The 57,671-nt window shown below is 69.1% G+C and carries 36 protein-coding genes and 1 tRNA gene (2 of these 37 only partly in view); 21 read left to right on the top strand and 16 right to left on the bottom strand.

All coding sequences use genetic code 11. The features are described from left to right. The 3 genes in view from AC1PQG_RS07010 to AC1PQG_RS07000 are tightly spaced (at most 16 nt apart) and all read left to right on the top strand, a layout consistent with a single transcriptional unit that may run on beyond the window. Positions 1-9,486, top strand: partial view of a choice-of-anchor Q domain-containing protein gene (locus AC1PQG_RS07010; protein WP_481121895.1) — the 3' portion only. 5,289 nt of this gene lie to the left of the window's left edge; only the last 9,486 of its 14,775 coding nucleotides appear in the window; the start codon falls outside the window, past its left edge; the stop codon is at positions 9,484-9,486. A 16-nt stretch (positions 9,487-9,502) separates the two neighbouring features. After that, positions 9,503-10,870 carry an efflux RND transporter periplasmic adaptor subunit gene (locus AC1PQG_RS07005; RefSeq protein WP_481121894.1) on the top strand — a complete coding sequence of 456 codons (1,368 nt, stop codon included), beginning with the start codon at positions 9,503-9,505 and terminating at the stop codon, positions 10,868-10,870. Further along, positions 10,870-12,981: a site-2 protease family protein gene (locus AC1PQG_RS07000; protein WP_481121893.1), complete on the top strand. Its 2,112-nt coding sequence runs from the start codon at positions 10,870-10,872 to the stop codon at positions 12,979-12,981. Before AC1PQG_RS07005 ends, AC1PQG_RS07000 begins: the two co-directional genes overlap by 1 nt. Before the next feature lie 182 nt (positions 12,982-13,163). On the opposite strand, the gene urtE is transcribed toward AC1PQG_RS07000, so the two are convergent. The 5 genes from urtE to urtA form a co-directional block, all read right to left on the bottom strand. After that, positions 13,164-13,856, bottom strand: coding sequence for an urea ABC transporter ATP-binding subunit UrtE (urtE, locus tag AC1PQG_RS06995; protein ID WP_481121892.1), 693 nt, complete (start codon positions 13,854-13,856; stop codon positions 13,164-13,166). Positions 13,857-13,859: 3 nt separating this feature from the next. After that, positions 13,860-14,711, bottom strand: a complete 852-nt coding sequence (gene urtD, locus AC1PQG_RS06990) for an urea ABC transporter ATP-binding protein UrtD (protein ID WP_481121891.1) — start codon at positions 14,709-14,711, stop codon at positions 13,860-13,862. Positions 14,712-14,713: 2 nt separating this feature from the next. Continuing rightward, entirely contained in the window at positions 14,714-15,913 is a 1,200-nt protein-coding gene (urtC, locus tag AC1PQG_RS06985) for an urea ABC transporter permease subunit UrtC (protein WP_481121890.1), read from the bottom strand. Between the two features lie 30 nt (positions 15,914-15,943). Continuing rightward, the gene (urtB, locus tag AC1PQG_RS06980; protein WP_481121889.1) at positions 15,944-17,548 is read right to left on the bottom strand and encodes an urea ABC transporter permease subunit UrtB; all 1,605 of its coding nucleotides are present in this window, start codon (positions 17,546-17,548) and stop codon (positions 15,944-15,946) included. A 95-nt stretch (positions 17,549-17,643) separates the two neighbouring features. Next, entirely contained in the window at positions 17,644-18,903 is a 1,260-nt protein-coding gene (gene urtA / locus AC1PQG_RS06975) for an urea ABC transporter substrate-binding protein (RefSeq protein ID WP_481121888.1), read from the bottom strand. Positions 18,904-19,113: 210 nt separating this feature from the next. Here urtA and AC1PQG_RS06970 point away from each other — a divergent pair, with 210 nt between their 5' ends. The 5 genes from AC1PQG_RS06970 (at position 19,114) to AC1PQG_RS06950 (ending at position 26,396) form a co-directional block, all read left to right on the top strand. After that, a complete protein-coding gene (locus tag AC1PQG_RS06970; RefSeq protein WP_481121887.1) occupies positions 19,114-19,683 on the top strand; it encodes an NADPH-dependent FMN reductase in 570 nt (189 codons plus the stop codon). Positions 19,684-19,769: 86 nt separating this feature from the next. After that, entirely contained in the window at positions 19,770-21,269 is a 1,500-nt protein-coding gene (locus AC1PQG_RS06965; protein WP_481121886.1) for an NAD(P)H-hydrate dehydratase, read from the top strand. 113 nt (positions 21,270-21,382) lie between these two features. After that, positions 21,383-22,261, top strand: coding sequence for a DMT family transporter (locus AC1PQG_RS06960; RefSeq protein ID WP_481121885.1), 879 nt, complete (start codon positions 21,383-21,385; stop codon positions 22,259-22,261). Between the two features lie 169 nt (positions 22,262-22,430). Beyond that, positions 22,431-22,505, top strand: a tRNA-Val gene (locus AC1PQG_RS06955). Positions 22,506-22,823: 318 nt separating this feature from the next. Then, the gene (locus tag AC1PQG_RS06950; RefSeq protein WP_481121884.1) at positions 22,824-26,396 is read left to right on the top strand and encodes a PAS domain S-box protein; all 3,573 of its coding nucleotides are present in this window, start codon (positions 22,824-22,826) and stop codon (positions 26,394-26,396) included. 30 nt (positions 26,397-26,426) lie between these two features. On the opposite strand, the gene recD is transcribed toward AC1PQG_RS06950, so the two are convergent. From recD to AC1PQG_RS06920, 6 genes are all read right to left on the bottom strand, one after another. Further along, the gene (gene recD, locus AC1PQG_RS06945; RefSeq protein ID WP_481121883.1) at positions 26,427-28,496 is read right to left on the bottom strand and encodes an exodeoxyribonuclease V subunit alpha; all 2,070 of its coding nucleotides are present in this window, start codon (positions 28,494-28,496) and stop codon (positions 26,427-26,429) included. Further along, complete coding sequence (gene recB, locus AC1PQG_RS06940; RefSeq protein ID WP_481121882.1) at positions 28,493-32,161, bottom strand: exodeoxyribonuclease V subunit beta; 3,669 nt, start codon at positions 32,159-32,161, stop codon at positions 28,493-28,495. The genes recD and recB overlap by 4 nt, the downstream gene beginning before the upstream one ends. Then, a complete protein-coding gene (gene recC, locus AC1PQG_RS06935) occupies positions 32,158-35,703 on the bottom strand; it encodes an exodeoxyribonuclease V subunit gamma (protein WP_481121881.1) in 3,546 nt (1,181 codons plus the stop codon). Before recC ends, recB begins: the two co-directional genes overlap by 4 nt. A 205-nt stretch (positions 35,704-35,908) precedes the next feature. Further along, on the bottom strand, positions 35,909-37,186 hold the full coding sequence (locus AC1PQG_RS06930; RefSeq protein ID WP_481121880.1) for an FCSD flavin-binding domain-containing protein: 1,278 nt from the start codon (positions 37,184-37,186) through the stop codon (positions 35,909-35,911). Between the two features lie 11 nt (positions 37,187-37,197). Continuing rightward, positions 37,198-37,509: a c-type cytochrome gene (locus tag AC1PQG_RS06925; protein WP_481121879.1), complete on the bottom strand. Its 312-nt coding sequence runs from the start codon at positions 37,507-37,509 to the stop codon at positions 37,198-37,200. A gap of 94 nt (positions 37,510-37,603) precedes the next feature. Next, on the bottom strand, positions 37,604-38,617 hold the full coding sequence (locus tag AC1PQG_RS06920) for a LysR family transcriptional regulator (protein ID WP_481121878.1): 1,014 nt from the start codon (positions 38,615-38,617) through the stop codon (positions 37,604-37,606). A gap of 157 nt (positions 38,618-38,774) precedes the next feature. Here AC1PQG_RS06920 and AC1PQG_RS06915 point away from each other — a divergent pair, with 157 nt between their 5' ends. The 9 genes from AC1PQG_RS06915 to AC1PQG_RS06875 all read left to right on the top strand — a co-directional run bounded on the left by AC1PQG_RS06915 (position 38,775) and on the right by AC1PQG_RS06875 (position 50,104). Beyond that, entirely contained in the window at positions 38,775-39,647 is an 873-nt protein-coding gene (locus AC1PQG_RS06915) for an alpha/beta hydrolase (RefSeq protein WP_481121877.1), read from the top strand. Beyond that, on the top strand, positions 39,644-40,864 hold the full coding sequence (locus AC1PQG_RS06910; protein WP_481121876.1) for an efflux RND transporter periplasmic adaptor subunit: 1,221 nt from the start codon (positions 39,644-39,646) through the stop codon (positions 40,862-40,864). Before AC1PQG_RS06915 ends, AC1PQG_RS06910 begins: the two co-directional genes overlap by 4 nt. A 20-nt stretch (positions 40,865-40,884) precedes the next feature. Continuing rightward, on the top strand, positions 40,885-44,085 hold the full coding sequence (locus AC1PQG_RS06905) for an efflux RND transporter permease subunit (protein ID WP_481121875.1): 3,201 nt from the start codon (positions 40,885-40,887) through the stop codon (positions 44,083-44,085). A 4-nt stretch (positions 44,086-44,089) separates the two neighbouring features. Beyond that, on the top strand, positions 44,090-45,550 hold the full coding sequence (locus AC1PQG_RS06900) for an efflux transporter outer membrane subunit (protein ID WP_481121874.1): 1,461 nt from the start codon (positions 44,090-44,092) through the stop codon (positions 45,548-45,550). A 95-nt stretch (positions 45,551-45,645) separates the two neighbouring features. Beyond that, a complete protein-coding gene (locus AC1PQG_RS06895) occupies positions 45,646-46,695 on the top strand; it encodes an amino acid ABC transporter substrate-binding protein (RefSeq protein WP_481121873.1) in 1,050 nt (349 codons plus the stop codon). Next, positions 46,695-47,657 (top strand): ABC transporter permease subunit, encoded by a 963-nt coding sequence (locus AC1PQG_RS06890; RefSeq protein WP_481121872.1) that lies wholly within the window; start codon positions 46,695-46,697, stop codon positions 47,655-47,657. Before AC1PQG_RS06895 ends, AC1PQG_RS06890 begins: the two co-directional genes overlap by 1 nt. A 47-nt stretch (positions 47,658-47,704) precedes the next feature. Next, positions 47,705-48,730: an amino acid ABC transporter permease gene (locus AC1PQG_RS06885; RefSeq protein WP_481121871.1), complete on the top strand. Its 1,026-nt coding sequence runs from the start codon at positions 47,705-47,707 to the stop codon at positions 48,728-48,730. 128 nt (positions 48,731-48,858) lie between these two features. Continuing rightward, positions 48,859-49,632 (top strand): hypothetical protein, encoded by a 774-nt coding sequence (locus tag AC1PQG_RS06880; RefSeq protein WP_481121870.1) that lies wholly within the window; start codon positions 48,859-48,861, stop codon positions 49,630-49,632. 88 nt (positions 49,633-49,720) lie between these two features. Then, positions 49,721-50,104, top strand: a complete 384-nt coding sequence (locus tag AC1PQG_RS06875) for a hypothetical protein (protein WP_481121869.1) — start codon at positions 49,721-49,723, stop codon at positions 50,102-50,104. A gap of 158 nt (positions 50,105-50,262) precedes the next feature. On the opposite strand, the gene AC1PQG_RS06870 is transcribed toward AC1PQG_RS06875, so the two are convergent. Together AC1PQG_RS06870 and AC1PQG_RS06865 are read right to left on the bottom strand one after the other, a co-directional pair. Beyond that, positions 50,263-50,724 carry a hypothetical protein gene (locus AC1PQG_RS06870; RefSeq protein ID WP_481121868.1) on the bottom strand — a complete coding sequence of 154 codons (462 nt, stop codon included), beginning with the start codon at positions 50,722-50,724 and terminating at the stop codon, positions 50,263-50,265. Beyond that, entirely contained in the window at positions 50,721-51,167 is a 447-nt protein-coding gene (locus AC1PQG_RS06865) for a hypothetical protein (RefSeq protein ID WP_481121867.1), read from the bottom strand. Before AC1PQG_RS06865 ends, AC1PQG_RS06870 begins: the two co-directional genes overlap by 4 nt. A 232-nt stretch (positions 51,168-51,399) precedes the next feature. On the opposite strand from AC1PQG_RS06865, the gene AC1PQG_RS06860 reads away from it, so the two are divergent. Next, complete coding sequence (locus tag AC1PQG_RS06860) at positions 51,400-51,735, top strand: hypothetical protein (RefSeq protein ID WP_481121866.1); 336 nt, start codon at positions 51,400-51,402, stop codon at positions 51,733-51,735. Positions 51,736-52,567: 832 nt separating this feature from the next. Here AC1PQG_RS06860 and AC1PQG_RS06855 read toward each other — a convergent pair. Beyond that, the gene (locus AC1PQG_RS06855; protein ID WP_481121865.1) at positions 52,568-53,488 is read right to left on the bottom strand and encodes a LysR family transcriptional regulator; all 921 of its coding nucleotides are present in this window, start codon (positions 53,486-53,488) and stop codon (positions 52,568-52,570) included. 102 nt (positions 53,489-53,590) lie between these two features. Between AC1PQG_RS06855 and AC1PQG_RS06850 the strand changes: the two genes are divergently transcribed. Continuing rightward, positions 53,591-54,193 carry an FMN-dependent NADH-azoreductase gene (locus tag AC1PQG_RS06850; RefSeq protein ID WP_481121864.1) on the top strand — a complete coding sequence of 201 codons (603 nt, stop codon included), beginning with the start codon at positions 53,591-53,593 and terminating at the stop codon, positions 54,191-54,193. A gap of 87 nt (positions 54,194-54,280) precedes the next feature. After that, positions 54,281-55,138 (top strand): pirin family protein, encoded by an 858-nt coding sequence (locus AC1PQG_RS06845; protein ID WP_481121863.1) that lies wholly within the window; start codon positions 54,281-54,283, stop codon positions 55,136-55,138. Between the two features lie 43 nt (positions 55,139-55,181). Here the strand turns inward: AC1PQG_RS06845 and AC1PQG_RS06840 are convergent, their stop codons facing one another. After that, positions 55,182-56,450, bottom strand: a complete 1,269-nt coding sequence (locus AC1PQG_RS06840; RefSeq protein ID WP_481121862.1) for an MFS transporter — start codon at positions 56,448-56,450, stop codon at positions 55,182-55,184. Between the two features lie 75 nt (positions 56,451-56,525). Between AC1PQG_RS06840 and AC1PQG_RS06835 the strand changes: the two genes are divergently transcribed. After that, the gene (locus AC1PQG_RS06835; protein WP_481121861.1) at positions 56,526-57,419 is read left to right on the top strand and encodes a LysR substrate-binding domain-containing protein; all 894 of its coding nucleotides are present in this window, start codon (positions 56,526-56,528) and stop codon (positions 57,417-57,419) included. 83 nt (positions 57,420-57,502) lie between these two features. On the opposite strand, the gene AC1PQG_RS06830 is transcribed toward AC1PQG_RS06835, so the two are convergent. Continuing rightward, on the bottom strand, positions 57,503-57,671 hold the 3' portion of the coding sequence (locus AC1PQG_RS06830) for a family 2A encapsulin nanocompartment cargo protein cysteine desulfurase (RefSeq protein WP_481121860.1). Its footprint extends 1,715 nt past the window's final position; the window shows 169 of its 1,884 coding nt (coding positions 1,716-1,884); its start codon lies off the right edge, out of view; the stop codon is at positions 57,503-57,505.

The following is a 57,671-nucleotide window of genomic DNA, read 5'->3' as shown; positions in this document are numbered from 1 at the left end:
AACCGCAGCTACACCTACCAGTGGTACCGCGCCGACGACACCAATGGCACCAACGGTACGTCGATCAGCGGCGCCACCAGCGCCAGCTACACGCTGACCACGTCCGATGCGCACAAGTACCTGCGCGTCGTCGTGACCGCCAACGACGGCAAGGGCGCCACGCCGACCGCGAACTCCACCTACACCGCGGTCACGAACTCGGCCCCGGTCAACAGCACCGCGCCGAGCATCAGCGGCACTGCGACGGTCGGCAACAGCCTCAGCACCACCAACGGCAGCTGGAGCGACGCGGATGGCGACAACCGCAGCTACACCTACCAGTGGTACCGCGCCGACGACACCGACGGCACCAACGGTGCGTCGATCAGCGGCGCCACCAGCGCAAGCTACACGCTGACCACGTCCGATGCGCACAAGTACCTGCGCGTCGTCGTGACCGCCAACGACGGCAAGGGCGCCACGCCGACCGCGAACTCCGCCTACACCGCGGTCACGAACTCGGCCCCGGTCAACAGCACCGCGCCGAGCATCAGCGGCACCGCGACGGTCGGCAACAGCCTCAGCACCACCAACGGTAGCTGGAGCGATGCGGATGGCGACAACCGCAGCTACACCTACCAGTGGTACCGGGCCGACGACACCGACGGCACCAACGGTGCGTCGATCAGCGGCGCCACCAGCGCCAGCTACACGCTGACCACCTCGGATGCGCACAAGTACCTGCGCGTCGTCGTGACCGCCAACGACGGCAAGGGCGCCACGCCGACCGCGACCTCCACCTACACCGCGGTCACGAACTCGGCCCCGGTCAACAGCACCGCGCCGAGCATCAGCGGCACCGCGACGGTCGGCAACAGCCTCAGCACTACCAACGGCAGCTGGAGCGATGCGGATGGCGACAACCGCAGCTACACCTACCAGTGGTACCGGGCCGACGACACCAATGGCACCAACGGTGCGTCGATCAGCGGCGCCACCAGCGCCAGCTACACGCTGACCGCGTCCGATGCGCACAAGTACCTGCGCGTCGTCGTGACTGCCAACGACGGCAAGGGCGCCACGCCGACCGCGACCTCCGCCTACACCGCGGTCACGAACTCGGCCCCGGTCAACAGCACCGCGCCGAGCATCAGCGGCACCGCGACGGTCGGCAACAGCCTCAGCACCACCAACGGCAGCTGGAGCGACGCGGATGGCGACAACCGCAGCTACACCTACCAGTGGTACCGCGCCGACGACACCGACGGCACCAACGGCGCCTCGATCAGCGGCGCCACCAGCGCCAGCTACACGCTGACCACGTCCGATGCGCACAAGTACCTGCGCGTCGTCGTGACCGCCAACGACGGCAAGGGCGCCACGCCGACCGCGAACTCCACCTGGACTGCAATCACCAACAGCGTACCGAGTGCGTCGGTCGTGCCGTCGGTCAGCGGCTCCTACATGGTAGGCAGCACGCTGAGCGCAGGCACCGGCAGTTGGTCGGACGGCGACGGCGACTCGCTCAGCTACACCTACCAGTGGTACCGTGCGAACAACACAGTCGGCACCGGCGAGACTGCGATCACGGGGGCAACGAACAGCAGTTACTTGCTGGTCGCGGGGGACCTTAGCAAGTACGTGCGGGTGGTGGTGACGGCCGACGACGGCAAGGGCGGGACCCAGACGAGCACCACGACCCGCACGCTGGTCGCGGCAGCCAACAACGCACCGGTCAACAGCACCGTGCCGAGCATCTCCGGTACCACGACGGTCGGCAACAGCCTCAGCACCACCAACGGCAGCTGGAGCGATGCGGACGGTGACTCGCTCACCTACACCTACCAGTGGTACCGCGCCGACGACACCAACGGCACCAACGGTGCGTCGATCAGCGGCGCCACCAGCGCCAGCTACACGCTGACCACCTCGGATGCGCACAAGTACCTGCGCGTCGTCGTGACCGCCAACGACGGCAACGGAGGCACCCAGACCGCGACGACGACCTACACCGCAGTCACGAACTCAGCCCCGGTCAACAGCGCTGTGCCGAGCATCAGCGGCACCGCGACGGTCGGCAACGCGCTGTCGACCACCAACGGCAGCTGGAGCGACGCGGATGGCGACAACCGCAGCTACACCTACCAGTGGTACCGCGCCGACGACACCAACGGCACCAACGGTGCCTCGATCAGCGGCGCCACCAGCGCCAGCTATACGCTGACCACGTCCGATGCGCACAAGTACCTGCGCATCGTCGTGACTGCCAACGACGGCAAGGGCGCCACGCCGACCGCGACCTCCGCCTACACCGCGGTCACGAACTCGGCCCCGGTCAACAGCACCGCGCCGAGCATCAGCGGCACCGCGACGGTCGGCAACAGCCTCAGCACCACCAACGGCAGCTGGAGCGACGCGGATGGCGACAACCGCAGCTACACCTACCAGTGGTACCGCGCCGACGACACCAACGGCACCAACGGTGCGTCGATCAGCGGCGCCACCAGCGCCAGCTACACGCTGACCACCTCGGATGCGCACAAGTACCTGCGCGTCGTCGTGACCGCCAACGACGGCAAGGGCGCCACGCCGACCGCGAGTTCCACCTACACCGCGGTCACAAACTCGGCCCCGGTCAACAGCACCACGCCGAGCATCAGCGGCACCGCGACGGTCGGCAACAGCCTCAGCACCACCAACGGCAGCTGGAGCGATGCGGATGGCGACAACCGCAGCTACACCTACCAGTGGTACCGCGCCGACGACACCGACGGCACCAACGGTGCGTCGATCAGCGGCGCCACCAGCGCCAGCTACACGCTGACCACGTCCGATGCGCACAAGTACCTGCGCGTCGTCGTGACCGCCAACGACGGCAAGGGCGCCACGCCGACCGCGAGTTCCACCTACACCGCGGTCACGAACTCGGCCCCGGTCAACAGCACCGCGCCGAGTATCAGCGGCACCACGACGGTCGGCAACAGCCTCAGCACCACCAACGGCAGCTGGAGCGATGCGGATGGCGACAACCGCAGCTACACCTACCAGTGGTACCGCGCCGACGACACCGACGGCACCAACGGTACGTCGATCAGCGGCGCCACCAGCGCCAGCTACACGCTGACCACGTCCGATGCGCACAAGTACCTGCGCGTCGTCGTGACCGCCAACGACGGCAAGGGCGCCACGCCGACCGCGAACTCCACCTACACCGCGGTCACGAACTCGGCCCCGGTCAACAGCACCGCGCCGAGCATCAGCGGCACTGCGACGGTCGGCAACAGCCTCAGCACCACCAACGGCAGCTGGAGCGACGCGGATGGCGACAACCGCAGCTACACCTACCAGTGGTACCGCGCCGACGACACCGACGGCACCAACGGTGCGTCGATCAGCGGCGCCACCAGCGCAAGCTACACGCTGACCACGTCCGATGCGCACAAGTACCTGCGCGTCGTCGTGACCGCCAACGACGGCAAGGGCGCCACGCCGACCGCGAACTCCGCCTACACCGCGGTCACGAACTCGGCCCCGGTCAACAGCACCGCGCCGAGCATCAGCGGCACCGCGACGGTCGGCAACAGCCTCAGCACCACCAACGGTAGCTGGAGCGATGCGGATGGCGACAACCGCAGCTACACCTACCAGTGGTACCGGGCCGACGACACCGACGGCACCAACGGTGCGTCGATCAGCGGCGCCACCAGCGCCAGCTACACGCTGACCACCTCGGATGCGCACAAGTACCTGCGCGTCGTCGTGACCGCCAACGACGGCAAGGGCGCCACGCCGACCGCGACCTCCACCTACACCGCGGTCACGAACTCGGCCCCGGTCAACAGCACCGCGCCGAGCATCAGCGGCACCGCGACGGTCGGCAACAGCCTCAGCACTACCAACGGCAGCTGGAGCGATGCGGATGGCGACAACCGCAGCTACACCTACCAGTGGTACCGGGCCGACGACACCAATGGCACCAACGGTGCGTCGATCAGCGGCGCCACCAGCGCCAGCTACACGCTGACCACGTCCGATGCGCACAAGTACCTGCGCGTCGTCGTGACTGCCAACGACGGCAAGGGCGCCACGCCGACCGCGACCTCCACCTACACCGAAATCACCAACTCGGCCCCGGTCAACAGCGCTGTGCCGAGCATCAGCGGCACTGCGACGGTCGGCAACAGCCTCAGCACCACCAACGGCAGCTGGAGCGACGCGGATGGCGACAACCGCAGCTACACCTACCAGTGGTACCGCGCCGACGACACCGACGGCACCAACGGCGCCTCGATCAGCGGCGCCACCAGCGCCAGCTACACGCTGACCACGTCCGATGCGCGCAAGTACCTGCGCGTCGTCGTGACCGCCAATGACGGCAACGGAGGCACCCAGACCGCGACGACGAACTACACTGCGGTCACGAACTCGGCCCCGGTCAACAGCACCACGCCGAGCATCAGCGGCACCGCGACGGTCGGCAACGCGCTGTCGACCACCAACGGCAGCTGGAGCGACGCGGATGGCGACAACCGCAGCTACACCTACCAGTGGTACCGGGCCGACGACACCAATGGCACCAACGGCGCCTCGATCAGCGGCGCCACCAGCGCCAGCTACACGCTGACCACGTCCGATGCGCACAAGTACCTGCGCGTCGTCGTGACCGCCAACGACGGCAAGGGCGCCACGCCGACCGCGACCTCCACCTACACCGCGGTCACGAACTCGGCCCCGGTCAACAGCGCTGTGCCGAGCATCAGCGGCACCGCGACGGTCGGCAACAGCCTCAGCACCACCAACGGCAGCTGGAGCGATGCGGATGGCGACAACCGCAGCTACACCTACCAGTGGTACCGGGCCGACGACACCAATGGCACCAACGGCGCCTCGATCAGCGGCGCCACCAGCGCCAGCTACACGCTGACCACGTCCGATGCGCACAAGTACCTGCGCGTCGTCGTGACCGCCAACGACGGCAAGGGCGCCACGCCGACCGCGACCTCCACCTACACCGCGGTCACGAACTCGGTCCCGGTCAACAGCGCTGTGCCGAGCATCAGCGGCACCGCGACGGTCGGCAACAGCCTCAGCACCACCAACGGCAGCTGGAGCGATGCGGATGGCGACAACCGCAGCTACACCTACCAGTGGTACCGCGCCGACGACACCGACGGCACCAACGGTGCGTCGATCAGCGGCGCCACCAGCGCCAGCTACACGCTGACCGCGTCCGATGCGCACAAGTACCTGCGCGTCGTCGTGACCGCCAACGACGGCAAGGGCGCCACGCCGACCGCGACCTCCACCTACACCGAAATCACCAACTCGGCCCCGGTCAACAGCGCCGCGCCGAGCATCAGCGGCACCGCGACGGTCGGCAACAGCCTCAGCACCACCAACGGCAGCTGGAGCGACGCGGATGGCGACAACCGCAGCTACACCTACCAGTGGTACCGGGCCGACGACACCGACGGCACCAACGGTGCGTCGATCAGCGGTGCCACCAGCGCCAGCTACACGCTGACCACCTCGGATGCGCACAAGTACCTGCGCGTCGTCGTGACCGCCAACGACGGCAACGGAGGCACCCAGACCGCGACGACGACCTACACCCCGGTCACGAACTCGGCCCCGGTCAACAGCACCGCGCCGAGCATCAGCGGCACCGCGACGGTCGGCAACGCGCTGTCGACCACCCACGGCAGCTGGAGCGATGCGGATGGCGACAACCGCAACTACACCTACCAGTGGTACCGCGCCGACGACACCGACGGCACCAACGGCGCCTCGATCAGCGGCGCCACCAGCGCCAGCTACACGCTGACCACGTCCGATGCGCACAAGTACCTGCGCGTCGTCGTGACCGCCAATGACGGCAACGGAGGCACCCCGACCGCGAACTCCGCCTGGACGGAGATCACGAACTCCGCACCAACGAACTCCGTTGCTCCGTCCATCTCCGGCACCGCGACGGTCGGCAACGCGCTGTCGACCACCAACGGCAGCTGGAGCGATGCGGATGGCGACAACCGCAGCTACACCTACCAGTGGTACCGCGCCGACGACACCAATGGCACCAACGGTGCGTCGATCAGCGGCGCCACCAGCGCCAGCTACACGCTGACCCCGTTCGATGCGCACAAGTATGTGCGCGTCATCGTAACAGCGGACGATGGCAACGGCGGCACGCAGACCGCCCCGGCAAGCTATACCGCCATTGCGAACAGGATGATCGCGACAGTCACGTCCGTCAGCTTCTCGGCCGACACCGCCGCGAACGGCACTACCAACGGTGACCTCGTCACGGGCGCTGCGTCCCAGACCGTCAGCGGCACGCTGTCGGCCCCGCTCGGCGCCGGTGAGACCGTCTATGTATCCCTCGACGACGGCACGACCTGGGCCGCAGCGGCGACGGATGGCACGAACTGGTCGCTCGGCGGCGTCCCCCTCACCGGCAGCAACACGCTAAAGGTCAAGGTGACCGACACCGCCGGCAACGACGGCGCGGTCGCGAGCCGCACCTACGTGCTCGACACCACGGCCCCGACCGCAACGGTCACCTCGGTGAGCTTCTCGGCCGACACCGCCGCGAACGGCACCACCAACGGCGACCTCGTCACGGGCGCTGCGTCCCAGACCGTCAGCGGCACGCTGTCGGCCCCGCTCGGCGCCGGTGAGACCGTCTATGTATCCCTCGACGACGGCACGACCTGGGCCGCGGCGGCGACGGATGGCACGAACTGGTCGCTCGGCGGCGTCACCCTCACCGGCAGCAACACGCTGAAGGTCAAGGTGACCGACACCGCCGGCAACGACGGCGCGGTCGCGAGCCGCGCCTACGTGCTCGACACCACGGCCCCGACCGCAACGGTCACCTCGGTGAGCTTCTCGGCCGACACCGCCGCGAACGGCACCACCAACGGCGACCTCGTCACGAGCACTGCGTCCCAGACCGTCAGCGGCACGCTGTCGGCCCCACTCGGCGCCGGTGAGACCGTCTATGTATCCCTCGACGACGGCACGACCTGGGCCGCGGCGGCGACGGATGGCACGAACTGGTCGCTCGGCGGCGTCACCCTCACCGGCAGCAACACGCTGAAGGTCAAGGTGACCGACACCGCCGGCAACGACGGCGCGGTCGCGAGCCGCGCCTACGTGCTCGACACCACGGCCCCGACCGCAACGGTCACCTCGGTGAGCTTCTCGGCCGACACCGCCGCGAACGGCACCACCAACGGCGACCTCGTCACGAGCACTGCGTCCCAGACCGTCAGCGGCACGCTGTCGGCCCCGCTCGGCGCCGGTGAGACCGTCTATGTATCCCTCGACGACGGCACGACCTGGGCCGCGGCGGCGACGGATGGCACGAACTGGTCGCTCGGCGGCGTCACCCTCACCGGCAGCAACACACTGAAGGTCAAGGTGACCGACACCGCCGGCAACGACGGCGCGGTCGCGAGCCGCGCCTACGTGCTCGACACCACGGCCCCGACCGCAACGGTCACCTCGGTGAGCTTCTCGGCCGACACCGCCGCGAACGGCACCACCAACGGCGACCTCGTCACGAGCACTGCATCCCAGACCGTCAGCGGCACGCTGTCGGCCCCGCTCGGCGCCGGTGAGACCGTCTATGTATCCCTCGACGACGGCACGACCTGGGCCGCGGCGGCGACGGATGGCACGAACTGGTCGCTCGGCGGCGTCACCCTCACCGGCAGCAACACGCTGAAGGTCAAGGTGACCGACCCCGCCGGCAACGACGGCGCGGTCGCGAGCCGCGCCTACGTGCTCGACACCACGGCCCCGACCGCAACGGTCACCTCGGTGAGCTTCTCGGCCGACACCGCCGCGAACGGCACCACCAACGGCGACCTCGTCACGGGCGCTGCGTCCCAGACCGTCAGCGGCACGCTGTCGGCCCCGCTCGGCGCCGGTGAGACCGTCTATGTGTCCCTCGACGACGGCACGACCTGGACCGCAGCGGCGACGGATGGCACGAACTGGTCGCTCGGCGGCGTCACCCTCACTGGCAGCAACACGCTGAAGGTCAAGGTGACCGACACCGCCGGCAACGACGGCGCGGTCGCGAGCCGCACCTACGTGCTCGACAGCAGCGCTCCGACCACGACGATCGGCGAGGTCGCGCTGTCAGACGACACCGGCGCGGCCGACTTCGTAACCCGCAATGCCGCGCAGACCCTGAGCGGTCGCCTGTCGGCGCCGCTCGCAGAGGGCGAGCGCGTGTTCGTCTCCCTCGATGGCGGCACGACCTGGCGCACCGCAACGACCGACGGCACCCGCTGGTCCGTTGCCGGCCTCACGCTACCGTCCGCCGGCACACTGAAGGTCAAGGTCGCGGATACGGCCGGCAACGACGGCCCGGTCTTCAGCCAGGCCTACGCAATCGACGTGAACGATCCGCACACCGGCAGCGTGGCGATCACCGGCACTCCGCAGATCGGGGCCGTGCTACGCGCCTCGAACACGCTGGCCGATCCGGACGGCGTCGGCCCGGTGAGCTATCGCTGGCAGGTCACTGACGGCAACGGGGGCTGGACGGACATCGCCGGCGCCACCACCGACAGCTACCTGCCGAGCGCTGCCGAACTAGGCCACCGCCTGCGCGTTGTCGCCACCTACACCGACACCCACGGCAGCGTGGAGCAAGTGGCGAGCGAGGCGAGCGCAACAGTGATTCCGCAGCCGCAGCCGCAACTGCAGCCGCCCACCCCGCCCGTGCCGAGCACGCCGCCGACGCCGACTCCCCCGACTCCCCCGACGACGCCGAGCGCACCGCCGGCCGCGCCGCCCGCGACCTTCCTGCCGCCGAGCTCGCCGCTCAACACGCCGGTCACCTCCGGCAGCCCGACGATGCTGGAGCCCCCGACGCCGCTGGCGACTCCGACTGCGCCGCCGTCCAGCGCGAGCGACACCCAGCGCACCCCCGGCACCGGCATCAGCCTCACGCCGACGCTGACACCGCCCTCGCAGGGAGGCTTCCAGATCGCCGTGCTCGCGCCCTCGTCGGGCGCGGCAGGCGACGGGATCATGCTGGCGCGCGGCATCTCGGACACTGCGGTGCAGGCCGGCAGTCCCGCCGTGATCCCGGTTCCGCACGATGCCTTCGCCCATGCGAACCCGAACGCGACCGTGACGCTGCGGGCCGAGCAGGCCAACGGTGCGGCGCTGCCACCGTGGATCGTGTTCGACGCGAGTTCGGGCAAGTTCGTGGTGAAGGCGTCCGCGAACGTGAAGGGCACGGTGGAGGTGCGCGTGATTGCCCGTGACAACCACGGCCGCGAGGCGGTGGCGACCTTCAAGTTCGTCGTCGGCGACGGACGCACGGGCGCCCAGCGCGGTGCGGCGCTGGAGAGGCCGGCGCAGCCGCTGGCCGCGGCCGGCCGCACGGGCCTGGCCGAGCAGATCCGCCATGCAGCACGTCCGCAAGGGGTTGGCGAGCGCCTCGCCGCGCTCGCCCGCACGCTGACGCAGGGGCCGTGGGCTTGATGGCCGGGAGGAAGCGATGAACGGCCCCGCTGCGGGGGGGCAGGCCAATCCGCTGCTTGCGCTGCTCGACCTGGGCCACCGCGCCCGCGCGGCGGCCGGCAGCGAGGAGCTGGCCTTTCTGCTCGCCAACGACACGCGGGCGCTGCTGCCCTACCGGCAGGCCGCGCTGTGGTTTGCCGACGGCGGCGTGCGCACGCTGTCCGGGGTGACGCAGGCGGACCGCAACGCGCCCTACGTGCAATGGCTGGAGAAGGTCTGCCGGGTGTTGACCGAGGCACCCTCGGCGCCCGGAGTGCGCGTGGTCGGCCCCGACGGGCTGCCGCCCGAGCTGGCCGCGGAATGGAACGAATGGCTACCGGCCTTCTCGGTGTGGGTGCCGCTGCCGGCGGACGAGGCACGGGGCGAGCGTCCCGGCGGGCTGCTGGTGGCCGGAGATCTGCCACTCGACGGCCAGACGCTCGCGCTGCTCGGCGAATGGGCCGACATCTGGCTGCACGCGTGGCGGGCGAAACACCGGCCGGCCACGGCTGGCCTGGCCGCGTGGTGGCGGCGCGGCGCCACGCCCGATCGGCCGTGGTGGAAGCGCCGCGGCGCGAAGATCGCGCTCGGCGTGCTCGCGCTGCTGCTGCTGCCGGTGCGGCTGTCGGTGCTCGCCCCGGGCGAGCTCGTCGCGGCGAACCCGGCGGTGATCCGCGCGCCGCTCGACGGCGTGATCGGCCAGTTTCACGTGCGCCCGAACCAGCTCGTCAAGGCCGGCGAGGCGCTGTTCGGTTTCGACGAGGGGCCGATCGCGAGCCGGCTGGAAGTCGCCCGCCAGGCCCTCGCGACCGCCGAGGCCGAATACCGCCAGTTCGCGCAGCTGGCGCTGTCCGACCCGAAATCCAAGAACCAGCTCGCCGCGCTGCTCGGCAAAATCGGCGAGAAGCGCGCCGAGGAGGCCTTTCTCGCGAGCCAGTTCGAGCGCACCCGCGTGCTCGCGCCGCAGGACGGGGTCGCGATCTTCGACGATCCAGCCGAATGGGTCGGCCGCCCGGTGCAGACCGGTGAGCGCGTGATGCGCATCGCGCGACCCGACGACGTCGAGATCGAGGCCTGGATCCCGATCGGCGATGCGATCCCGCTGGACGAGGGGGCCGAGGTGAGCCTGTATCTCGCGGCGAGCCCGTTCGCGCCGGTCGAGGGCCGCCTGCGCTACCTGACCCACGATGCGATCGCGCGGCCCGACGGCAGCCATGCCTACCGCGCCCGCGCGCTGGTGGAGGCGCCGGCCGGGCGGCGCATCGGCCTGAAGGGCACGGTCAAGCTGCGCGGCGGCTGGGTGCCTTTCGGTTACTGGATGATGCGCCGGCCCCTCGCGACGATCCGGCAGTTCGTGGCGATCTGATGAGCGCCGCCGCCTCGCCCCTGCCGCGGCTACGCGACGAGCTCGCGCTGCTCGACGGCCCGCGCCTGCCCGACGGCCAGCCGAGCTGGACGCTGCACGATCCGGTCCGCAACCGCTTCTTCCAGCTCGACTGGCCGAGCATCGAGATCCTGTCGCGCTGGTCCCTCGCCGAGCCGGCGCGGATCGCCGAGCGGATCCGCGCCGAGACGACCCTCGAGGTCGAGGCGGACGACGTGGAGGTGCTGCTGCGCTTTCTGGCCGCCAACGAGCTGCTCGCGGTCGGCCCGGGCCAGGCCGCGCGGCTCGCTGGCGAGGTGGCGCGCCGAAAGGGCAGCCTCGCGACCTGGCTGCTGCACAACTACCTGTTCCTGCGCCTGCCGCTGGTGCGCCCCGATGCGTGGCTCGCGCGCTGGGCACCGCGGCTCGGCTTCCTGTTCGGCCGCGGCTTTCTCGCCGCGACGGTGCTGGCTGGGCTGCTCGGCCTCGCCGGCATCATGCGCGGCTGGGAGCAGTATTCGGCGACGCTCGTGGACATGCTCACCTGGCAGGGGCTGGCCGCCTACGGGGTCGCGATCGCGATCGTGAAGGTGCTGCACGAGCTCGGCCATGGCTTCACCGCGAAGCGCTTCGGCTGCCGCGTGCCGACGATGGGGGTGGCCTTTCTGGTGCTGTGGCCGGTCGCCTATACGGACACCAACGAGGTCTGGAAGCTGACCCGGCGCGATCAGCGCCTCGCGGTGGCCGCCGCCGGCATCGCCACCGAGCTCGCGGTGGCCGCCTGGGCCTCGCTCGCCTGGTCGCTGCTGCCCGAGGGCGGCCCGAAGGGGATCGCCTTCCTGCTCTCGAGCACGACGTGGATTGCTACCCTCGCGGTCAATGCGAGCCCGTTCATGCGCTTCGACGGCTATTTCCTCGCCGCCGACTGGCTGCAGATGCCCAACCTGCACGGGCGCGCCTTCGCGCTGGCGCGCTGGGACCTGCGCGAGCGCCTGTTCGCGCTCGGGGAGCCGGCGCCCGAGCACTTCGACGCGGCGCGCCGGCGCGGACTGATCCTGTTCGCGTGGGGCACCTGGCTGTACCGCCTCGTGCTGTTTCTCGGCATCGCGGCGCTGGTGTATCACTTCTTCATCAAGGCGGTCGGCATCATGCTGTTCGCCGTCGAGATCGGATGGTTCGTTGCAATGCCACTGATGTCCGAACTGAAAGCCTGGCACGAACGCCGGGACGCGATCCTGGCGCGGCCGCGGGCGCGCCGCACCCTGCTCCTCGCCGTGCTCGGCAGCGCCTTCTTCGTGCTGCCGTGGCCGACGCCGGTGACCGGCTCGGGACTGCTGCAGCCGCAGGACTCGTTCGTGATCGTCACGCCGGAGCAGGCGCAGCTGGCCGCACTGCCGTTCCGCAACGGCGAGCAGGTGCCGGCCGGCGCGGTCGTCGTCGAGTTCGCCTCACCGCAGCTCGCCGCCCGTGCCGGCCAGAGCGATGCACGGCGCGAGCGCCTCGCATCGCAGGCCGCCGCGGCCGGCTTCGATCCGGAACTGCGGCGCGACTGGCAGGTGCTGCGCGAACAGCAGGCCACCGCCGAGGCCGAGGACGGCACGATCGCCGCCGATGCGGGCCGCTATGCGCCGCGCACGCCGCACGCCGGGGTACTGCGCGACGTGGACCCGGAGCTGCGCGTCGGCGACTGGCTCGCCCACCGCGAGCCCTTCGGCCGCGTCGTCGGCAGCGGGCCGCGCCAGGTCGTCACCTACGTTGACGAGGAGGACGTGACGCGGATCGCGCCGGGCGATGCCGGGCTGTTCGTAGCGGACGGACTGTCAGGCCCGGTCGCGCGGCTCGAAGTCGAGCGCATCGACGCGGACGCGTCGCACACGCTGTCCGAGCCGGAGCTCGCGGCGAGCTTCGGCGGCCACGTGCTCGTGCGCGAGCGCCAGGGCCTGCTGTATCCGGAGCGGGCCGTCTATCGGGTGCAGCTGAAGGTGCTCGACAGCGAGCTGCCGGCGCAGCACGCGTGGCGCGGCCGCGTCTCGATCGCGGGGCGCTGGGAGGCGCCCGGCCTGCGCTTTCTGCGCAGCGCCACCAACGTGCTGTGGCGCGAGAGCGGCTTCTGAGGCCCGTGCCCGCCGGGCCTGCGCCGCAGCCCATGCGCGTCGCGGCGAGGCCGGCGCGGCACAGACAGGCCGGTCCTCCAAGGATGCCGAGCCGTCGACAACGAATCCCGGAGGCTGCCGGACATATTCCGTATGTATTTAGCGGAAAGGATAGCGGGTGGGCGACCGCCGGACTGCCGTCATCACACCGCCAGCATCTCCCGCACCTGCCTGGCCTCCATCTCGTCTCCCCTTCCCCGGCTGATGATTTCACCGCGTTCCATCAACAGATAGTGATCCGCCAACGACCGCGCGAAGTCGTAGTACTGCTCGACCAGCAGGATCGCCATCTCGCCGGTTTCGGCCAGCGCGCGGATCGCCCGTTCGATGTCCTTGATGATGGACGGCTGGATGCCTTCGGTGGGTTCGTCGAGGATCAGCAGCTTGGGCCCGGGAGCCAGCGCGCGGCCGATGGCGAGCTGTTGCTGCTGGCCGCCGGAGAGGTCGCCGCCGCGCCGCCGCATCATCTGCTTTAGCACCGGGAACATCTCGAAGATGCGGGTCGGTACTTCGGCGCTGGCGGGCCGGGTGGCGAGGCCCATCATGAGGTTCTCCTCCACCGTCAGGCGCGGGAAGATCTCGCGGCCCTGGGGCACGTAGCCGATGCCGGCGCGCACGCGACCGTAGCTGGGGGCCTTGGTGATGTCAGTGCCGTCTAGGGCGATGCTGCCGGTGGCGGCGGGCACCAGGCCCATCAGGGTCTTGAGCAGCGTGGTCTTGCCCACCCCGTTGCGCCCGAGCAGGGTGGTGACCTTGCCCATCGGCACCTCGAAGCTGAGGTTGCGCAGGATGTGGGAGCCGCCGTAGTACTGGTTGAGGTTGGTGACGGTCAGCATGGTTCAGCGCCCCAGATAGACTTCGATAACGCGCGGATCGGCCTGGACGGTGGCGAGGTCGCCCTCCGCCAGCACCGAGCCTTCGCACAGTACGGTGACCTTGCCGCCGAGGGCTTCGACGAAGGCCATGTCGTGTTCGACGACCACCAGCGAGTGCTTGCCCTTGAGGCTGACGAACAGCTCGGCGGTGCGCTCGGTCTCGTCGTCGGTCATGCCGGCGACGGGTTCGTCGAGGAGCAGCAGCTTGGGGTCCTGCACCAGCAGCATGCCGATCTCCAGCCACTGCTTCTGGCCGTGGGACAGCAGCCCGGCCGGCCGGTCGGCCTGGTCGTCGAGGCGGATCTGCCGGAGGGTGTCGGATATCTTGTCGAGGTCGTCGCCGAACAGCCGGGCAAACAGACTCTTCTTGACCCGCTTGTCGGTCTTCAGGGCCAGCTCCAGGTTCTCGAAGACGGTGTGGTGCTCGAAGATGGTCGGCTTCTGGAACTTGCGGCCGATGCCGGCGTGGGCGATCTGTGGCTCGGTGAGGCGGGTCAGGTCGATGGTCTGGCCGAAGAAGGCCTTGCCGGAATCCGGCCGGGTCTTGCCGGTGATCACGTCCATCATCGTGGTCTTGCCCGCCCCGTTGGGGCCGATGATGCAGCGCAGCTCGCCGGCATCGATCTGCAGGGACAGCTGGTTGAGGGCGCGGAAGCCATCGAAGCTGACCGTGATGTCGTCCAGGTAGAGCATGACCTTGTGGGACAGGTCGAGCGCGCCGGGGGTCAGCACGTGGCCGGTGTTGGCGGCGCCATCCCAGCCTTCCTTCTGGCCGTCGGCGGGGGCGTTGCGGGAGATGGAGGATTCGACGCGCATCGTCAGGCTCCTTTTGCGGCGGTGCCGTTGGGCAGCTTGGAATCGGGGGCGGCCGGGCTGCGCGGGGCGGCCGGCACCGCCGCGGCTTCGGCGCGGGCCGCCGCAAGGGCGGCCTTCTCGGCGCGGCGGGCCTTGATCTTGGCCCACAGGCCGGCCACGCCTTCGGGCAGGTAGAGGGTCACCAGGATGAACAGCAGGCCGAGGAAGAACAGCCAGTATTCGGGGAAGCTGGTGGTGAACCAGGTCTTCGACAGATTGACGATGCCGGCCCCGAAGATCGGCCCGACCAGCGTGCCGCGCCCGCCCACCGCGACCCAGATGGCGATCTCGATGGAGTTGGCGACGGACATTTCCGACGGGTTGATGATGCCCACCTGCGGCACGTAGAGCGCCCCGGCCAGGCCGCACAGCATGGCCGACACGGTCCAGATGAAGAGCTTGTAGTGCAGCGGGTTGTAGCCGATGAACATGACGCGGTTCTCGGCGTCGCGGATGGCGGTGAGGACGCGGCCGAACTTGGAGGCGATGAGCGCCTTGCCGAGGATCAGCGTGCCGAGCAGCAGCGTCACCGACAGGCCGAACAGCACCACGCGGGTCTCCGGCGCGGTGATCGAGTAGCCGAGGATGCGCTTGAAGTCGGTGAAGCCGTTATTGCCGCCGAAGCCGGTCTCGTTGCGGAAGAAGAACAGCATCGCGGCGTAGGTCATGGCCTGGGTGATGATCGAGAAATACACCCCCTTGATGCGCGAGCGGAACGCGAAGTAGCCAAAGATCCAGGCGATCACGCCGGGCACCGCCACCGCCAGCAGCAGGCACCACAGGAAGCTGTCGGTGCCGGACCAGTACCAGGGCAGTTCCTTCCAGTCGAGGAAGACCATGAAGTCCGGGATGTCGGCGCCGTAGCTGCCGTCGCGGCCGATCTGGCGCATCAGGTACATGCCGAAGCTGTAGCCGCCGAGGGCGAAGAACAGCCCGTGGCCGAGGGACAGGATGCCGCCGAAGCCCCAGATCAGGTCCATCGCCACCGCCACCACGGCGTAGCACAGGATCTTGCCGATCAGGGTGATGGCGTAGGTAGAGATGTGCAGCGGATGGCCCTCGGGCAGCATCAGGTGGGCCAGGGGCACCAGCACCCAGGCCGCAACAAAGACCGCCGCCACTGCCAGCCAGCCCCGTGGACCGAGGCCGGCAACAAGTTTCACGCTTACAGGTGTGCGCATCGCAGCCCCCGCTCAGTCGACGAACCGGCCCTTGAGGGCGAACAGCCCCTGGGGTCGCTTCTGGATGAAGATGATGATGAAGACCAGCACCAGGATCTTGGCGATGACCGCCCCGGCCCAGCCTTCGAGGAACTTGGTGACCACGCCGAGGCCCAGCGCCGCCCACACCGCGCCGGCCAGCTGGCCGACGCCGCCGAGCACGACGACCATGAAGGAGTCGACGATGTAGCCCTGGCCCATGTCCGGCCCGACGTTGGCGATCTGCGACAGGGCGACGCCGCCGAGGCCGGCGATGCCGGAGCCGATGCCGAAGGCCAGGGTGTCGATGCGTGCCGTCGGCACGCCGACGCAGCCGGCCATCGGACGGTTCTGCGTGACGGCGCGGACGAACATGCCGAGGCGGGTCTTGTTCATCAGCAGCCACACCACCACCAGCACGAAGCCCGAGAAGGCCACGATGACCAGGCGGTTCCACGGCAGCGACAGGTTCTCGGCCAGCTGCACGCCGCCGGACATCCAGGCCGGGTTGGCCACTTCCACGTTCTGTGCGCCGAACAGCAAGCGCGCCGCCTGGATCAGCACCAGGGACAGGCCCCAGGTGGCAAGCAGGGTTTCCAGCGGGCGGCCGTAGAGGTGGCGGATCACCGTGCGCTCCATCAGCATGCCCACCGCCGCGGCGACGAAGAAGGCCACCGGCACCGCGGCAACCACGTAGTAATCGACGAAATCCGGGAAGCGGCTGCGGAACAGGGCCTGCATGGCGTAGGCGGAATAGGCGCCGACCATCAGCAGCTCGCCGTGGGCCATGTTGATGACGCCCATCACCCCGTAGGTAATGGCCAGGCCGAGGGCCGCCAGCAGCAGGATGGAGCCGAGGGAGATGCCGGTGAACACCTGCCCGGCCATGTCGCTCCACACCAGGCGACCGTCGATGGCCTTGATCGCGGTCTGGGCGGCCAGGCGCACCTTCTCGTCGGGCTCGGCAAAAGTGTCGCCCTGCTTCTCGATCAGCGGCAGCAGCAGCGCCTTCACCGCCGGGCTGGACGACTGGCCGAGGGTCTGCACGGCCTGCAGGCGGAGGGCCGCGTCGGGGCTGGCGAGGCTGGCCTGGGCCTGCAGTTGCACCAGGATCGGCTTGATGTCGCTGTCCTGCTCCTGCTTCAAGGCCTTGTCGAAGAGCGGCAGCAGCGCTGCGCCATCGCCCATGTCGGCCAGCAGGGCCTTGGCGGCGGCCAGGCGTTCGGCCTTGTCGATGGACAGCAGGCGCAGCGCCGCGAGGGCGCCATCCACCTGCTGGCGCAGGCTGTTGTTGAGGCTGATGGAATCCGGGCTGGCCGGCGCCGGCTTGAGCTGCTTGCCGTTGGCGGCGTCCAGCACCTGGTCGCCGGCGACGATCACCAGCTTGTCGCTGGCCACCGCCACCGCGTCGTCGGAGAGCGCCTTGAGCAGGCGCGCCGCGTCGGCGTCACCGGCTTCGGCAAGCGCCGCCACGGCGCCCTGCTTGGCGTCGAAGTCCTCCGACGCGAGGCCCTTCAGCACCTCGGGGGCCACGTCGGCGCGCACCGCGCCGGCGCCCAGGCCGAGGGCCAGGCTCAGGATGAGTAAGAGTCGTTTCATGCTTGCTCCCGGAATCGGAGGGCGAAAAAATGGCCGGCTCCGGGCCCGGAGCCCACCGCCGGCCAAACTGCCCTCTTGAGGAGGTTGGGGATTTCTTACAGCTTCTGCTTGCTCTCGTTGCCGGGGATATACGGGCTCCACGGCTGGGCGCGGATCGGGCCCTTGGTCTTCCACACCACGTTGAACTGGCCGTCGGCCTTGATCTCGCCGATGAAGACCGGCTTGTGCAGGTGGTGGTTGGTCTCGTCCATCTTCAGCGTAAAGCCGGACGGGGCCTTGAAGGTCTGCCCGCCCATCGCCGCGATGACCTTGTCGGTATCGGTGGACTTGGCCTTCTCGACGGCCTGGGCCCACATGTGGATGCCGACGTAGGTAGCTTCCATCGGGTCGTTGGTGACCACGGTGTCAGCCTTCGGCAGCTTGGCCTTCTTGGCCCAGTCGCGGTACATCTTGATGAACTTGTCGTTGTCGGGGTTCTTCACCGACATGAAGTAGTTCCACGCCGCCAGGTGGCCGACCAGCGGCTTGGCATCGACGCCGCGCAGCTCTTCCTCACCCACCGAGAAGGCCACCACCGGCACGTCCTTGGCCTTCAGGCCGGCGTTGCCCAGCTCCTTGTAGAAGGGCACGTTGGAGTCGCCGTTGATCGTCGAGATCACCGCGGTCTTCTTGCCCTCACCGGCGAACTTCTTGATCTTGGCGATGATGGTCTGGTAGTCGGAATGGCCGAAGGGGGTGTATTCCTCCATGATGTCCGCGTCGGCGACGCCCTTGCTCTTGAGGAAGGCGCGCAGGATCTTGTTGGTGGTGCGCGGATACACGTAGTCGGTGCCGAGCAGCACGAAGCGCTTGGCCGCGCCGCCTTCCTTGCTCATCAGGTATTCCACCGCCGGAATGGCCTGCTGGTTGGGCGCCGCGCCGGTGTAGAAGACGTTCTTCTCGAGCTCTTCACCCTCGTACTGCACCGGGTAGAACAGCAGGCCGTTGAGTTCCTTGTAGACCGGCAGCACCGACTTGCGGGACACCGAGGTCCAACAGCCGAAGGTCACCGCGACCTTGTCCTGGGACAGCAGCTGGCGGGCCTTCTCGGCGAACTTCGGCCAGTCGGAAGCCGGATCGACGACCACCGGCTCGAGCTTCTTGCCGAGCACGCCGCCCTTGGCGTTGATTTCCTCGATGGTCATCAGCGCGGTTTCCTTGAGGGCGGTCTCGGAGATCGCCATCGTGCCGGACAGGGAATGCAGGATGCCGACCTTGATGGTGTCGGCCGCATAGGCGCTGGAAGCGATGCCGCCCATCGCGGCGATGGAGGCGGAGATGACGGCAGCCTTGAGGAAGGAACGACGGTTTTGCATCGATGACTCCTTGGTATCAGTTGGGTTTGGCTAATGCGGTGCAGCAATGGAACGCAGATTACGGAGCCCGCCCCATCCCCGGAATACGTCAGATTGCGTAGGTCCTGCGTAGTCCTCCACCAAAGTCGCAGAGGCGCACCGTTGCTGGCGCTGCGGCGAACGCCCTCCTATAACGGATGCATGGCCCCGACCAATCCCAAGGAGTCCTTCATGCCCCGCATCCTCGTCTTCGCCGGCAGCAGCCGCCAGGCATCCCTCAACCGCAAGCTGGCCAAGGTGGCCGCGCAAGCCCTGACCGACCTGGGTGGAGACGTCACGCTGATCGAACTGGCCGACTATCCGCTGCCGATCTACAACGGCGACCTGGAGGCGGCCGAGGGCATCCCGCCCGCCGCGCGCAAGCTGAAGGCCTTGTTCAAGGAACACCACGCGCTGGTGATCGCCTCGCCGGAGAACAACTCGTCGATGAGTTCCCTGCTGAAGAACACCCTCGACTGGATCTCCCGCGCCGATGGCGACGAGAGCGGCCTCGTGCCCTACCGGGACAAGATCGCCCTGCTGCTCGCCGCCTCCCCAGGCGCGCTCGGCGGCATGCGCGGGCTGAAGCACCTGCGCGATTCGCTGGAAGGTCTTGGCGTGCTGGTGCTGCCGCAGACCCTGGCGGTCAGCCACGCCGACCAGGCCTTCGACGCCGACGGGCAACTGGACGAAGCCCGCAGCAAGACCCTGCGCACGCTGGCCGGCAAGCTGCTGATCGTCAGCGGCGCGCTGGGCGGCTGACGGCAGGCCCGCCCGGCTCGGCTAGAATCGGGGCAAGTCATTCCGCATTGCCCTGCGCCGCACTGGCGCGGGCACACCATCACGCCATGTTCGCTCCATCCCGTCCGATCTACCCCGTCGCCGGCATCCGCGCCATCGAGGCGCTGGCTATCCCCGGCGCCGAACCTCCACTGATGGAGCGCGCCGGTGCGGCCGCCGCCATGCTGGCCGCCCGCCTCGCCACCGGAGCCGGGCCGGTGCTGGTCGCCTGCGGACCGGGCAACAACGGCGGTGACGGTTTCGTGATGGCCCGCCTGCTGCAGGGCGTCGGGCGCCGGGTCGAAGTCGCCTTCGCCGGCGATCCGGCCCGCCTGCCCGCCGATGCCGCCGCCGCCCACGCCGCGTGGCTGGCCGCCGGCGGCACAACCCACACCGAGTTGCCGCCAGCCCCGCCGGAAGGCTGGGCGCTGGTGGTGGACGCGCTGTTCGGCATCGGCCTGCAGCGCCCCCTCGAAGGCCGCTACGCCGACTGGATCGAGGCTCTCAACGCCCAGCCCTGCCCGCGCCTCGCAGTGGACATCCCGAGCGGACTCGACGCCGACACCGGGCGCCGCCTGGGCGCGTGCTTTGCGGCGACTCACACGATCACTTTCATCGCCCTCAAGCCCGGCCTGCTGACGCTGGACGGGCCCGACCAGTGCGGCGAGGTCCACCTCACCCCCATCGACGTCGCAGCGGAAGCGCTGGCCCCGGCACCCGGCCGCGAGATCTCACCGGCGCTGTTCGCTGCCCACCTTCAGCCGCGCCTGCGTAACAGCCACAAGGGCAGCTACGGCGACGCGGCACTGATCGGCGGTGCGCCGGGCATGGTCGGCGCCGCCGTGCTGGCCGGGCGGGCCGCCGCCCACCTGGGCGCCGGCCGGGTGCTGCTCGGCCTGCTCGACCCCAGCGCGCTGGCGGTGGACATCCTGCGCCCGGAGCTGATGTTCCGCGCCGCCACCGAACTGATTGCCGACACCGCCATCGGCGCCTTCGCGGTCGGCCCCGGCCTCGGCCAGTCCGACGCGGCCCGGGCCCTCGTGCACGACGCGGTGCTGCGCGCCACACCGCTGGTCCTCGACGCCGACGCCCTCAACCTGGTGGCCCGCGACACCGAGCTGCAACAGGCCGTCACCCGCCGCAGCGCGCCGACGCTGCTGACGCCCCATCCCGCCGAAGCCGCCCGCCTGCTGGCGTGCACGACACCCGACGTGCAGGCGGACAGGCTCGCCGCCGCCCTCCGGCTGGCCGCGCAGCTCAATGCGTGGGTCGTGCTGAAGGGCTGCGGCAGCGTGGTCGCCAGCCCCAACGACGCCTGGTGGATCAACACCAGCGGCAACCCGGCGATGGCCACCGCCGGCATGGGCGATGTACTGAGCGGCATCCTCACCGCGCTGCTGGCCCGCGGCTGGGACGCCCGCGAAGCGCTCTTGGCCGGCGTGCATCTGCACGGTCTGGCGGGCGATGCGTGCTGCGCGGAGCTGGGCCTGGACAGCGGCCTGCTCGCCGACGAAGTCGCGCCCGCAGCCAGGCGCTGCTTCAACCACTGGATCCGCGGCGAGGCCTGATCCACCGCATCCTTACGCCGGCCCGACGCCCCGATCCGTCAGCCCGACGGAACCTCGGCGTGCCGGCGTACACCAATGCCGTTCCAGCCGTTTCCGCCAAGCCCCCCACCCCCGTGACTCAAGCTCCCCAACGCCCCTTGCTGGGCATCGTCCTGGCCCTGCTGGCCGTCGTGCTGTTTTCGACGCTCGATGTGTCCACCAAGTACCTCAGCCAGCGCTTCCCGGTGCCGCTGCTGGTGTGGGCCCGCTACACCGTGCACCTGCTGCTGATGGTGGTCTTCCTCGGCCCGCGGCTGCGCAGCCGCCTGTTCGTCACCCGCCATCCGATGCAGCACGTGCTGCGCTCGATACTGCTGCTGATCACCAGCCTGGGCGGCGTCGCCGCCTTCCAGCGCATGCCGCTGGCCGAAACCACCGCGATCATCTTCGCTTCGCCGGTGATCGTCGTGCTGCTGGCGCGCCCCTTCCTCGGCGAGCGCATCGGCGCGCTGCGCTGGCTGGCGGTGCTGCTCGGCTTCGGCGGCGTGCTGATGGTGGCCCGGCCGGGCAGCGGCCTGGTGGCCGACGGCGTGATCTACGCGCTGGTGTCGGCGGTTGCATATGCGCTGTATCAACTGCTGACCCGCCGCATGGCGGCCACCGAGAGCCCGGTGACGCTGCTGTTCTACACCGCGCTGATCGGCTGCGGCGCGATGAGCCTGGTCATCCCGTGGCTGGACCACGGCCCTACGCCGTCCGGCACCGATTACACGATGATGGCGCTGGTGGGCCTGCTCGCCGGCAGCGGCCACTTCCTGCTCACCCGCGCCTTCCGCGAAGCCCCCGCCTCCCTGCTGTCGCCGATGCTGTACGGCCAGCTGCTGTGGTCCATGCTGTTCGGCTGGCTGGTCTTCGCGCACCTGCCCGACGCCATCGCGCTGGCCGGCATGCTGGTCATCGGCACGGCCGGCGTGCTGATCGCCGTCGATAGCCAGCGCCGCAGCAGCGCCTAGGCCTGTCCGGGATGGAGCCCTTGTTGTCTCCATCCCGCACGGTGATGCGGTCACCCCACTGCGCGCCCGAAGCAGGCAAAAACCCGGGCTCTCGGGTTTTTGCAAAGAAAAAGCAGAAAGTGCTTGACGACCCTTGGTAGCCTTCCTATAATGCGCTCCTCAACTCACCGGGCGGTTAACTCAGCGGTAGAGTGCCACCTTCACACGGTGGAAGCCACTGGTTCGATCCCAGTACCGCCCACCAGAATTCAGTAAATCAGGCGCCTTCGGGCGCCTGATTTCGTTTACGCCTCCTGCGTGCTCGACAAGCCTGAATCCCCGTTTCCAGCACCGGGAGTCGCCTCTCTTCCGGCACCATCACGCAGCGCACCGCGGCACTGGATCGCTCACCGGCCGGATCTGCACTGACCGGACACCACGGGTTCGATCCCAGTACCGCCCACCGGACGCTGAAAGCCGGTCACCACCGGGTTACGATGATCGGCGCACGAGCGCCAATATCCTCACAGCGGGCAGGGACTAATCCGGCTCAAGGAGCGGGAAAAATCCGATACTCCGGGCCATGCTTGACCTCTTCTCTTCGCCCCCCCGGCGGACATCATCGGCAGCCCGACTCGTCACCTGCATCCTGGCTCTGCTGGCCTTATGTCTGCTCCTTCACTGTCCGCAGAGCCAGGCGGATAGCGGGCGTACGCGCATCCAGTTCGGCACGGACCTACCCTATGGGGTCTTCGTGGATGAAGGGGGCAAGCGAAGCATCGAAGACATCGCCCAGATGCCCGACAGCATGTTCACACCGGTGCACAGCGGGTTGGCCCTCAGCTATACACGCAACGCGGTATGGTTGCGTTTCGAACGCCCGCCCGGAGACCAGGCCTGGTGGCTGGAGCTACAACCTGCCGTGCTCGACTCCGTCCAGCTATACGAAAGGGACGGCCACAACTGGCGGATGCGCCAGACCGGCGACCGCCTGCCCTACCGGGAGCGAGAGCTCGCCCACCGCCTGTTCGCCTTCCAGCTCACGCCGGGCTCCGCACCTCACGCACCGATCTTCCTGCGCATCCAGACGACCAGCTCCCTATACCTCATCGCCAATCTACGCACACCGGAAGCCTTCATCGAGGACGCCGAAAGCGGCGGACTGTACTGGGGCCTGTACTTCGGTGCGCTGGTCATCGCCCTGCTGTTCATGCTGGCGATGGTGGCCATCAACCGCAGCCGGCCTTACCTGGCACTGAGCGTCGCACTGCTGACCAACGGACTTTACGTAGCCGACGCCCAGGGCTTCCTGGCCGGCTCTCTGTGGCTCGGGCATCCGCAATGGGGCGATATCAGCATCGGCGTGCTGGCACCGCTGGCCATCGCCAGCATGCTGTGGACACTGCGCGAATTCGTGATTCGCCTCAACGCACCGCGCTGGCTGGACCGCCTCTACGTGCTGGCAACGGCCTACTGCGTACTGATTCCGGCGAGTCTGTTGATCGACCGCTACGGCCCGCTGGTCCGTGTCGCCTTACTTCTGAATCTGCTAGCCGGCATGACCGCGCTCGTGCTGCAGATACACCGCGTCCGGACCTCCCGCAGCCGTGCCGACGGCGTACTGGCGCTGGCACTGTTCCTGTACCTGTGCGCTCTGTTGAATGGCGTTCTACCCCTGCTCGGCTTCATGCCGGCCTCTCCACTGCAACTGCTGCTGCGCAACGGCCTGTTCATCCTGTTCGCACTGCTGGCCGGAGCTGGACTCTTGCAGGAGGTCCGCCACACTTACTGGAGCCTGCTGGCCGAGAAGACCCGTGCCCTCGAAACCGCCAGCCAGACCGAGAGACTGCTCGAATCCTGCGTCGCAGAGCGCACCCAGGCCCTCGCCATAGCCAATGACAACCTCGCAGACCGGCAGGCGCTGCTGCAGCAGATCCTCGACACCTCCTTCGTGGCGATCTTCCTGGTGGACCGCGACGGACGGATTGCGCTGGCCAACCGGCGCATGGCCGACATGTTCCAGCGGCCTATGGAGAGCCTGGTGGGCAGCGACTACGCCGAGCTGGTGTTACCCGCCGAACGGGAGCCCGCTCGCCAGCGGGTCCAGGCCATGCTCGCCAACGAAATCCCAGCGGTGGATTTCGACCGCCAGTACCAGCGCGCCGACGGCAGCGTGTTCTGGGGGCACCTCAGCTGCCGCCCCTTCGACAGGGCCGCCGACGCTGGCGTAATCGGCGTCATCGCCGACATCAGCCTGCGCAAGGAAACCGAGGACCACGAACGGCTGCGCGGCCAGATCCTCGAGATGCTGGCCGGCGGCGCGGTGCTGCAGCAGATCCTGACCGTCATGGTGACCGGTGTCGAACGGCTGCACCCGGGGGTGCGCTGCGGCATCCAGCTGCTCGACAGCGAGGGCCGGCGCTTCCACAAAGGCATCGGCCCCAGCCTGCCAGACTTCTTCAACGCCTCCTGCGACGGCCTGGAGATCGGCATCGGCGTCGGCTCCTGCGGCACCTCCGCCTTCACCGGCGAGCGCGTCATCGTCGAGGACATCACCAGCCATCCTTACTGGGCACCCTATCAGGACCTGGCGACGCGGGCCGAACTGGGGGCCTGCTGGTCCCAGCCGATCCGCTCGTCGTCCCATCGCATCCTCGGCACGCTGGCGATCTACCACCGCACCCCCCATTCGCCGAACGGTGCCGACATCGCGCTGATCGAGCAGATGGCCAGACTGGCCAGCATCGCCATCGAGAAGAGCCAGGCCGAGACCCGCCTGCGGGAAAGCGAGGAACGCTACCGCCTGCTCATCGACGCCAGCGCCGAAGGCATCTGCGTGGTGCAGGACGGTTTCATCCGCTTCTGCAACCCGGCCCTGTCCCGGCAGCTCGGCTACAGCGAGAAGGAGCTGCAGACCCGCCCCTTCGGGGACTTCGTCGTCACCGCCGACGAAGCCCGGATCTTCCGCCTCGACACCGGGGCCAGCCCCGATGAGACGCCCGACGACCGCCACTCGATCCGCATCCTCACCCGCCACCGCGGCCCGCGCTGGTTCGACGTGGGCCGGGCCGGCATCCACTGGAACGAACAGGCCGCCACCCTCAATTTCTTCATCGACATCACCGAGCGCAAGGAGGCCGAGGACGCGCTGCGCGAGAGCCGGGTATTCATGCAGGACATCCTCGACTCGGTCCCCAACGAGATCGCCGTGCTCGACCACGCCGGCATCATCGTGATGGTCAATGAAGCCTGGCGCCAGTTCTCCACCCAGAACAGCCGCCAGGCAGGCCGCAGCGAACCCAACACCGGCGTCGGCACCAGCTACCTGGACGTCTGTAGCTGCGCCCCCGGCGCCCCGGCCGACCCGACCGCCGACATGGCCCACAACGGTATCCGCAGCGTGCTCGACGGACGCCTGCCGACCTTCAGCCAGGAATACCCCTGCGACGGGCCCCAGCAGGAACGCTGGTTCACGATGACCGTCACGCCCCTCGGTGGCGGCCGCCGCGGCGCCGTGGTGGTGCATAGCGACATCTCGGAGCGCAAGCGCATCGAGGAGCAAATCCGCAAGCTCGCCTACTATGACAGCCTGACCCAGCTCGCCAACCGGCGCCTGCTCCACGACCGCCTGGCCCTCGCCCAGGCCGCCAGCAAGCGCAGCGGTGAATACGGTGCCCTGCTCCTCCTCGACCTGGACAATTTCAAGCCCCTCAATGACGAGCATGGACACGCGGTCGGCGACTTGCTGCTGATCGAGGTGGCACACCGCCTGAGCCGCAGCGTACGGGCGGTCGACACCGTGGCCCGCCTGGGGGGCGACGAGTTCGTCGTCGTCCTCGGCGGCCTGGACGCCGACCAGGACGTGTCCCGCCTCGAAGCCCTGGCCATCGCCGAAAAGATCCGCCAGGCCCTGGCCCGCCCCTACCGGCTGGCGCTACAGGACGGCAACGGCGCGGGTACCGTCGAACACCGCTGCTCGTCGAGTATCGGCGTGGCCCTGTTCCACGGCCTGGGCGCCAGCCAGAACGAGATCCTCAAGTCCGCCGACATCGCGATGTACCGCGCCAAGGTGTCCGGGCGCAACGCGGTCCACCTGTACGAACCCATTCCGCTACCGGCCAAACGGCTATCCGGCGGACCGGGCCAGACCGACTGAGGGCCGGCCCCACGCCTTTCACCCCCCTGCTCAGCCCATCCCGTCCAGCAGCCCCGATACCCGCAGTACGCGCCGCTCGACGGCCCGCTCAAGCACCTTCGAGGCCGACGCATCGGCCAGCGTGAACCAGCGCCTGGCGCGGGTGATGCCGGTATAGACCAGCTCGCGGGTCAGGATCGGGTTGAGGCCGTCCGGCAGCACCAGCGCCGCGTGGGTGAATTCCGAACCCTGGGATTTGTGCACCGTCAGCGCATACACCGTCTCGACCGCCTGCAGGCGGCTCGGCAGCACCCACTTGACGCCCTGGCTGCCGTCACCGCTGGGGAAGGCCACACGCAGCTGGGTGCCGCCGCCTTCCAGCGGCAGCGCCAGCGTGATGCCGATGTCGCCGTTCATCAGGCCGAGGCCGTAATCGTTGCGCGTCACCAGCACCGGCCGGCCGCCGTACCAGCCCTCCTCCGCGGGAATCAGCCCGGCCTCGTGCAGCCAGCCGGCGATGCGCCGGTTGAGGCCCTCGACGCCCCACTGGCCGCGGCGCAGCGCACACAGCAACTGGAACTGGCCGTGGGCGGCAAGCACCTGCAGCGCCCAGGCATCCAGCGCCGCCTGTGATGCACCCGCAGCTGGACGCCCCTCCGCCATCTGACGCAGGAAGTGCCGGTAACCCTGGGGCCGTTCGCCATCCGCCGCGGCCGGCGCACCGTTGTCGCCGTCCACCACCAGCCGGCGCAGCGCGGCCTCGCCTTCGCCGCCGAGCGCGATGCGTGCCAGATCGGCGTAGCCCTGCGCGAACACGCCGGCGACGCGCGCCACCGCGCCGTCGTTCACCGCCGCCGCCAGCTGGCCGATACCACTGTCGCCGCTGAAGCGGTGGCTATGGCGCAGCATCGCCACGGCCTGATCCAGCGGCGTGCCGGCCGCATCGATCAGTTCCGCGCCCATCGACTCGCCGGTGGCTGCCTCCAGCCAGGCGCGGCTGGCCGGCGTGTAGTGGCCTTCGCGGGCGCGCCGGCACAGCTCGCCGAGCACCGCGCCGGCCTCCACCGACGCCAGCTGGTCCTTGTCGCCGAGCAGCACCAGCCGCGCCGACGGCGGCAGCGCGGCGAGCAGCGCGGCCATCATCTCCAGATCCACCATCGACGCCTCATCCACCACCAGCACCTCGAGGGGCAGCGGGTTGCCGGCGTGGTGGCGGAAGTGGCGGGTGTCCGGCCGGCTGCCGAGCAGGCGGTGCAAGGTCGTGACCGCCACCGGGATCGCCGCCCTCACCTGCTCACCGGCCGGCAGGCCATCGAGCTTCAGCTTGGCCACCGCGCCGGCGATGGATTCGTTGAGGCGCGCCGCCGCCTTGCCGGTCGGCGCCGCCAGGCGGATGCGCAGCGGGCGCTCCGGCCGCTCGGCCAGCGCCAGCGCCTGCAGCACCGCCAGCAGGCGCACCACCGTCGTCGTCTTGCCGGTGCCGGGGCCGCCGGTAACGATCGCAAAGGCGCTGCGCGCTGCCAGCGCACAAGCCAGCTTCTGCCAGTCCGGCCCGGCCACACCCGGCGACGGCGGGAACAGCACGTCCAGCGCCGCACGCAAGGCATCCAGCGGCAAGTCATGCTGGCGCCCGGTCATGGCGGCCAGGCGCTGGCGGATACCGTGCTGCACGTCCCGCTCGTACTGCCAGTAGCGGCGCAGATAGACGCGCTGGCCGACGCGCACGAGCGGCGTGTTGCCCGCCTCACTGCCGGGCCCGACACCCACCAGCAGCGGAAAATCCAGCGCCGTCAGCCACTGCGCCACAGTCAGACCATCGAGCACGTCGGCCGGCAATGGCGGCAGCTCCGCGCCGTCCGCCCCGCCGGCGCCTTCGGGCGGCAGGGACAGCGCGAAGCCTGGATCGTGCAGCGTGTCGCCCAGGTCCAGGCAGGCATGGCCGCGGCCGAGCTGATGGCTGGCCAGCGCGGCGGCGAGGATCAGCAGCGGCGGCGCGGCCGGCGCCTCACGCTGCAGAAAGTCGGCAAAGGCCGCGTCCAGCGCCCGCAGCCAGCCCTGCTCGGCCCAGCGCGCCAGTAGGGCCTTCATCGCGGCCGGATCGTCGTAGGTACGGAAAGTCATGCGGCCTCCTGGCGGCGGGTGCCGGCGAACAGCGCGTCGAGGGTTTCGATCAATGCCCGCGGCGGACGCTCGGCGTGGATGCCGCGGCTGGCGGCGCGGCTGCCGCGCAGGAACAGGTAGAGCACGCCGCCCACGTGGCGGTCGTAGTCGTAGTCCGGCAGGCGCAGCTTGAGCAGGCGGTGCAGGGCCAGCAGGTAGAGCACGTACTGCAGCTCGTAGCGCTCGGCCAGCACCGCATCGCGCATGGCCTCCGGTGTGTAGGCCGCGTCGTCGTCGCCGAGGCGGTTGGACTTGTAGTCCACCACGTAGTAGCGCCCGTCGTGCTCCACCAGCAGATCGATGAAGCCCTTCAGCATGCCGTTGAGCTGGCCCTTGTCGAGCACCGGCCGCGCCGCGCCGCCGAGGGTGTGGCTGCGCACCAGGGCGTCCAGCGCCGGCAGGTCCACGTCATGCACGGCAATCCAGAACTCCATCTCGGCGACGCAGTTGGCGAGGCCGGCCAGGGTCAGCGGCGGCGCGGCGCCGTCGCCATCGACCAGCGGTAACTGCAGGTAGGCCAGCATCCACTCGGTCAGCGGATCGATCCAGCGTTCCCAGCCGCGCGCCACGCAGCGCCGGGCAACGGCGTCGCGCAGCAGGGCCGGCGCTGCGGCGACGCGGGCAAAACCCTGCCGCGCCGCCCATTCGAACAGATCGTGCAGGAAGGTGCCGACCGACGCGCCACGCGGGAAGTCGTGCAGTCTGCCCCCGGCGGTCTTGCCGGCCGCCGGCACCGGCGCATCGGCGCGGGCCGCAGCAGTCTCGTGGAAGACGTCTTCCGCCGGCGTGTCCGGCCCCTGCCCGGCGGCGCTGTGCAGCGCCGAGTAGCTGGCGATCCACCAGCGCTCGCGCACCGCGCGCAGCGGCTGGCGGGCGGCGCCTTCGACGAGCGTGGTGTCACGGGCCTGATAGCGCTCCTCGCTGGCTTCCGGCTCGTCGAACAGTGCAATGCCGTCGGCGGCGGCCAGCTCGGCCAGCCCTGCATCGAGCCCACCGCCGAGCAGGTAGCCAAGGGCGCTGCGCTCCAGCCCATCCAGCGCCGCGGTGCCGACCCAGGTCGCGTAGCGGGCGCGGGTCAGCGCCACGTAGAGCTTGCGCAGGTCTTCACCGAGGCGCTCGCGGTCGGCCAGCGCCAGCTGCGCCGGGTCGTCGCCCTGCAGGGCCAGTTGCAGCTGGCCGTCGGCGTCGTGCCACTTGAGCGGCAGGTCGGTGGATTTGGTGGCGCGGAAGCTGCACGCGAAGGGCAGGAAAACCAGCGGATACTCCAGCCCCTTGGACTTGTGGATGGTCACCACCTTCACCAGATCGGCGTCGCTTTCCAGGCGCACCTGGCGGGTGTCGCCGCCGACCTTGTCCTCGCGGCGCTGTTCGGCCAGGTGGCGGATCAACGCGTGTTCGCCGTCGAGCAGCAGGCTGGCCTGCTGCAGGAGTTCGGCCAGGTGCAGCAGGTCGGTGAGGCTGCGCTCCCCGGCTCCACCGCCGGCCAGCAGGCGCGCCGGCACGCGGAAGTCGTTGAGCAGGCGGCGCAGCATCGGCAGCACGCCCTGGCGCCGCCAGCATTCCCGGTAGGCGCGAAACTGGTCGATGCGTTCGTCCCAGGCGGTCTCGTCCCGATTGAGGCCATCCAGCTCGGTCCAGTCCAGCCCCAGCGTCGGCGTGGCCAGCGCGGCGCGCAGCAGGCGGCCGTCGTCCGGCTCGGCGCAGGCGGACAGCCAGAGCTGCAGCTCCACCGCTTCCGGACGACGAAACACCGACTCCTTCTCGGACAGATACACGCTGCGCACACCGCGCGCCGCCAGCGCGTCGCGGATCGCCGTGGCCTCGCTGCCGCTGCTGACCAGCACCGCCATGTCGGCCGGGCGCAGCCCGCGCCCTTCGCCCTTGCCGAAGAAACCGGCCTGGCCCAGCTGGCCGAGGTTAAGCAGACGCACCATCTCGCTGGCGCAGACCGCCGCCATCTCAGCCACGTAATCGCTCTTCGACAGCGCCTTGCCGTCCGCCTTGGGCGGCAGCCGCCACAGGTTCAGCGCCGGCAGTTCGGCACCTTCCGCCTGCAGCACGTCGTCGCGGCCATTGGCCTCGGCGGGCAGGAAAGGCACCGGGTTGCCGGCATCGCTACGGAACAGGAAGGCGCCGGCCCCGTCGTCGCGTTCTTCAGCCAACGCGAAGCAGCGGTTGGCCGCCGCCACCATCGCGTGGGTCGAGCGGAAGTTGCGCCGCAGCGTGTAATGCCGGCCGGCGGTGGCGGCGCGGGCTGACAGGTAGGTGTAGATGTCGGCGCCACGGAAGGCGTAGATGGCCTGCTTGGGGTCGCCGATGAGGATCAGCGCGGTGCTCTCGTCGTTGGCCGCGACGCGATAGACCGCGTCGAAGATGCGGTACTGCACCGCGTCGGTATCCTGGAATTCGTCGATCAGCGCCACCGGAAACTGCTCGCGGATGACCTGGGCCAGGCGCGGGCCGTTGGAGCCGCTCAGCGCCGCGTCGAGGCGGGTCAGCAGGTCGTTGAAGCCCATCTTGGCGTGGCGGGCCTGCTCCGCAGCGAAGCGCTGCGCAACCCAGCCAGCGGCGTGGCGCAGCACGTCGTCGCGGGCATCCGGCAGCGCGGCGAGCTGGGCCTGGAGGCCGGCGATGGCAGCCAACGCCGGATGATCGGGCACGGGCGCCTTGTCCGTCTTCCACACCTCCGCCATGCCGTCGGGCGTCAGGCGCGTCCAGCCGGTGTTGAGCACCGGGCTGAGCTGGGCCGGATCGTCCCGCCAGGCGGCCAGCGCATCCAGCCAGGTGTCGTAGTTGTTCTTCTTGAGCTTGGTTCCGTTGATGTGCTTGGCGTCGCGGGCAGCGTCGAGCACGACGCGCAGTTCCTCCACCCAGTCGCTCCACGGCGCTTTCAGCAGTGCCAGCTGGCGTTGCTTCTCCGCCTCGGCGGCCGCCACGCATGCCGCCGGCGCAGCCGCCTCGCCCAGCAGATCGGCATGCAGCAGGAGTTGCTTCACTTCGCCCTGCAGCGCTTCGGGTGACACCCACCAGCCATTCACTGCGCGGGCCGCCTCCACTTCCAGCGGATACATGAAGCTGCGCCAGTAGTCCCGCACCACCTCGGCCAGCAGCTCGTCCTGATTGGTTTCGAGGGTCTGAGTGAACAGGCTGTCGCTGTCGAAGGCGTGCTCGCGCAGCATGCGGTTGCACCAGCCGTGGATGGTGGACACCGCCGCCTCGTCCATCCACTCGGCGGCCAGCTGCAGCTTGCGTGCGCAGCCGGGCCAGGCTTCCGGCGGGTAGTCGGCGCGCAGGTCGTGGAGCAGATCCTTGCCGGGCTCGATGTCCGATGCCACTTCCGCCGGATCGGCGAGGAAGTAGCCGGCCGCCTCGGCCAGGCGGGCGCGGATGCGGTCGCGCAGCTCCTTGGTGGCCGCGTCGGTAAAGGTCACGACGAGGATCTCCGGCGGCGTCAGCGGGCGCCCGAATGCTGCGCCGTCGGCGCCATGACCGAGCACCAGGCGCACGTACAGCGCGGCGATCGTGAAGGTCTTGCCGGTGCCGGCGCTGGCCTCGATGAGGCGGCTGCCTGACAGCGGAAAGCGCAGCGGCGCAAGGTCGGCGGGGGTCGAGGAAATCGGGTTCATGCTTGCTCTCCGCCGGCGGCGGCCTTGTCTTTCTTCTTCGCAAAAGTGGCGAGGTAGAGCGGACGCAGCAGGCTGGTCGCCAGCCGCGCGAAGTCGCCGTCCTCCGCCAACGCCGCAAAGCTGGGCCAGGCCCGCTGCAGGTAAGCGCTGGAACCCAGCTCGCCGTTGCTCTGATAGCTGTCGCCCTCGTAGGCCGTGGTGGCGTCCTTGCGGGCCTTGTCCATGGCTTCCGTATCCTCGCTGGGGGCGTGCTTCAGCCACGCAAAGGCGGTCTTCACCGCCAGCGGCAGCGGACGACCCTGGCCTTCGAGCCAGGCGGCCAGCAGATTCTCCAGGTGATGGCCGGCCTCCTTCGGGTCCAGCGGATCGAGCTCGACGCTGCCGGCCTTGCTGACCACCAGCGTCGTCAGCGGCCCGCCGGCCACATGGGCGGCCAGGTGGGCAACCCAGTGGCGGACCAGATGGTGACGCTGGTACTGGCCCTTCTTCACCACGTCGCTGCTCTCCAGCACCACGCGGCCGCGATTGTTGGCGGCGTCCGTGCGGATGCCGGCCAGCCAGTCCTCCACGCGCAGGCCGGTGGCCTCGCTGAAATAACGCAATTCCTCGTCTTCGCCGGGCTCGTCCGGCCAGCGGGCCAGGCCCTCTTCGTAGCGCTGGAACAGGTCGTCCATTGGCTTGGCCAGGTCGGCAGCCATCAGCTCGGCGAAGGCTGCGGCGGGCAGCTCGCCGCGCCGGCGCAGGCGGGCCAGGCCATCCTCCAGCGCCTGCGCCCGGTCCTCGCCGGCGTGCACGGCGGCAGCCTGCACGCCGATCAGCTCGTTCCACAGGCTCCAGCGCTGCAGGCCGTCCAGGTCGAAGGGCTCCTGGTCGTCGCTGGCCGGGTCGTCCATGTCGAAATCCACATGCAGGCGCTGGCGGAAGAACTGCTTCACCGGATCGCGCAGGAAGCCGCCCAGGTCGGCCAGGCGCAGCGGCTCGTCGCGCTGCAGCGGCGGCAATGCGCCCCCTGCCGCCGGCCGGTCGTCGGCGATGCGCCATTCGTTGGCATAGGTGAACAACGGCCCGCGCTGCGGGTCGGCCGGGAAGTAGTCCGGGCTGAAGGGCTGCAAGCGGTGCTCGACGGTCAGCGCCTTGAGCAGCGCATCCTTGTCGCCCTGCTCCGCCCCGACCAGCCGCCAGCCGGCGGCCAGGTGGTCGCGCAGCTGGCCGACCAGCACCGACGGCGGGCGCACGGTGTTGTCGTTGATGCTGCGCCCGACCCACGAGATGAGCAGGCGCTCCCGCGCCGACAGCAGGGCTTCGAGGAACAGGTAGCGATCGTCCTCGCGGCGGGAGCGGTCGCCGGGGCGGTAGTCCCGCCCCATCAGGTCGAAGTCCATCGGCACGCGGGTGCGCGGGTAGTCACCGTCGTTGAGGCCCAGCAGGCAGACCTGGCGGAAGGGGATCGCGCGCATCGGCATCAGCGTCGCGAAGGTTACCGAACCGGCGAAGAAGCGCTGGGACAGGCTGCCGTCGTCGAGCTGGGCCAGCCAGTGCTCGCCGACCACCGCCAGCGGCAGCGGATCCTCCAGGCGGGCCTGCTCGCAGGCCTGTTGCCAGGTCTCCAGCGCCGCGTCGAGCTGCTGCAGCGTGTAGGCGTCGCCGCTGTCTTCGGCGTCGAAGAAATCGGCCAGCAGCTGGCGCAGTCTCAGGCACCACTCGGGCACGGTCGCCGGGCTGGCGAGCACGCGCCAGCTCGCCTCCAGGCGGTCGAGCAGCGTGGCCAGCGGCCCCAGCAGCGCAGCATCGAGGCCGCCAATCTCGTCGTAGGGCTCGATATCCTGCCACGCGCCGCCGGTGCCGCCCACCGCGTAGCCGAGCAGCATGCGGCGCAGGCCGAACAGCCAGCTGTTGCCGTCCAGGGCGACCGGCAGTTCGAGGCTCTGGCGGTGCTCGGCGTGCAGCCCCCAGCGCACGCGGGCGCCGTGGATCCAGCGGTGCAAGAGCGGCAGATCATCCTCGGCGATGGCGAAGCGACGACGCAGGGCCGGCACTTCCAGCAGGTCCAGCACGTCGCTGACCGCCACCCGCGAAGTCGGCAGCCCCAGCAGCTTGTCGATGGCATTGACCACCGGATCATGCTGGCGCCGCCCCTGGTCGGCGATGCTGAACGGGATGAAGCGCGGATCGCTGCTGTCCATCAGCCCGAACACCGCCTGGATGTGCGGCGCGTAGGCGTCGATGTCCGGCACCATCACGATCACGTCGCGCGGGCGTAGCGTGGCGTCGGCGTTGAAGGCGGCGAGCAGCTGGTCGTGGAGGATCTCCACTTCCCGCTGCGGGCTGTGGGCGATGTGGAAACGGATCGAATCGTCGTCCGGCGCCACCGCCGGCCAGCGGGCCTGCGTCTCGGCCAGCGGGCGCAGGTCGCGGACGTCGTCCTGCAGCTGGTTGAGCAGGCGCGCCTGGCCGTGGGGCGCGAACAGGTCGATGCGCTGGCGGATGTCCACGAAATGCTGCAGGTAGCCCTCGCGGGCGGTGTCGCTGTCGTGCTCGTCGAGCAGGCCGATGAAGTCGCGCCCCTGCTTGCCCCACGCTGCCAGCAGCGGATGGGCGTGCAGGTGCAGGTTCTCCTCCGACACCGCGGCGGGCATGCCGGCGCGGCGGCGCTGGCGATTGTGGGTGGCGCGCAGCAGGTCCTTGTCGGCGACGATGTCGGCCCAGAAGTGCTCGCAGGGGTTGTGCACGCACATCAGCACCTGGGTCCACCGGGACAGTGCGGCCAGCACTTCGAGGGACTGGCGCGGCATCGCGGTGATACCGAAGATCATTACCCGGCGCGGCAGCCCGACCGGCCGGCCGCCGTCGTCCGACCAGGCCTCGACGCGGCGCAGGAAGGCCTCGTGCACCGCCGCCCGCCCCTGCCCGGCCAGCGCGCCGCCATCGCCGCTATTCGCCACATCATCGAGCAGCGCGCGCCACAGGCTGGCCTGCCAGCGCTGCTCGTCGGGCAGCGGCGGACGGTCGCCGTTGGCGCGGATCAGCACGTCCTCGCCGTCCGCCCAGGCGGCCAGCCAGTCGGCGCGATACACCTGGTACTGGTCGAACAGGTCGGCCAGGCGCTCGGCGAGCTGGAAGCGCTTGCGCAGGTCGGCGTCGGAAGCCAGGAAGCGGCGCAGCGGCGCATAGTCCGGCGCCGCCATCACCCCCGGCAACAGGCGCATCAGGCGCCACACCAGCAGCGGCTTGTCGAAGGGCGAACTCTCCGGCACCGCGTCGAAGCCCAGCACGGCCCGGTAGGCCTGCCACAGGAAGCGCGACGGCAGCGACATGTCCAGCGCCGCGGCGATGCCGCAACCGCCGCCGAACTCCCCGTCCGCGTCCTCGGCCAGCGCCAGGCGCAGCCACTGGGCGATGCCGTTGCTATGCACCAGCAGGGTCTCGGTCTCCAGCGGCGCCAGCGGATAACGGCGGCTCCACGTGACCAGCAGGTCGCGCAGCGCTTCGGGGTGGTTGCCATGGACCAGCATCAGGCCGGTGGGCAGCGGATTGGCGGTCAAGGAGGTCTCCGGGGGATCAGGGCAGCGCTGGGCTCGGTGGAACAAATCGGCGGGCGCAAGCACTCGCCCCCACGGCGAAGCAAGCCAGCACGGGCTTACCCTTTGTGACGCACCGCAGCCTCAGCCCTGACAGGTTCATGTTCATGACGGGGATTGAAACACGGGCGTACGACAGCCGGTGTCGCACGCCCGGGAAACGCCGCCCTCAGGCCAGCATGTCGGCCCAGATGTTGTGCGCCCAGGCCAGCGCGTAGCGGCCTTCCTGTTCGCTGGCCTCGGCAGACACGCCACCGGCGCCGGCCACCGGCAGCACGGTGCGCTGGGCCGCGTCGTACTGGTGCACCGAGCTGACGTGGATCACGTGGCTGGCATCGACGAAGCTGTAGCAGGTGTTCATCACCACCGGCGCGGGGTTGGGCGCCTCGCCGGCGAGCAGGCGGAGGATCGCCGCCGCCGCCACCTTGGCATGCTGGTTGGCCATGTGGCCGGACTTGGGCATCGTCGGCGCCGGGAAGATCGCGTCGCCGAGCACGTGCACGCCGGGCGTGTTCACCGACTCGAAAGTCAGCCAGTCGATGTCCACCCAGCGGCCGTTGATCAGCTTGAGGCCGGCCTGGGCCGCGATGGCGCCGGCGCGCTGCGGCGGCACCACGTTGAGCACATCGGCCTGCACGTTCTCGAAGTCCAGCAGCGCCGTGCGGCTGGCCGCATCCACCTCGCGCAGCGCGCTGTTGGGACGGTATTCAAGGATGCCCTTGTAGCGGGCGAAAGCCTGCGTGAACAGCGCCTTCTTGGAGATGATCTCGGCGTTGGCGTCGAGCACCAGCACCTTGGACTTCGGCTTGGCGCGGCGGAAGTAGTCGGCCACCACGCAGGCCCGCTCATACGGCCCCGGCGGGCAGCGGTACGGCGCCAGCGGGATGGTCAGCGCATACACGCCGCCATCGGGCATGGCTTCCAGCTGCGCACGCAGCGCGACGGTCTGGGCGCCGGCCTTCCAGGCGTGCAGGATGCGCGCGCGGGCGGCTTCGCTGTCCAGCCCCGGCACCTGGTCGAACTGGAAATCGACGCCCGGCGACAGCACCAGGCGGTCCCACGACAGCGTGCCGCCGGCCGCCAGGCGCAACGTGCGCGCCGCCGGGTCGATGGCGGTCACCTCGTCCTTCACCACCTTCACGCCCCAGGTGTCACGCAGTCCTTCGTAGCCCAAGGTGATGTCGGCCAGGGTCTTGACGCCGCCGAGCACCAGGTTGGAGATCGGGCAGGAGATGAACCGGGGGTCGCGCTCCACCAGGGTCACGTCCACTGCCCCGCCGCTCCACATGCGCAGATACTTGGCGGCCGTCGCGCCGCCGTAGCCGCCGCCGACCACCACTACGTGGGCGCGCGGCGTGGCCGCCAGCGCGCGGCTGGACAGGCCCGGCAACAACAAGGCGCCACCGGCCAGCCCGGCGGTTTTCAGGAAATCGCGTCGCTTCAACATGCCCGGCGCCCTCACTTGCGGGCGGCGAAATACGCCGCGATCAGTTCGAGCTGGGCTTCGCTGTAGCCCTTGGCGATCTGCGGCATGATCGTCGCCGGCCGCGTGCCGCTGCGGAACTCGCGCAGCTTCTGCATCAGCTCGGTCGCCGGCACGCCGGCCAGCACGGGCATCGTCGCGTCGGGCCGGGCGTGGCCATCGGTGCCGTGGCAGCCGGTGCAAGTGGCGGCCAGGTTGCGGGCCAGGTCGGGATCGGGGCTGGCGTGGGCGCTAGCGGCCAGGCCGAACAGCAGGCCGAGGACAGCGCGGCGGGGAGACAGCGTCATCGTTTCTCCATGTCGAGGCGGCCGACGCAAGATGCGATCGGCAAGCCCGCCATTGTTCCCCGCCGGAGCGCCCCGCCGCAAGCCGCGGCGGGCTTCAGCCGGCCAGCGCGGCGTTGTCGTCCACCAGCATGTCGCGCACGGTGTAGCTCGGCCGGCGGTCCGGGTAGCGGCACTCGCCGGCCGGCAAGGCTGCATCGTTGCAGCCGCTGAGCAGCGGGCAGCGGGCGAACAGCTCCGCCGCCCAGTCGGCGAAGGCCCGCACCTTGGGCGACAAGTGACGGTTCTGCGGGTAGAGCACCGACATCGGCACCGGCGACGGCTTCCACTGGGGCAGGATCTCCTTCAGCGCACCGCTCTCCAGGTGGGGCAAGGCCATGAAGCGGGCCGGCTGGATCAGCCCGAAGTCCTTCAAACCGCAGGTGATGTAGGCTTCGGCGTCGTTTACCGCGATGCGGCCTTCCAGGCGCAGTGGCACGCTGACCCCATCCACCAGGAAATCCCAGTCGAAGTTGCGTCCGCTGACGCTCGAGAAGTAATGCACCACCCGGTGCTGCTGCAGTTCCTCCAGCGTCGTCGGCTCGCCGTAGCGCTCCAGGTATTCCGGCGAGCCGCAGGTGACGAAGCTCAGGCTGCCGATGCGCCGCGCCACCAGCGTGGAATCCACCAGCTCACCGGCACGGATCACGCAGTCCACGGCTTCCTGAATCAGGTCCACCGGACGGTCGCCCATGCCGATCACCAGCTCCACGTCCGGGTAGCGGGAGTGGAACTCGCACAGGTTGGGAATCAGGATGTCCCGCCCGACGGGCCCCGCCACATCCACCCGCAGCCGCCCCTGGGGCCGCCGCGCGGCGTCCTGGAAGGCGGCCTCGGTCTCCTCCAGCTCGGCGAGGATGCGCGCGCAGCGCTCGTAATACGCCGCGCCGTCGGCGGTCAGGCTGACGCTGCGGGTAGTGCGGTTGAGCAGGCGCACCTTCAGGTGGTTCTCCAGCCCCTGGATGGTGTTGGTGACGGTGGCCCGCGGCAGGCCGAGATTGTCCGCCGCGCGCGTGAAGCTGTTGGCCTCCACGACGCCCATGAAGACCTTCATGGCCTGAAATCTGTCCATTTTTGCGCCTCCGGCTGGCGGTTTCACGAAACGAAGCCTCCAACAATTATTAGTCAACTTCGAATAGTGAAGTCAACTTTCGAATATTTATCCAACACCGATCAACAACCACAATTCAGCCATCGCCCCTGTCTGTCCATTCCGGATCGCTAAGCACATGATGGCTCGCTACGACACTGTTCTTCCCCCCGGCGCCGACGCCTTGCAGGTTGCCGATCTGCGCCTGCCGGGCTTCGCCGGGCCGGTGGACGCCCGTCTGTACCGGCCGGCCGACATCGCCGGCCCGGTGCCTGCGGTGCTGTATTTCCACGGCGGCGGCTTCGTCGCCGGCGACCTGGACGAAGCCGACCCGATCGCCCGCCGCCTGGCCGCGACGATTCCCGCCGCGGTACTGTCGGTGGCCTACTCCCTGGCACCGGCCCATCCTTTCCCCGCCGCACCGGAAGATGCCCATGCCGCAGCCCTGTGGCTGCACGCCCAGGCCGCCACCTACGGCATCGACGCCACCCGCCTGGCCTGCGCCGGCCACGACGCCGGCGCCACGCTGGCCGCCGCCCTCACGCTGATGGCCCGCGACCGCCTCGGCCCGCCCCTCGTCGCCCAGGCCCTGGTCGGCCCGATGCTCGACCCCAGCCAGACCCGCCAGGATCACCGCGTCGGCGCCGCCGAGCCGCGCCCCGACGCCTGCGCTCGCTGCTACAGCCAGTACCTGCCGCGGGTCGCCGAACGCCTCCACCCCTATGCGACGCCCCTCGAATCGCGCCGCCTGGCCGGCCTGCCGCCGGCGCTGATCGCCACCGGCGCCCACGACCGCCTGCGCTGCGAGGCCGAACACTACGGCGCTGCACTGATCAATGCCGGCGTGCCGACCCAGGTCACCCGATACACCGCCGGCCACGCCGAACTGCCGGCCCACCCGGCGCTGCGCGGCGACCTGGCGGCCTTCCTGCGCCACCACCTGTGGCCCGCCCCGGCCTTCCACCCCGATTTCCCGTCATTCCAATCCCTGAAAACAGAGAGGACATCATGAACGCCAACGAGACCTCCCGCTCCCTTCCCCGCCGGCGCCTCGTCATCGCCGCCGCCCTTGCCGGCTTCGCGCTGGCAGGCGGCGGCGTGGCCGTCTATGCCGCGCACGCCGACTCCCCCGCGCCGGCCGCCGCGCCGCAGGCCGCCCAGGTGGACACCGCCCAAGTGGTGAACAAGGCCATCATCGACTGGCAGGACTTCTCCGGCCGCCTGGAAGCGGTGGACCGGGTCGAGATCCGCCCGCAGGTGTCGGGCATCCTGACCCAGGTGCATTTCCGCGACGGCAGCCTGGTACGCAAGGGCGACGTGCTGTTCACCATAGACCCACGCCCCTTCGCCGCCGAGGTCGAGCGGGCCGAGGCCCAGCTCGCCGCCGCCGAATCGCGGGTCGGCTACACCGGCTCCGACCTGGCCCGCGCCGAGCGCCTGATCGCCGACAACGCGGTATCGCGCCGTGACCTGGAAGAGAAGCAGAACGCCGCCCGCGATGCCAGCGCCGGCGTGCAGGCCGCCCGCGCGGCGCTGCGCATCGCCCGCCTGAACCTCGAATACACGTCCATCAAGGCCCCCATCGACGGCCGCATGTCCCGCGCCGAAGTCACCGTCGGCAACCTGGTCAGCGCCAACGGCGGCCCGGCGCTCACCACGCTGGTGTCGTCCAGCCGCATCTACGCCGCCTTCGACGTGGACGAACAGACCTTCCTGAAGTCCGTGAACCCCGCCCGCGACGCCAAGGGCGCCACGCTGCCGGTGCACCTGGGCCTCGCCGACCAGGACGGCCACCCCTTCGAAGGGCGCATCCACTCGGTGGACAACCGCCTCGACACCACCTCCGGCACGATCCGCGTGCGGGCCATTTTCGACAACCCGGACGGCCGCCTGGTGCCGGGCCTCTACGCGCGCATCCGCCTCGGCGCCGGCACCCCGCGGGAGGCCGTGCTGATCGACGACCGCGCCATCGGCACCGACCAGGACAAGCGCTTCGTGCTGGTCGTGGACGCCGCCAACAAGACCGCCTACCGGGAAGTGCGCCTCGGCAACCTGCACGACGGCCTGCGCATCGTCGAGGACGGCCTCAAGCCGGGCGAACGCATCGTGGTGAACGGCCTGCAGCGGGTCCGCCCCGGCGACCCGGTGACGCCCCACCCGGTCGCCATGGAAGGCAGCGCACCGCTGGCCGCCGTCACCACGCCCCAGGCGCTGAAGACGCGGATCTGAGCGATCCACCGGAGACCCCCATGAACATATCCAAGTTCTTCATCGACCGCCCGATCTTCGCCGGCGTGCTGTCGATCCTGATCCTGCTGGCCGGCGTGCTGGCGGCCTTCAAGCTGCCCATCGCCGAATACCCGGAAGTGGTGCCGCCCTCCGTGGTGGTGCGCGCCCAGTTCCCGGGCGCCAACCCCAAGGTGATCGCCGAGACGGTGGCCGCGCCGCTGGAGGAGAGCATCAACGGCGTGGAAAACATGCTGTACATGCAGAGCCAGGCCAACAGCGACGGCAACCTGACCCTCACCGTCAACTTCCAGCTCGGCGTCGATCCGGACAAGGCCCAGCAGCTGGTGCAGAACCGCGTCTCCCAGGCCCTGCCGCGCCTGCCGGAGGACGTGCAGCGCCTCGGCGTGACCACCGCCAAGAGCACCCCGACGATCACCATGGTGGTGCACCTGACCTCGCCGGACGACCGCTACGACATGACCTACCTGCGCAACTACGCGGTCCTCAACGTGAAGGACCGCCTGGCGCGCATCCAGGGCGTGGGTGAAGTGGGCCTGTTCGGCTCCGGCAACTACGCCATGCGGGTGTGGCTCGACCCCGGCAAGGTGGCCGAGCGCGGCCTCACCGCCGCCGAGGTGGTGAAGGCCATCCGCGAGCAGAACGTGCAGGTGGCCGCCGGCGTCATCGGCGCGCCGCCCAACGACCGCCGCACGCCGCTGCAGCTCAACGTAAATGCCCAGGGCCGCCTGAAGGACGAGGCGGAGTTCGCGCAGATCATCCTCAAGACCGCCCCCGACGGCGGCGTCACCCGTCTCGGCGACGTGGCCCGCATCGAGCTGGCCGCGTCGGAATACGGCCTGCGCGCGCTGCTCGACAACAAGCCCGCGGTGGCCATCCCGATCTTCCAGACGCCCGGCGCCAACGCCCTCGATGTGTCGTCCCAGGTGCGTCAGACGATGGCCGAGCTGGCCAAGGACTTCCCGCCGTCGGTGCAGTACAGCATCGTCTATGACCCGACCCAGTTCGTGCGGGCCAGCATCAAGGCGGTGGTCACCACGCTGCTGGAGGCCATCGCGCTGGTGGTGCTGGTAGTCATCGTGTTCCTGCAGACCTGGCGCGCGTCGATCATCCCGCTGCTGGCGGTGCCGGTGTCCATCATCGGCACCTTCTCGCTGATGCTCGGCTTCGGCTACTCCATCAACGCCCTGTCCCTGTTCGGCATGGTGCTGGCCATCGGCATCGTGGTGGATGACGCCATCGTCGTGGTGGAGAACGTCGAGCGCAACATCGAGGCCGGCCTGACGCCGCGCGAAGCCACCTACCGGGCGATGCGCGAAGTGTCCGGGCCGATCATCGCCATCGCGCTGACCCTGGTCGCGGTGTTCGTGCCGCTGGCCTTCATGACCGGCCTCACCGGCCAGTTCTACAAGCAGTTCGCGATGACCATCGCGATCTCCACGGTGATCTCCGCCTTCAACTCCCTGACCCTGTCGCCGGCCCTCGCCGCACAGCTGCTGAAGGGCCACGATGCCAAGCCCAACTGGCTGACGGTGCAGATGCAGCGCTGGCTGGGCGGCTTCTTCGCCCGCTTCAACCGCGTCTTCCAGCGCGGCAGCGAGCGCTACGGCAACGGCGTGCGCGGCGTCATCGGCCACAAGGCCTCGGCGATGGGCGTCTATGGGCTGCTGCTGGCCCTCACGGTGGGCATCTCCTACGTGGTGCCCGGCGGCTTCGTGCCGGCCCAGGACAAGCAATACCTGGTGGCCTTCGCGCAACTGCCGGCCGGCGCCTCCCTCGACCGCAGCGAGGCGGTGATCCGCCGCATGGGCGACATCGCCCTCAAGCATCCCGGCGTGGAGAGCGCAGTGTCCTTCCCCGGCCTGTCCATCAACGGCTTCACCAACAGCGCCAGTGCCGGCATCGTCTTCGTGACCCTCAAGCCCTTTGCCGAGCGCAAGGGGGCAGAGCTGTCGGCGGGCGCCATCGCCGGCGCCCTCAACCAGCAGTTCGCGTCCATCCAGGAAGCCTTCACGGCCGTCTTCCCGCCGCCGCCGGTGATGGGCCTGGGCACCCTCGGCGGCTTCAAGATGCAGATCGAAGACCGCGGCAGCGTCGGCTACGCCGAGCTGGACAAGGCCGCCAAGGCCTTCATGGCGGCGGCCAGCAAGGCGCCGGAGCTGGGCCCGATGTTCTCCAGCTACCAGATCAACGTGCCGCAGCTCGATGTGGACCTCGACCGCACCAAGGCCAAGCAGCAAGGCGTGGCCGTCACCGACGTGTTCGACACGCTGCAGATCTACCTGGGCTCCCTGTACGTGAACGACTTCAACCGCTTCGGCCGCGTCTATCAGGTGCGGGCCCAGGCGGATGCGGACTTCCGCGCCCAGCCGGAGGACATCGGCCGCCTGAAGACTCGCAACGCCAGCGGCGAGATGGTGCCGCTGGCGTCCCTGCTGCGGGTCGCCCCCAGCTACGGGCCGGAGATGGTAGTGCGCTATAACGGCTTCACCGCCGCCGACATCAACGGCGGGCCGGCGCCCGGCTATTCCTCGGCCCAGGCCGAAGCGGCCGCCGAGCGCATCGCCGCCGAAACCCTGCCGCGCGGCGTGAAGTTCGAATGGACCGACCTCACCTACCAGAAGATCCTGGCCGGCAACGCCGGCATCTGGGTCTTCCCGATCAGCGTGCTGCTGGTCTTCCTGGTGCTGGCCGCCCAGTACGAGAGCCTGACCCTGCCGCTGGCGGTGATCCTGATCGTGCCGATGAGCATCCTGGCGGCCCTCACCGGCGTATGGCTGACCGGCGGCGACAACAACATCTTCACGCAGATCGGGTTGATGGTGCTGGTCGGGCTGGCCTGCAAGAACGCCATCCTGATCGTCGAGTTCGCCCGCGAGCTGGAACTGCAGGGCCACACCCCGCTGCAGGCCGCCATCGACGCCAGCCGCCTGCGTCTGCGGCCGATCCTGATGACCTCCATCGCCTTCATCATGGGCGTGGTGCCGCTGGTCACCTCCACCGGCGCGGGCTCGGAGATGCGCCACGCGATGGGCATCGCGGTGTTCTTCGGCATGCTCGGCGTGACGCTGTTCGGGCTGTTCCTGACGCCGGTGTTCTACGTGCTGCTGCGCACCCTCGACAAGCGCCATCCCCTCCACTCGGCGGCCCATCACGAAGCGCTGCTGGTGCAACCGGCCGCCGCCCATGCCGGCCAGGAGTAAGACGATGAACCTGCACGCCCTTCCCCTGCCCCGCCGCGCCTTCGGCCTGCTCGCCAGCCTGCTGGTGCTGGCCGGCTGCTCGGTGGCGCCGACCTACGACAAGCCGGCGCTGAACCTGCCCGCCGCCTACAAGGAGGCGCCCGCCGCCGATCCCAACTGGAAGCCCGCCGAGCCGGCCGACACCGCCGCCCGCGGCGAGTGGTGGACCGTTTTCGGCGACGCCACGCTGGACCGCCTGGAGCGCGACGCGGTGGCCGCCAACCCGGACCTGGTGGCCGCCGCCGCCCGCCTGGGCCAGGCCCGCGCGCTGGAACAGGCCGCCCACGCGGCGCGCCTGCCCCAGGTCGGCGTCGGCTTCGGCCCGACCCGCCAGCGCCCGTCGCCGGCCTCCCAGGGCCTCGCCGCCGACGCCGACACGCGCACCAGCACCTTGTGGCGCGGCCAGGCCACCGTCGCCTACGAGGTGGACCTGTTCGGCCGCCTGTCCGGCGCCGAGGACGCCGCCCGCCTCGACGCCGAGCGCAGCGGCGCGCTGTTCGGCGCAACCCTGCTGGCCCTGCAGGCCGACGTGGCCCAGGCCTACTTCCTGATCCGCGAGCTGGACGCCGCCCAGGCCTTGTACGTGGACACCGTCAAGCTACGCGCCGACACCGTGCAGCTGCTGCAGCGCCGCTTCGACGAGGGCGACATCGCCGAGCTGGACCTGGCGCGGGCCCGCAGCGAACTCGCCGCGGCGCGCTCCGAATCCCTCGGCCTGGCCCGCCAGCGGGCGGTGGCCGAGCACGCGCTGGCGATCCTCCTCGGCAAGTCGCCGGCGGAATTCAGCCTGCAGGCCATGCCGCTGCGCCGCCTCGCCATCGGCGTGCCGGCCGGCCTGCCGTCGGCGCTGCTCGAACGGCGGCCGGACATCGCCGCCGCCGAGCGCGGCATGGCCGCCGCCAACGCCCGCATCGGGGTTGCCAGATCGGCCTGGTTCCCGCGCCTGTCCCTCACCGGCGCGGCCGGCTACGAGGCCGGCGGCGTCGGCGACCTGTTCAAGTACGCCAGCCGGACCTTCGTGCTCGGCCCGCTGGTCGGCACCGCGCTGAGCCTGCCGATCTTCGACGGCGGCGCCCGCGAGGCCGGCCTCAAGCAGGCCGAGTCGGCCTACGTGGAAGACGCCGCGCGCTACCGCCAGACGGTGCTACAGGCCTTCCGCGAGGTGGAGGACAACCTGGCCCAGCTGCGCCTGCTCGGCGACCAGCACCGGGAGCAGGACGACGCCGTCGGCGCCGCCGAGCGCGCCGCCCGCCTGGCCCGCCTGCAATACCGGGAAGGCGCGGTGAGCTACCTCAACGTGATCGACGCGGAACGCAGCGTGCTGCAGCAACAGCGCCTCGCCGTCGGGCTGGACGGGGAGCGGGCGCGGGCCACCGTCAACCTGATCCGCGCCCTCGGCGGCGGCTGGACGCCTGTGTCCGGTTGAACCAATCGGCGCCCCGTGCGTCGCCGGTGCTGCTTTGCACCAGGAGGCCGATGCCCTTTAAGCTACGGGGCATCGGCCTTCTTCCTCCGCTCGCCATGTCCCGACTTTCCGCATTCCGCGGGCGCCTCGCCGGCGTCCTGAGCCTGTCCATCCTGGCCGCCCTCGGCGGCCTTGCCACGCCGGCCTTCGCCGGCAAGACCCTCGACGCCATCAAGGCCAAGGGCCAGCTCGCCTGCGGCGTCAGCACCGGCGTCATCGGCTTCTCGGCGGCCGACAGCCAGGGCCAGTGGAAAGGCCTCGACGTGGACGTCTGCAAGGCCATTGCCGCCGCCGTCCTCGGCGACGCCCGCAAGGTGCGCTGGGTGCCGCTCAGCTCCCAGCAACGCTTTACCGCGCTGCAGTCCGGCGAGGTGGACATCCTGTCCCGCAACACGACCTGGAGCCTGACCCGCGATGCCGGCCAGGGCCTGCACTTCGCGGCGGTCACCTACTACGACGGCCAGGGCTTCCTGGTCGCCAAGAAGACCAAGGTGACCAGCGCCAAGCAGCTGAAGAACGCCGAGGTCTGCGTGCAGTCCGGCACCACCACCGAGAAGAACCTGGCCGACTACGCCCGCGCCCAGGGCATCAAGGTCAAGCCGGTGGTCTTCGACAAGTTCGAGCCGTCCATCAAGGCCTTCTTCAGCGGCCGCTGCCAGGCCTACACCACCGACGCCTCGGCGCTGGCCTTCATCCGCGCCAAGGAAGCCCCCAACCCCGACGACTACGTGATCCTGCCGGAGATCATCTCCAAGGAACCCCTCGGCCCGGCCGTGCGGCGCGGCGACGACGAATGGTTCGCCATCGTCAAATGGACCGTCAATGCGCTGATCGAGGCGGAAGAGCTGGGCATCACCCAGGCCAAGGTGGACAGCCTCAAGTCGTCGACCGATCCGGCCGTGCAGCGCTTCCTCGGTGTGGGTGAAGACCTCGGCAAGAACCTCGGCCTCGACCGGGACTGGGCGGCGCGGGCGGTGAAGGCGGTCGGCAACTACGGCGAGATCTTCAACCGCAACGTCGGCCCGGACTCCCCCCTCAAGCTGCCGCGTGGCCTCAACGCCCAGTGGAGCAAGGGCGGCATCCTGTACGCGCTGCCGCTGCGCTGATGGCCCGGCCGCAGTCCACCTCCCGCGCCGTGCAGGCGCTGCTGATCGTCGCGCTGCTGGCCCTGCTCGGCCTGCTGGTGGCGACGACCCGCGCCCACCTGGAGGAACGCGGCATCCGCAGCGGCTTCGACTTCCTGCTCGAGCCAGCCGGCTTCTCCCTTGGCGAGAGCGTGCTGCCCTTCGAGCCCAGCGACACCACGCTGCGGGCCTTCGTCGCCGGCCTGCTCAACACCCTGCGCGTGGCCCTGCCCGGCGCCGCACTGGCGCTGGGCCTGGGCATCCTGCTCGGCTTCGGGCGACTGGCCGACAACCCGCTGGTGCGCGGCCTGGCCGGCACCGCCGTCAACGCGATCCGCAACGTGCCGCTGCTGCTGCACCTCCTGGCCTGGTACTTCATCCTCACCGACCTGCTGCCGGCCGCCGACGCACCGCTGCAGCTGGCGCCCGGCGTGTTCCTTAGCAAGTCCGGGCTGGCCCTGCCGTGGTGGGGCGACAGCGGCTTTGAGATCCCGGAGCCCGCCGGCTTCGGCATCGACGGCGGCGCCAGCCTGACCCCGGAATACCTGGCCCTGCTGTTCGGCCTGGCGATCTACGGCGCCGCCTACATCGCCGAGACCCTGCGCGGTGCGGTGCTCGCCCTGCCCGCCGGCCAGCGCACCGCCGCCCTCGCCCTCGGCTTGACACCGCGCCAGACCTTCCTGCTGGTGCTGCTGCCGCAGGCCTGGCGCGCCGCGCTGCCGCCCACCACCAGCCAGCTCCTCAACCTGTTCAAGAACTCCTCGCTGGCGGTGGCCATCGGCTACCCGGACCTGATGGCGGTGGCCGGCACCAGCCTCAACCAGAGCGGCCGCGCCATCGAATGCCTGAGCATCGTGATCGCCGTGTACCTGCTGCTGTCCCTGCTCGGCGCCGCCGTCAGTCACCGGCTGGAAAAGCGCAGCCTGCGCGGGGGGCCGGCATGAGCGGGGGGAACGCCCCCGCCCGGCCGCCCGAAGGGGGCGCTCGTCCAATGAATCTCAGCGCCCTGCGCCGCCGCTTCTTCGGCGATCCCCTCAACGCGCTGCTGAGCCTCGCCGTACTGGCCGCCGCCCTGCTGTGGCTGCCGCCGCTGCTGCGCTGGGCGGTGACCAACGCCCGCCTCGCCCCGGACGCCGCCGCCTGCACCGCGCTGGAACACGGCGGCGCCTGCTGGGGCGTGATCGTCGAGAAAGCCCGCTTCATCCTCCTCGGCCGCTATCCGGACGAGGAAGCCTGGCGCCCCCTCCTCGCCGCCGGCCTGATCGGTGCCGGCTGGCTGCTGGCCGCCTTCCGCCACCTGCCCGGCAAAACGCTGGCCGCCCTGCTGCTGGCCCCGCCGCTGGTCGCCCTGCCACTGCTCGGCGGCGGCGTGGCCGGCCTCACGCCGGTGCCCACCGAACTATGGGGCGGCCTGCCGCTGACCCTGCTGCTCACCGGCGCCGGCATGGCCGGCGCGCTGCCGCTCGGCATCGCCGTCGCCTACGGCCGGCGCTCACAGCTACCAGTGCTGCGCGCCGTGCTCACCACCTGCGTCGAACTGGCCCGCGGCATCCCGCTGGTCGCCGCCCTGTTCGCAGCATCCTTCCTGCTGCCGCTGTTCTTCCCCGAAGGCCTGGCGCTGGACATGCTGTGGCGCGTACTGATCGCCATCGTGCTGTTCGCCGCCGCCTACCTGTCCGAGATCATCCGCGGCGGCCTGCAGGCCATCCGCCCCGGCCAGCTCGACGCCGCCGCCGCGCTGGGCTTCGGCTTCTGGCAGACCCAGCGCTGGATCGTACTGCCCCAGGTCCTGCGCGCCGTCGCCCCGTCCATCGCCAACAGCGCCATCGCCCTGTTCAAGGACACCTCGCTGGTCACCGTGGTCAGCCTCTACGAACTCACCGGCTCCCTCAGCCTAGCCCTCTCCGGCGACCCGGAATGGCGGCCGTTCTACCTGGAGGCTTGGTTGTTCATTGCGGGGGTGTATTGGGTGGGGTGTTGGGTGTTGGGGCGGGTCAGCCGGCGGCTGGGGGGTTGAAGCTACTTTTTAGGCTTTGGAGCCTTTGCGGGGCAGCTTCCCATTTCATGGGCCTGAATCGACAGACGACACACCAACTCGCATAACGCGCGAGTTACTTTAAGCGCCGTTGCTCGTAGAATGAATTCATGGAAGTACAGCGCATTACCTTGGCACTCGATGACCAATCGGGAGGTTTCGAAACCACCCTAGATCGTGTTCGCCTGGCGGATTTGGCACGCTTCACCGACGATGTGCAGAGTTTCCTCCGGGGTGAAACCAAAGAGGTCGACACGCAGAATCTGGAAGTAGCGGTCCGCAAGGGATCCCTGGCCATCGAGACAGCACCCATACCGGTGGCGCCCCGACTGTTTGCCGACCTTCAAGCCATGCTGAACGGTGACTTGCTGGACAGCCTCGACACCAAGCGGAAGGAGGTCGTGGAGCGCTGGCAAAAAACTGCGCGCCAGACCCGCGGTCTGGCTTACAGGATTTCGGCCCCCTTCCTGTCACGCCCTGTCGTGGTCAGTGCGGATTCCGATTACCGTGGCGATGACGCCGACCAGTGGGTTCAGGTTGAACGCTACATACGGGGCGAAATTCAGGATCTGGGCGGAATCACCAAGGCCAATGCGCACGTTCGGCTACCGGACGGCTCCACGCTGAGAGTCACCACGGACAAGAGCTTGCTGCGGGAAGACAAGGTCAATCGGCTGTACAAGACGGCCATGCTCCGCATCAAGGCTGAGTACAACGTCCTCACCCGCGAGCTACGCAATGCCCGCTTGGTGGAGTTTGTGGAGTACGTCAATCAGGTTGACGAAGCCGACCTGGAACGCCTGACACGTCGCGGGGCAAGCGCCTGGAAAGATGTGAGCGATGCCACGGCCTGGGTGGATGAATTGCGGGGGGGCGAGCATTGAATAGCGCCCTGCTGGACACCAGCTTCCTCATAACGCTGGCCGATCCCTCCAGGCCGCACCATGCCGCCGCCCAACAGTATTTCCGTGAATGCGTCTCCCGGCAGATACCCATGTATCTATCGACATCGTCATCTCGGAATTCCAGGTCAAACAAGCCATCAACGACCTTCCATTACGCAATCTGGTCGTATTGCCCTTCAATGTCGACCACGCCATGCGCTGTGGTCTTCTGATCCGTCAATTGTCGCGTGACCCCGCCGACGATCGTGTTCGCGTAAAGGATGATTTCAAGCTCATCGCCCAGTGTGACTGTGAAGAGATCAGCCATCTACTGAGCGAAGACGAAAGCACCTTGGTCAAATACCTTGACCGCGCCCAGACCCCTGGCCAGCCCGTGACCCGATCAGTGCTCCTCAAGCAGGGGTATGACGTCTCATGGTTCGAAAACGGACAGTTCAGATTGCCTGAGTGACGCACTGAATACCCAGAGCAACAACACCCACTTCGTATAACAAGAGGCGGCTCCATCAAACTTACGGACATGCCTGTCAGGAACACAATCCCGCAGTCGATCTCCATCGGGCAGCCGCTCATCCGCTAATCGACCGACGATACGTAAAGCAAGTCCCGCTAAGAAATCGCAGCGGCCAAGTCCGCAATGCAGCGAGCGCGTTGCAGCTTGTCCTTGATCACTTGCAGGCTAGCGCGGTGCATGTAGCAGCGGGGAAACGAATCCAGGCATTGCGCCAGAGTGCTTCTCAATGCATCCAGGTCCACCGAGCCTCTCTCTGTAAGTTCGAACTCCAACAGCACTGGCACGTTCAACCCCGAGAATAAGGCCGAGACGATTGATGCGCCGTACCCTACTTCCCGCATACGCTTGATGTCCAAACCAACGAAACGAATGTTCTTCGCGTCGAAGCACCGCCCCGCGCTATCCACAAAGTACTGGTCTTTGAGCATGCCAGACCAATAGGCATGAAGCGGACACTCACGCATTTCATCACGGGTCCGCGCTACAAAGGCGTAGCGCCGCCCTTTGCCAGGCGATGAAATACCAAGGACCGGAAACTCGATTGCACGAACAATCATCGATGACCTGCAACTTCCCGTCCGACTTCACCGAAATAACCGCTCAGGCTCTCCGCGGTCAGGACCTGGCCTGACGGCAGGCCGGCCAGCACCCTTTGGAGGTCTGATACGTTGGGTAAATCCGCCGAGATGTCCTGCAAACCGGATATGAGATGGGCCAATTGGGTTGCGGTGATGGCGACCGCCGGTTCGATCTTGAAACGTTCGCGGCGGCGGCGAAGACCCAGGGTCTGCCACCAGCTTGCAGGTGCAACGCCCTTGGAGATCAGTCCATACAACGCCCCTTCACGGTCCAGAATCCACCGGGAACCCGCTCGACCATCGCGGGCAACATTCAAATCAAGTTGCCCTGAGTCCTCATCGAGCCGACCGACGCGTTCGAAGAAGTCCCTACGCACCACGACCAACGCGTCGCGTTTGCACAGTAGAACGGGGAACCGCATGCTTTCTTTCCTATATCCACAGCCAATGAGCAGGCCCATACCATCGGTATATTGCATCCGCTACTGTAGTCTTCTTCCAGGCTGGTAGGCAGGCCGCCAAACAGGCTGCAGGCGGCGCGCCCAGACAAGACCATAAAACGGAAAGCCCCCAGGCAAGGGCTGATAGCTCATCCTCCACGCACCATAGCGGCCTCCGGCCAATACCGGCTCAATCCCGAAACATGAAGAAAACATGAAGCCCTTGCTTCCCCTGCTCCTGCTGCCAGCTCTCCTCGCAACCCAATCCCATGCCCGAGACTCGTTCCTGACTAAAGGCCAATCACTCAAATCCGCCAGAGCCGCAATCATCGCGAAAGGCTGGAAACCGGTGCGTAACGTCAGCGAAAGGCTTACCACGGAGGAAATGCTCTACCGTGCCGGGTATCAGGAGGTTGTCGGCTGCGCGATGGATATCGGCCAGTGCGTATTGCTGTACCGAGACAGGAAACGACGGTGCCTGTCGCTATACGTTTCCGGAGAGGACGTGAAGCGCATGACGGTAGCCGGTTGGGACAAGCGTTGTCAGTGAACAAGCCGCAGACCTGTCCACCGTAGGGACACGCCCACCGTGCGATTGATCCCTGAATAGCGAAATCGGAAAACAACTTTCCAGCTTTCGGCCTCCGAATCCGAAAATTCGGACTCAAGCTCCGAAACTTCGATCTCCATCACCGAAATTTCGACCTCAACCACCGAAGTTTCGGACTCAGAGATCGAAACTTCGGATGACTGGGTCGAAACTTCGATCTCCGAGTCCGAACATTGGATCTCGCGATCCGAACTTTCGATGCCTGCATCCGAAAAATGGAAGGCAACCATCCGATGACGGATGACTGCGTTCCACTCCCGCGCGACGAGTAGGCGCTAACGCGCCAGACCAACCCACACACCGGCAAGACAGCAGCCAACTCGCGAACACCCTCTGCCAGCACGAAACGGCCACCGTCAAAGCCAACAGCCGTTTCCACGCATGCCCCCAGCAACCGCTCAAACCCCAGCAAAGGCTCGGTGCCCACAAAAAGCCCGTCCTGAACCGCCGAGCAGCACAGCAGCAGGCGGGGAAGTCCGGCGCGGCTGTCTGAGGAGGCGCAGCCGACGAGTTCCGCGACGGCCGCCTGCTGCGAGCAGCGCAGGGCAGTCGTCCGCAACGCGGACGACCGGTGAAGCACGGGTCGCCTTCTTTGCCTTCTTTCTTGGCGACGCAAGAAAGAAGGTCGCCCGCCGGGGCGAGTCCCGGCCAATTCAAGCCGATAAAACGGAAAGCCGGCCAGCAAGGCACAAACTTGCGCCGGCAAGGGCTGAAAGCATCGAGGTCAAATGAATTCGACCCCACGGAATTGGGTCCCCCGGTTGGAGGCCAGTTAGCCCTCCAAGCCCGCCACCGCTTCCCCCAAAATCTCCGCCAACCTCCTCACCCCCGGCCCCGCAAAATCCGGGTCCGCCACCACCAGATACATCTCCAGGCAGCGCACCTCCGCTCCCCCCAACGGCAAAATCTTCAGCCGCCCATCAGCCAGCTCCGCCGCAATCCGCGGCTCCGGAAACCACGCAAAACCATGCCCCGCGCAGGCGGCGGCAATGGAGGTGGCGATGCTGCTGAAGGTCCAGCGCTGCTCCACTTCCAGGATCAGGCTGCGCTTGTCGCGGGTGGAGCTGGTCTCGCGCACGTTGAGGCGGCGGTGGGGGCGCAGGTCCTGTTCGCCGAGGGTCCGCCCGAGCTGGTGCAGCGGGTGGTCGGGATGGGCGGCGGCGACGATGCGCATGCGCATCAGCGGTCGCCCGAGGAAGCCGGGCGGCACGTGGGGCGTGATGGCGATGTCGGCCTGGCCGGTGAGCAGCGCCTCGCCGGTGCCGCCGAGCACCGACTCGATGACCTCGATGCGCGTGCGCGGGGCTTCCGCGCCGAAGCGGGCGAGGCAGTCGAGCAGCACGTCGGGCGGGAAGACGATCTCCACCGCCAGCCCGATCTCCGCTTCCCAGCCGGCGGACAGCTTGCGCGCCGCCTGTTCGAGGTCGCTGGCCTGCTCCACCAGGGCCAGCGCGCGCCGGTACAGCATCTGCCCGACTGGCGTCAGCACGGCCTTGCGGCCCTGGATCTCGAAGGCGCGCACGCCGAGCTGGGATTCGATCTTCTGCACCGCGTAGGTGACCGCCGACTGGCTCTTGAACAGCACCTCGGCGGCCTGGGCGTAGCCGCCGGCCTCGACGACGGCGATCAGGGCGCGCCATTGCTCGAGGGCGATGTGCGGGACGGGTGCGGACGGCGGGTTGGGCACGGCCATATCAATCAGCTCATTCGATAGATTTAAACGAAATCTTCGTCTTTTTTATCTTCTCGGTAAATCATTAAATACACACACCAACACATCACCCGGAGAGACCAAATGAGCACCCTTCTGAAGATCAACGCCAGCCTGTTCGCCAACCAAGGCCAGTCCAGCCAGCTCGCCGAGCGCTTCGTGGCCGCCCGCGTCGCCGCCCACCCGGACACCCAGGTGGTGAGCCGCGACCTGGCCGCCAACCCGGTGCCCCACCTGGACGGCGCCCGTTTCAGCGCCTTCCTGGCCAAGCCGGAAGAGCGCACGGCCGAGCAGCAGGCGGTGGTGGACTTCTCGGATGCGCTGGTCGCCGAGCTGAAGGCTGCCGACGAGATCGTGATCGGCCTGCCGATGTACAACCTCGGCACGCCCTCCACGCTGAAGGCCTACTTCGACCACATCGCCCGCGCCGGCGTCACCTTCCGCTACACCGCCAACGGCCCGGAAGGCCTGGTCACCGGCAAGAAGGTGTACGTCCTGGCGACCCGCGGCGGCCGCTACGCCGGTACCCCGTACGACGTCCAGACCGACTACATCAAGATCTTCCTGGGCTTCATCGGCATCACCGACGTGGAATTTGTCTACGCTGAAGGCCTGAACATGGGCGAAGAGAGCAAGGCCGAAGCCCTGGCCGGCGCCCACAAGGCGCTCGAAGCCCTCGCCGCCTGATCCCGCCTTGAGAGACGAGGGGCGAGCGCGCCGCCCGGCGGCCGCCCGCACCCTCGCACGGCATCCCCAACCCCAATGGAGACCATCATGACCATCCGCAGCCTCGACAGGATCATTCCCTCCATCCCCGTTTCCGACGGGGCCGGCGTGAAGCTCCGGCGCAGCCTGGGTCAGAGCCCCTTCCTGCGCCTGGACCCGTTCCTGATGCTCGACGAGTTCGCGTCGGACAATCCGGACGACTACATCGCCGGCTTCCCGCCCCATCCGCACCGGGGCTTCGAGACGGTCACCTACATGCTGGCGGGGGATTTCGAGCACCAGGACCACCTGGGCCACAAGGGTCACCTGCGCGCCGGCGGCGCCCAGTGGATGACCGCCGGGCGCGGCATCATCCACTCGGAGATGCCGCTGCAGGACAAGGGCCGCCTGCATGGCTTCCAGTTCTGGATCAACCTGCCGGCCAAGGAAAAGATGAAGCCGGCCGCCTACCGGGACATCCAGCCGGAAGAGATTCCGACCGTGCCGGTGGCAGGCGGTGAAGTGAAGGTGGTCGCCGGTGCACTGGACGGCGCCGACGGCAGCAGCGTGCCCGGCCCGATCCAGGGCATCAGCACCGCGCCGCTGTTCCTCGACGTGCGCCTGGGCGCCGGCGAGCATTTCGCCCAGGGCGTGGCGGACGGCCACACGGCCTTCCTCTACCCCTACGCCGGCAGCCTGTCGGTGGGCGCGGACGGCGCCGGCAAGGTGCTGCAGGCCCGCCAGGCCGGCGTGCTGTCGGCCGGCGAGCGCATCGAAGTCAGCGCCGGGCCGGACGGTGCCAGCTTCCTGCTGCTGGCCGCCAAGCCCCTCGGCGAGCCGGTGGTGCAGTACGGTCCCTTCGTGATGAACACCCGCGAAGAGATCGAGCAGGCCCTCGCCGACTACCAGGCCGGCGAGCTGGCCTGATTACCGGCCTGAATCCTTCCAGCAAGGCCGGAGCCCGGCCGCGTCAGACGACGCGGCCGAGGCGCCAGCCGATCACCACCGCCACCAGCAGGCCGCCGCCCAGGCAGCCCGCCACGCCAATCCAGCCGTCGAACTGCCAGGCCAGCCCGGACACGGTGCCGATCAGGCTGGCCCCCAAGTAATAGCAACACAGGTAGATCGCCGCCGCCAGGGCCCGTGCCGGGGCCGGACGGCGCCCCACCCAGCTGGCCGCCACCGAATGGCCGGCGAAGAAGCCGAAGGTGAAGATCCCCACGCCGACCACCAGCACCGGCAACTGCGGCGCCACGCTCATCGCCAGCCCGGCCAGCATCAGCGCCACCATCGCCCGCAGCGTCACCACCCGCCCGAAGCGGTCGACCAGCCGCGCGCCGAGGTTGGAGGCGACGATGCCCACCAGGTAGAGCAGGAAGACCATGCCGATCTGCGCCGGGCTCAAGGAAAACGGCGGCGCCACGAGGCGGAAGCCCAGGTAGTTGTAGAGGCTGGTAAAGCAGCCCATCAGCAGGAAACCCATCGCGAACAGCAGGCGCAGGCCGCCATCGGCAAAGGTCTTGCGCGCGTTGCCGAGCACGTCGGCCACCGCCACCTGGATCGGCTGGAAATGGCGCGACGGCGGCAGCAGGCGCCAGAACAGCAGCGTGGTCAGCATCGACGAAGCCGCCAGGCAGATCAGCGCCACGCGCCAGTCCGCGTGTTCGGCGATCAGCGCGGCAAGAAAACGCCCGCACAGGCCACCCAGCGCGTTGCCGGAGATGTACAGGCCCATCGCCCGCGCCAGCGAGGTCGGCGCGAATTCTTCGCTGAGATAGGCCATCGCCACCGCTGGCAGGCCGGCGAGGGTCAGGCCGAGCAGCGCCCGCGACACCAGCAGGCTGTGGAAGTCGCCGGCAAAGGCGCCGACCAGCGTGAACACCGTGGACAGGGACAGCGCGCCGACCATCACCGGCTTGCGTCCGACACGGTCAGCAAGGATCGCCGCCGGGATCAGCGCCGCCGCCAGCGCGATGGTCGCCGCCGACACCGCGCCGCTGGCCGCCGCCGGGCTCAGCCCGAAGCCGTGGGCCAGCAGCGGCATCAGCGGCTGCAGGTTGTAGAGCAGCGAAAAGGTGGCAAAGCCGCCGAGGAACAGGGCCAGGCAGGCGCGCCGGTATTCGGCCGTGCCGGCGTGCAACTTGTCGGCGATGACGCTGCGTTCGGGAGCGGATTCCGCGCGCGGGCGGGACGGAATTTGCTGGGCGGGAAGCTCGCAGCAGGAGGCATCGGTTTGCATGGGGCCATGCTAGTCCTGCGCAAAACCACCAGTCCAATATATATTACCGACCCAATTAATACTTCAAAGATATATATGGAGCTGCGCCATCTGCGTTACTTCGTCGCCGTCGCCGAGGAGCTCAACTTCACCCGCGCCGCCGAGCGCCTGCACATCGGCCAGCCGCCGCTGAGCCAGCAGATCCAGGCGCTGGAGGAGGAGCTGGGCGCGCAGCTGTTCGAGCGCACCAAGCGCCGCGTCGCGCTGACGCCGGCCGGCCAGCGCTTCCTGGAGCACGCCCGCCGCGTGCTGGAGCAGGCCGGGCGCGCGGCGGACGACGTGCGCCGGGTAGCCCGCGGCGAGGTGGGCGAGCTGAAGATCGGCTTCACCTCGTCCCTGCCCTTCACCGCCGTGCTGCCCAACGTCGTCCGCCGCTACCGGGAGCAGCGCCCGGACGTGACGCTCAACCTGCGCGAAATGTTCACCCCCGACCAGTACGTGGCCATCGAGGCCGGCGAGCTGGACCTGGGCTTCGTGCGCTACACGGGGCTGGAAACGCCGGCCGGCCTCGACGTACGGGAGATCCACAACGATCCGCTGCGCCTGGTCATCAACGCCGCCCATCCGCTCGCCAGCCGCCCGGTGCTGAGCCTGGCCGACCTGCACGGCGAGGGCTTCATCACCTATCCGATCACGGTCGGCACCGGCCTCACCATCCTGCTCCGCGAGCTGTGCCTGAAGGCCGGTTTCGAGCCGCGCATCGTGCAGATCGCCGGCGAGGCCACCACGCAGATCGGCCTCGTCGCCGCCGGCCTCGGCGTGGCCCTGCTGCCGGCGCCGCTGGAATGCGTGCGCATCGAGGGCGTGCGCTACCTGCCGGTCAGCGACGCCGGCGCCTACCTGTCGCTGGGCGTGGCGACCCGCAAGGGCGACCGCAATCCGCTGGTGGAACAGTTCCTGTCCAACCTGGAGCCGGCCCGCGAAGGCTGACGACGCGCCCCCGGTAAACGGACGAAGCCCCCGGAAACACACGGTTTCCAGGGGCTTCATCGGGCAGACAACGCGAGACAGGCTCAGCGCCCGATGCGTCCCTTGCCGCGGGCCAGCCGGTGCAGCACCGCGACGAGGGCGTTGACCTCTTCGCAGGTGTTGTAGAAGGCCAGCGACGGCCGCACCGTGGCTTCCTGGCCGAAGCGGCGCAGGATGGGCTGGGCGCAGTGGTGGCCGGAGCGCACCGCGATG

The sequence above is a fragment of the Zoogloea sp. GDB6 genome (genome assembly GCF_056724105.1).
This window is presented reverse-complemented; position numbering and strand designations above follow the sequence as displayed.

Excerpts from the sequence above, each read along its gene's own strand:
- AC1PQG_RS07005 (WP_481121894.1), top strand. The coding sequence starts at position 9,503 with ATGAACGGCCCCGCTGCGGGGGGGCAGGCCAATCCGCTGCTTGCGCTG.
- AC1PQG_RS07000 (WP_481121893.1), top strand. The coding sequence starts at position 10,870 with ATGAGCGCCGCCGCCTCGCCCCTGCCGCGGCTACGCGACGAGCTCGCG.
- urtE (WP_481121892.1), bottom strand. The coding sequence starts at position 13,856 with ATGCTGACCGTCACCAACCTCAACCAGTACTACGGCGGCTCCCACATC.
- urtD (WP_481121891.1), bottom strand. The coding sequence starts at position 14,711 with ATGCGCGTCGAATCCTCCATCTCCCGCAACGCCCCCGCCGACGGCCAG.
- urtB (WP_481121889.1), bottom strand. The coding sequence starts at position 17,548 with ATGAAACGACTCTTACTCATCCTGAGCCTGGCCCTCGGCCTGGGCGCC.
- urtA (WP_481121888.1), bottom strand. The coding sequence starts at position 18,903 with ATGCAAAACCGTCGTTCCTTCCTCAAGGCTGCCGTCATCTCCGCCTCC.
- AC1PQG_RS06970 (WP_481121887.1), top strand. The coding sequence starts at position 19,114 with ATGCCCCGCATCCTCGTCTTCGCCGGCAGCAGCCGCCAGGCATCCCTC.
- AC1PQG_RS06965 (WP_481121886.1), top strand. The coding sequence starts at position 19,770 with ATGTTCGCTCCATCCCGTCCGATCTACCCCGTCGCCGGCATCCGCGCC.
- AC1PQG_RS06950 (WP_481121884.1), top strand. The coding sequence starts at position 22,824 with ATGCTTGACCTCTTCTCTTCGCCCCCCCGGCGGACATCATCGGCAGCC.
- recD (WP_481121883.1), bottom strand. The coding sequence starts at position 28,496 with ATGACTTTCCGTACCTACGACGATCCGGCCGCGATGAAGGCCCTACTG.
- recB (WP_481121882.1), bottom strand. The coding sequence starts at position 32,161 with ATGAACCCGATTTCCTCGACCCCCGCCGACCTTGCGCCGCTGCGCTTT.
- AC1PQG_RS06930 (WP_481121880.1), bottom strand. The coding sequence starts at position 37,186 with ATGTTGAAGCGACGCGATTTCCTGAAAACCGCCGGGCTGGCCGGTGGC.
- AC1PQG_RS06925 (WP_481121879.1), bottom strand. The coding sequence starts at position 37,509 with ATGACGCTGTCTCCCCGCCGCGCTGTCCTCGGCCTGCTGTTCGGCCTG.
- AC1PQG_RS06920 (WP_481121878.1), bottom strand. The coding sequence starts at position 38,617 with ATGGACAGATTTCAGGCCATGAAGGTCTTCATGGGCGTCGTGGAGGCC.
- AC1PQG_RS06915 (WP_481121877.1), top strand. The coding sequence starts at position 38,775 with ATGATGGCTCGCTACGACACTGTTCTTCCCCCCGGCGCCGACGCCTTG.
- AC1PQG_RS06910 (WP_481121876.1), top strand. The coding sequence starts at position 39,644 with ATGAACGCCAACGAGACCTCCCGCTCCCTTCCCCGCCGGCGCCTCGTC.
- AC1PQG_RS06905 (WP_481121875.1), top strand. The coding sequence starts at position 40,885 with ATGAACATATCCAAGTTCTTCATCGACCGCCCGATCTTCGCCGGCGTG.
- AC1PQG_RS06900 (WP_481121874.1), top strand. The coding sequence starts at position 44,090 with ATGAACCTGCACGCCCTTCCCCTGCCCCGCCGCGCCTTCGGCCTGCTC.
- AC1PQG_RS06895 (WP_481121873.1), top strand. The coding sequence starts at position 45,646 with ATGTCCCGACTTTCCGCATTCCGCGGGCGCCTCGCCGGCGTCCTGAGC.
- AC1PQG_RS06890 (WP_481121872.1), top strand. The coding sequence starts at position 46,695 with ATGGCCCGGCCGCAGTCCACCTCCCGCGCCGTGCAGGCGCTGCTGATC.
- AC1PQG_RS06885 (WP_481121871.1), top strand. The coding sequence starts at position 47,705 with ATGAATCTCAGCGCCCTGCGCCGCCGCTTCTTCGGCGATCCCCTCAAC.
- AC1PQG_RS06880 (WP_481121870.1), top strand. The coding sequence starts at position 48,859 with ATGGAAGTACAGCGCATTACCTTGGCACTCGATGACCAATCGGGAGGT.
- AC1PQG_RS06875 (WP_481121869.1), top strand. The coding sequence starts at position 49,721 with ATGCGTCTCCCGGCAGATACCCATGTATCTATCGACATCGTCATCTCG.
- AC1PQG_RS06870 (WP_481121868.1), bottom strand. The coding sequence starts at position 50,724 with ATGATTGTTCGTGCAATCGAGTTTCCGGTCCTTGGTATTTCATCGCCT.
- AC1PQG_RS06865 (WP_481121867.1), bottom strand. The coding sequence starts at position 51,167 with ATGCGGTTCCCCGTTCTACTGTGCAAACGCGACGCGTTGGTCGTGGTG.
- AC1PQG_RS06860 (WP_481121866.1), top strand. The coding sequence starts at position 51,400 with ATGAAGCCCTTGCTTCCCCTGCTCCTGCTGCCAGCTCTCCTCGCAACC.
- AC1PQG_RS06855 (WP_481121865.1), bottom strand. The coding sequence starts at position 53,488 with ATGGCCGTGCCCAACCCGCCGTCCGCACCCGTCCCGCACATCGCCCTC.
- AC1PQG_RS06850 (WP_481121864.1), top strand. The coding sequence starts at position 53,591 with ATGAGCACCCTTCTGAAGATCAACGCCAGCCTGTTCGCCAACCAAGGC.
- AC1PQG_RS06845 (WP_481121863.1), top strand. The coding sequence starts at position 54,281 with ATGACCATCCGCAGCCTCGACAGGATCATTCCCTCCATCCCCGTTTCC.
- AC1PQG_RS06840 (WP_481121862.1), bottom strand. The coding sequence starts at position 56,450 with ATGCAAACCGATGCCTCCTGCTGCGAGCTTCCCGCCCAGCAAATTCCG.
- AC1PQG_RS06835 (WP_481121861.1), top strand. The coding sequence starts at position 56,526 with ATGGAGCTGCGCCATCTGCGTTACTTCGTCGCCGTCGCCGAGGAGCTC.